Below are 55,870 nucleotides of genomic sequence, written 5' to 3' on the forward strand. Positions count from 1 at the left end.
GAGCCTGTCCCTCCCCTTTTGAACAACGACAACTGTTCTGAAGCCCCAGGCTTTTGCAGCCATTCCAACTTCTTTTGCAGAATGAGAGCCAAAAATGCCGATGGTGACGTCGTCGTAGCTTTCAGCAATTTTTTTGACGTTCATGTAGTAGGTTTTACCCCACTTTTAAAATTTGTTTTCCCATAACCCGGTCATCTCTACAGTAAACTTTAAATCCCTCTTTGTTTAATACGATTCAGGGCTCGTAGCTCAGCGGGAGAGCGCCGCCTTCGCGAGGCGGAGGCCGCGGGTTCAAATCCCGCCGAGTCCACTTAATCCTTTCGTATCATCTTCAGAAATCGCAAAGGATATCTCAGAGGGAACAGTTTGGATCCCAGATACTTTCCGTTTACACCATCAATCAGTTTCATGAATTTTACAAAGCGGTCAAAGCTACTTCTTCTCAACAGTGAGGCCTCCATATTTCTGGCCAGAAACTTGTTATTCCTGAGAAGTTTCGATGGATAAGTCTCACAGCGTGAATCGGTCAAACTGTATGAGAGCAATTTTGCTGAAAGAATTGCGCCGCTCATTCCCTCGCCCGTAAACGGATCAACAAGACCCGCAGCATCTCCAATGCGAATAATCGTGGTATCATCTGTATGCTCGACAACCTTCTTTTCCTTTTTGAAGTACAGGCATGCTGCGTAACTGTAGTCAAGAAGTCCCGCTCCGGTTTTCTCATCATGAAAAATTTTCAGCTTTTCATGGATATTGTCAATGTAACTTTTCAAATTCTTCATTTTTACCTTCTCTCCTCCACATCCGATGTTGGCCCTGTTTTTACCGAGAGGAAATATCCAGTAAAGAGTACCCGGCTCCTCTGCACTCATCTCGCAGATGTTCGTTTTCTGAATTGCCGAGAAATCTCCACATACTATTTTGTAAATCCCCACGCCGCAGTATTCATTTTTCATTGATCCTCTTGCGTCTATCACAATGTCGTAATCGGAAAGATCGTGTGGATCCCTTTTCTCGCCAAAATGGATTTCAACACCCATTGATGATATCCTGTCAATTAGGCTTTTCTGCCATGCAATCCTGTCGATCATCCAGCAAAACTCTTCCGAGTAGTGAATGGTGGATGTCACCGTTTCATCGCCGATGTTGAATTTCCACACTATGTTCGTCAGCCTGTTTTTTACGAAAGGTTTTACCATATGGCCAACCAGCTTGAAAGAATTGCGCTGGTTAATCAGGGCCTCCGCACAGTCAATTCTGTACTTGTCAATGCTCATTTTTTCAAAAACATCTATCTCTGCGTCGGCGATCTTCTTCTTTATCCAGAAAGCGGCTAAAAGTCCGGCCAGACCTCCACCCACGATTCCTGTTTTGAGTTTCATTTTTCTCAATTCAACAATCTGCACATATATAATTTTTCGTATTTTATTTACTGCCAAATTCAAGCGGAAAAAATAAAAATAACCGCAAATGAGTAGATGTGATGAAAGGAGCGGTTGGCAAAATTTACGGTGAGGCCTCATCATTTGAATTCAACTTTGTGGTATTCAACCAAAAGCAGGTTAAAAGAGGGGATTATGTTAAGGTGTGGAACGATGTTGATGGCTGGGTTGTGGCCTATGTTGAGGATATCGTTGCCAGATCAAATGTCAGGAACAGGGAAATAAAGGAAATTGTAAATGGTTCGAACGAGGTTTTTATCGCCAAGGCCGTAGTTTTAGGCAAAAGGGAAGACGGCAGACTTAGAGTTCCACGAAGCCCTTTTGTTCCAGGCGAAAGCGTGTTTCTTGCAGAAGAGAAACTAATTGCTGAAGTACTCGGCCTGAGTAATGAGGGGGTGTACATAGGTCTTCTGGGAGATACTGGAGTAAAGGTTAAGCTCAACCCCAACAGTCTCGTTCAGAAGCATGTTTGCATTCTTGCAAAAACTGGGAGTGGTAAGAGCTACACGGCCGGAGTTATTATAGAAGAGTTGCTTGATCATAACGTTCCTCTACTGATCGTAGATCCGCATGGCGAATATCGCTCAATGAAGTATCCTAACGAGCAAATTAGCGGTGAGTTCGGGATAAAACCGAAAGCTTATGCTGATAAAATCAGAATTATCGTCCCACCGATTTCACCCTTTACAGACAGAGCTGATGGCGTTCTCGTTCTCGATGGGGTAAATCTGTCTGCCGAGGAGCTGATCGAACTTACTGGTTTGAAGAACCCAACTGCTCAGGCGCTGCTCTATCAGGCTCTCAAAGAGCTTAAGGGTGATGACTACACCATAGCGGACATAATTGAAGAGGTGGAAAAGATCAGACATAACGGCAAGTGGACTTTGCTGGGGGCGCTGACAAAGGTCGAGGAATCAGGACTTTTTGGAGATAGGCCGACGGACTTAAGCAAGCTGCTTCAGAGAGGTAAGGCAACGATACTTGACCTCAGGGGTGTGGAGCCCTCGTTTCAGGATCTGATAGTTTCAAGAATCTGCACAAAGCTGTTTGAACTCAGGAAACTCGGTAAGGTGGAGCCGGGAATGATCGTCATTGAGGAGGCGCACAACTTCATCCCCGAAAGGGGTTTCGATAGGGCTGTCTCCACAGGGATTTTGAGGACGATTGCGAGTGAGGGGAGAAAGTTCGGTCTGGGGTTGATGGTCATAAGCCAGAGGCCAGCGAGGGTTGACAAAAACGTGATCAGCCAGTGCAACACCCAGATCATACTGAGAGTTACGAATCCGAACGATATCAACGCAATAAAGAACGGAGTTGAGGGGATTACTGCCGAGATGGTTGAGGAAATCAAGAGATTACCGCCAGGAAACGCCATGATAGTAAGTCCAGAGCTTGAGAGACCCGTCATCGTAAGGGTCAGGTGCAGGAAAAGCATGCATGGTGAGGCAGTAAATGTTACAGAGTCAAAAAGAGAGGTCAAAAAGAAGAAACGGGAAAAGAAGCAGGAGAAAAAAGGATTCCTCAGGAGACTTTTTGGCTAAAAATCTGATATCTGGAGGCAGTAATTCCCAGACCTGACGAAAAAACCATTCAGATTTACGCCTTTTCTTATTATCTGCCTCTTTTTGAATTTCGGGCGTGCTCCATAAAGGTAATCTGCTACTGTAATACCGTATGCCCTTTCAAAGGCCGCAACCGGTGTCGTGAGTCTGGCGTTTATCTCTATAATGTAGGGCATGTCGGAATAAACGACATCCACACCAACGTATCCGTTAAGACCTCTGATGCACTCAACAGCCTTCAGAGCCTCGTTTATAACCTCTTTTCTGGTTTTATCATCCAATCTTGCTGGAACCACAGAACCTATGTACTTAAAGCCATCAAGAATCTGCTCATTCACGCTTGCAGCCCTGATATCCTCACCGGCGATCACACTGACGCTTAGATTTTTACCTTCAATGTACTCCTGGGCTATATATCCCTGCGGAACAGCTTCGCTGAACCGTATACCTTCACCAGCGCATGAAGTTCTTGGTTTAATCACGAATGTCCCATCAAGTGGCCTTTTGGAGGTTTTGGGCAGGTTGACCTTCATTTTAAGTTTTTTGTATAGCACCCATTTGTCCGAGGTAATTGATATGGCCTTGCTTGATGATCCAAGGTTTTCCGCATATCGTTCACCAATTTTCGTCAGCTCAAGCAACAGCCCCTCGTCCTCAGGAGCCACGATTAGAAAGGCATCGCTTTTTTCAAGATACCCTTCAAGGTTTTTCAGAGACCCCTCGGGAAGGCCAAACTGACTGGTATAGGGCCTCCTGACGAAGCTGTTTATTTCATAAAATTTTCCGAATCCATTAAGAGCCGCTTTGAACATTGCAAGACCTTCAACGGCGATACTGTCGTCTATTTCTTCTCCACATGTTGCAAACTCAAATAGAAATAGCTTCTTCATACCTCTATAATTTCCTCGGCCTCATCTTGCGATTTGTTGTCCTCGCCTTCCTCATTAAGGACAATGGCAATGTCGGCCGAATTTTTGAGAGCCGTTGAGAATCCGGGTTCGGCACCGATAATTATAGTTTCCTTACCCATCTCCATCGCCTTCATAAGGACAGCTTTGAAATCAGCATCCCTGGTAACGATGGCAATTGCATCTATCGAGTCGTTGTAGATCAGTTCCATGGCCTCCACTGCCAGTCTCACATCAACGTCACCGGACGTCACTATCGGTTCAAATCCCTGATTTTCTATCGCCTCGACCAGTTTTTCAGTTGCATACTGGTTCACGAACACCTTTGCGATTTTTATGTCGCCGTATTCCGTTAGTATTTCCCTGATTTCCTTTAGGTTTATATTGAACTCCTTTCTCAGCATGTTAGGACCGTCCACGAGCACCCCTACCTTTTTTCGTTGCGACAATCTTCTTTTAGAAAGGTACTCCTTAATTCTCTGGATACGGGATATTGTTGGCATGCTCTTTTTACTTTCCAAACCAAAGTTTAAAAAGCTTTTGTCAATGTAAGGCATAAAACTAGTGCATTTGCAAATCTCAACTTCTGCATAACCAAAATTTTGATAAATCCTGAATGTGAGATGAATATGAAGCCCCGTGGGGTAGCGGTCAATCCTGCCGGACTCTGGATCCGGCGACGCCGGTTCGAATCCGGCCGGGGCTACTTATTACTGCGTGAATATCGCTTCTCTAAACATGGCAATGAGTTCAGATACTCTGGATCGTTCGATCCTTACCTCAGGGCTTGTTGCAGAATTGCAGTTGCCATATCCCGTTTTCAGAGGATCGAGAGTCAGGTTGAAGTAGTCGGGGAACTTCTCAAAAAACCTGCACCAGGCATCACCGTGATCGGTCCCTCTTATTATTATGTAGATATCGTCGAATTTATTTCCCGTGTCGGCCAGTTTTATGTACGAAAACCTGTAGTTACCCTCATTCACAACGAACCTGTATCTGCCAGTTCCAGAAACGGACAGGTTGCCCTCCAAATCCGGGATTGTTATCACGAGATAAGACAGACTTCCGGCTGTGGTATTCAGGAGTATTCTTGGCTCGTAGAGTATTTTCGAATAACTCTGTTCAGTGTATTTGGAAAAAACACTTCCGGCTTCCAGAGAAAGCTGCCAGTCTTTGTATTTGTAAATCAGTTCTCCGACAGTCTGGTTGAATGTGCAGGATGTATAGTTGTACGACCCCAGACATCCGGCACTCGAGTTGAAAATCTGCCCGGTGGAGAGATTCACGCAGAAGAGTCTGAAATTATCCAATCCGCCACAGTCTGAAAGTGTATTGGTGTAATTAACAAAGGCAATGATAAATTCAGGATGGTCTTTTTCGAGAATTAAACTTCCTCCCTGCAGTTCAATCTCCACAGCTTGAGAGGGAACATCACCAAAGGCAACAGAATGGATAATGTACTGTATTTTCTTGAAACTCTGTTCAAGACTTTGGGACATCACACTTCTCTTCATATCTTCCACCATTGTGTTGACCTGGACGAAAACGATGGCCAGCACAGTCATTACTATCCCAAAAATGTATATGTATCCCAGGATTTCTGAAACTGCTCTCTCTCCGTTCATGCTAGGTAACCTCTATGTCTGTTACAATTATGGTTATATTCCCCCCAGCTTTTGATATTTCCATATTATTGTCTGAACAGTCACTGTCCGTAAAAACTGCTGGTTTGTTCACGACATTGTTGAGTTCGGATTCTATTTTGTTTTTCCACAACTTACAAAACTCGGAATCAATTTTAAAGCTGTTCACGTCATCAAAAATTACCGTATTGATATATTTCAAGTTTATTGTTGCTCTATTACCCCCCGCAGAGTAGTTTCCGAAAAAACTGTAAAGTGAGATGTAAATTGTGTCATTGGTAGCCGTCACATCTGGATCGGAAATGGGGATGGGTATTACCTTTCCTCCCACCTTGGCGAATATTCCCGACTCGAAGACGATATTTCTTGATGGCAGATCGATGCTTAGGTCAGACATCCTCCACTGTACCTCTATGTCATGGGCTGCATGGATTATTGCATTGATATTTGGAGGGGCGTGAGCAATTGCTACAGATAGTCCTGGTGGCAACTCTGAAACCCTGAATGTAGCATTGAAACTCTTTAAATTGGATATACTCCCACCATTGAGCTGTACAGATTTTGTAGTGGCGATCTCTCCTTCATACTTCATTCTTTGTACGATCTCTTTGATCTCGGCCATTGTTTTAACGGCATTTCTATAGTCCAGATTGTCAATACTGTTCGATATCACCGGGTGAGATATAACATAGATAAGCCCTGAGGCTGACAGAATAACTACAACAGTTAGCAGCGCTCCAACGACTTCTGATGCAGCTTTTTTACCCATTATGTCAGTCAAGTTTTATCTCCCCTCCAGAACTTGTTACTATCCTTACTGTATCTCTGTCAGACTGAATGGGGACTTTTTTAATTCCGGTCTCCTTTCCCAGGTAGTCCAGGGCGGTGTATTCTATATAGGAGTCGTTGATGCCGTCAACATTGACTCCATAAGTTCCCTCCGGGGCGTCCTCCCTGACCCTCAGCTTAACAACTATTTCAACCGTTTCATCTTTCTGGATTGAGGTTATGTTGACTTTTAGAATCGTTTTATTGTTCAGTTTGTCCACCTGAAGGCTAATGGGGGTTCCCTTGTTCGAAGTTGCGGTGGCACTTATGAATTCAAAGGGACCGCCGATTGATACATTTAAGGTATCCTTAATGAATATATTTTTGGCTGCGATCTGGAATATATTGAATATGGTCCTGTATGCATTTAGAAGCTCATCGGATGTGGTGGCAAAGAAATAGCATGGCTCGCCGTTGTCAGGTCTTGTAGATGCGATATCGCGGAGCAGATTCTGACCGTTGCTGCTCAGATCTGTTCCAAAACCGATCGTGCATATGGAGACGTTAAATCCGTTTATCTGTACGTTGTTTTTGAGATAATTGGCTATACAGCGAGTCTGGTCTGCTCCAGACTGGCACCAGCTACTCCCATCACAGGATCCCGAACACAGGTTGCATCCAAAGTAATTGTTGGTATCACAAATTGTTGTTTCACCGTCAGTTAGCAGTATGATGAGCGGTCTGGTGCCGTTAATACAGTTTGTGCAGTTGTTTCCTGCTTCATTCCAGATTGGAAAAACATAAGCACCGTAGTATAATGCATCGGGATGATCTGTTGCACCGTAGGGCGATAGGCTTAAAATATCGTTATTGACTACATCTTTGTCTTTCGTCATGAACTTTAGCGGAGAGTTGTTAACCACGAAGCGTTCGGCATCAGTCGAGAACTTTGTCAGCCCTACAAAGTCATCGTCACCCAGCATGTTGTTGAATTCAATAGCTGCCAGCTTGGCGGCGTCAATTCTTTTGACGTAGACAGTGGCTTTAAAGTTTACAGCCTCTTTGGTTGTGGGAACCACCACTATCCTGTATACGCCGCTTGCCGGGTTGTTCTGCAGGTATCTGTATTCTGTATCCCAGGTCCAGGACCTGACAATGTTGTAGGCAAAGTCCTTGTTTCCGGATGGGCTCACTATCCATACGTTCATTTTGACGTTGTTATCGTTGTGATTGTCCATGTAATCGCAGTAATAGGTGGCCCACCACCACCAGCCGCTCACGTCAATGTACCAGTATGGTATCGAATCGGGGAGATCAGTCACCTTGACGTAATCGAAGTTTACTGTGGGCGGTAACTCAAAGGTCATTTCCTGTTTGTTTTCGTAAGGGACAGTTTCGTTTATAATCTCCGTTCCGTTGAACTTTACAACAATGGTCAGATTGATTTTTTCAGGCGCTCTTGCTACAAATTCAATATCATAAGTTCCCTGCGCGTTATTTTCGATGTATGATTTCCCAATTTTGCTCCCGTCGACATAGTCCGAACCAACGTCATTGTTGTTTACATATATCTTTATGAATGACGTATCGAAACCCTCACCGTTCCATGGTGGGGGTGTGCAGTGGTCGCAGTAGCTGAAACAGTTAATGTCCTGGTACCAGTCTGATAGTCTGTCTGTTGTATATGCGTATATCTCGAGTTTACCGGCATTGGGGGAGTAGTCTGTGGTGTTTACGGTTTTTCTGATCACATTCGGTACAACACTTAAGTTGAATTGTTTGTAAATTGAATCCCAGTCCATACTTCCAGAAACATCTATTATCTGCGACACAGATAGGTTTATCGCCTGATTGACGAACCCCCTTCCTTCCAGCTTAAGGTGGACTTCAAAGGTCTCTCCTGGTGAAACATCTTTAGGTTCAACCCACTTGTCGTACACCAGGTATGGGTTGGATAGCTGCGGCTTCTCTGATACGAACAGGGATTGAGTGTAAGATCCATTACATATCGGAACTCCGTTATCCATCCATTCGGAGTCGTTAATCCAGGCTGTGATTTCAGCTATGCATTCGTAGTCGTATGTACCCACACTCTTGCAGTTGGTTAAGTCGGAAACCGTAAGATGTCTGGAATCCGTTATGCTGTCACCTTTAATTTCCGTACCGTTCCACAGAGTTACATTCCACGAGACGCGATCTGTAATTTCTGAAGGATTGGCGAAATAGATTGACAGTGTTGTTTCTCCTCCCTTCTCAATGCTGTTCGGGTCGAACTCAATTCTCGGCTTTACCTCGAAGGGGCACTTCTCCTTTCTTGTGTATTCTATCTGCGGTTTCTTCTGTTCAGATTCAGCTTCAATACTGAGAATGTCTCCGGATGTTGCAATCTTTATAACCTCTCCAGTTCCTGGGAGTACGAATTTATCGAGTCCCAGTCCACTGTAAGATACGAAATTGCCACTGTTGCTTCGGATTTTTATGAAAACTCTGTCCGATATCTCCTGAAATTGAATTTTGTAGTCGTAGTCTCCTATTTTCGGTACAACAGATATTTTCGTCTTTATGTATCCGGAAGACGGTCGCAGGAGTATGTAGTCTGTGTAGTAAGCCGAAATTTGGGATGCTGCATCAGCAAATTGATTCTCAACAACTCTTGAAACCTGTGTTTCGGTGAGGACATCGTGAATGGACAGACCCAAAATAACAACGAATACACTTAAAATTGCAGTGAGGATGAGATATTCCATCAGCAGTGAGACACCTTTTTCTTCAACAACCAGGTCCGCCACAATAATCCACCTCCACATTTTTGAATTCAACCTTATCAATCCCAATATAACACACCCATCCGTTTATGGCGCATAGTTTCTGGATATCCGGGTTTATGGAGGTACCGTATTTTTGCTGAATTTCAACCAGATTTCTGATTTCTTCTTTTGGAAACACCATCAATGCTCTCGAACTTTCAATTCCTGCGATTACGTTTTGAGCATAGATATAAGACAGAGTAAGTATTACAACGACAGTCACGAATGCAAATAGCAGAATCATCTGCCCTTTGCTGTCACCACTCAGGTCCGCCATAATGTTAACCTCACCTCGAGAACTTTTGGTTTTGTCGTGTTGATACCCAGACAGGTGTTATTAAGTTCGGGAACCACGACAAATCTGCTCACTCTAACCGCATCCGGTGTGGATGTTTTGTTGAAGTCTGAAAGAACGGCCTTCTCTATTTTGGAACCGTTAACCCATAAAATTTCCAGCTTTCCAAAAGCTTTGATATCATCCAGAATTTTGGTCAGATTGGAGCTAAATTCCGGTGGTGTGTACAGATATCCACCGCTGCAGGTGGTATTTTCGATCATCCCAATCAACGAGCTGTTACCTCCGTTTGAATTGTCCAGAACTCTCAGGATATCATACCCGAGCTGTTTGAGCTGGATGTTGGCGTAGTCACTCCATGAAGGTGCTATCACGACGGTACTCTGGAACATCGTGTAAACTGCTACGAGCAGGAGTAGTGAGGCTGCAACTCCTTCGAGGGTGAAAGTCTGGGCTCTCAGATCCATACTTTCACCTCAAGTTTGCATACACATCTGTCTGCGATCAAATCGCAGCTCAAACCTGTGCAGTTATCCAGATAGACGAGTCTCTCGAACATCACTATCTGTCCCGATTCGGGAATCTTATCTCCACCCTGAAAAACAATGGCATCTGACAGGTTCTGCAGGCTTACATTAAATTTGTATTTCTCCCATGAAACATTAGAAAGATCCAGTCCCAGATATTTTCTGGTTTCTTCTCTGCATGTATTGTTGGCAATTAACTCAAAAAATTTTTCCACCTTCGTCCTGTTAAGGTTGTTGTATCTGGTGGTTGTGTCAAACCTGGCCAGACCCGGACGAAATTCCTTACTGTTGCAATTGGAGGTATTTATTCTATATTCCCAGTCCAGCGGGTATCCGGGATCTTCAACCAGAAGGGAAGCTACTCTGTATGAGTTACTTCCCAGCGATATTTCGTGTCTCACGTCTGCAAATACACCCGGGAGAAAATTGGCTACAAATATAAACGTGAAGAGGAAAATGGATAAACCTATCAGCAAGTCCAGGCTAAGTTTGCCCTCTCTGTCCATTCATTAAAATATGATTGTTAAACCATTTAAATCTTGTGATTACAATTATCAGATGGAGGTGTATAATAAAAATTTAGGTTAAATCTCTTTCAACTTCTCTCTCAGCTTTTTCGCACATTCTATGCTTACGTCCAGGAGCTCATCAAAAAGCTGCTCGCTGAGCAAGTATCCACCGCTTTTCTGCATAGCAACAACGTTGTCATCCTGATCCGTTGATATCGTCAGCGTATTTTTGCCAACGCTCATCTCCTCTCTGCACGGATCCACGAGGTATCGGTTGTTGACAATTAGTGAGGTGACAGAAACGGGTAGATCCCTTACAGGAAGCAGAAAGTCCTCTCCAAGCTCGAATCTCTCAGCAGGCACCCTGGTGTTCAGCAGTGCGGCTATAGCACCCAGAGCAGATGCGTCAAGCAGATTTCCGTCATCATCAAGGGCGTGAATGTCAACGAAAATTATCCACACCTTCTCTCCTTCCTCGATTACCAGTTTTGAGAGATCCACTGCTCCACTTTCTCTGATACCTCTGTCCACAACCCTGGCAAGCTCGATAGATCCCTCGTCAGGAGGACCGGGCTCGAAGGTGGGGGATGCGAGTGGCACAAGTTCAGCGTTTACGATGATAACTCCTTTATCGGGCGTATCGGGATACGGTTCCCCAGGCTGCATTTTGACTCCCACAACAACCTGGGTGTTTCCGAGTTTTACCAGAGCCGAACCCTCCGCCTTCTCCACGATGTTTGGAATGATCTCCACTTTCCTGAATTCATTGAAGGCTCTACCATCAATTCTTCCCCCATCTCTCAGCTTTGAGAGCACGTAGTCTCTCTTAATGTCGATAAGTATGTCTTCAGGCATCTTCTCTTCCCTCCGCTATTTCTTCCATCTCCTCTTCTGCTTCAAGGTATCTCTTGAGTATTGCATCTCTCTGCATTTTGTATATTCTCAACGCTCCCTTCTTTGCCAGCTCTACCGCCTGTCTGACCTCTTCCCTGGTCATACATCCATCCATTTGAAGCAGAGCAATCGACTCGATTTTACCGCTTCTGATCAGAAATGCGAACGGCAAATCTGCCTCGCCGTAATTGTCCTCCTCCTTCATGGGATCCAGAACAAGCTGACCATCTGCCTTCCCGACAGCAACCGATGTTACTATCCCCTTCATCGGTACTCCAGCGTCAACAAGGGCGACGCTTGCTGCATTAAGGCATGCCGTCCTGCTTCCTGCATCAGCCTGCAGGACTTCAACGAATATGTCGATCGCACTTCTGGGAAACAGTTCCTTCATTATAACCGCTTCAAAAACTTCTTTACTCACTTTTGAAATCTCTATGCTTCTTCTATCCGGCCCAGGCCTTTTTCTCTCCTCAACACTAAAAGGGGCCATATTGTAACGGTATCTGATCACTGCCCTGCTCGGGTCCTGAAGGTGTCTTGGATGCACCTCCCTTGGCCCATACACAGCAGCTATCACCTTGTTTTTACCCATTTCAAGGTAGCATGACCCGTCAGCTCTCTTTAAAACATTGGCCTCTATCTTAATGGGCCTGAGCTCATCAAACTTCCTGCCATCAAGACGCAGACCATCTACAATTAACTTTTCAGGTTCCGACATCAGCCTTCCTCCTTTTTATAAATTCTGCAACCCTATCCGTTAGACCCTCGGTGTGGGCCTCCTCCTCAATCAGATATATTGCTTCTTCAGCAATCGATACCTTTCTCCTGTCGCCGTTCACCCAGATCAGACCGTTCTGTCCCACAACAATTTGAACATCCAGCTCGCCCTTCAGCAGTTTGATCATGCTCCCCTTTTTTCCAATAACTCGTGGAACCCTTGCGGGATTTATTGCAACGATCCTGCCGAACCTCACGGCCCTGCATATCCTGTCTTTCATCGTAAGCGTGACCTTCATCTTTGGATCGATGTTCAGAACCTTGGCGATAATTGCATCTCCAATATCCAGAACATCGTTTGCCTTCTTGTTGGGCTTCATCTCCGGATTTTCTGATGCAGGTAGAAATGCCTGATAGGGAGAGTAGATATCGACTGCCCAGCCATTTGCAGCAACTTCTCTAACTATTCCGATAACCACGTCTCCCACAGATGGTGTGTATCTCCCCTTGAGGGGTATAACCCTCACATGAGTATCGGTCTCGTCAACAAGACCGATAATTTTTGAGTAAACCTTGCCGCCCTCAACATAGGTACCGTAACCAGCAGCTCTGGGGTTTGTTGAGAGCAAATCACCCGGAAGAACGATTTTTCTCATTATCCTATCCTCCTTAAAACTTTTGTAAGAGCCTCACCTTTGGCGACCTTACCCAGCAGGTCCATAAGTTCACCGTACATTCCCGAGGGGATGCGCATTACGCAGATCCAGCTACCATCCTTCTGCCATTCCTCCTTGGTTACCCCTCCGAAATTGTAAAGGGCAGAAATTGCCTTTCCTGTATATTCTGGCGGAATTTTAACCGCCACTTCCATTTCCTCAAATTTCATGGGAAGTATGGGCTTCAGGGCTTTTACTATGTCCTTTACCTGTGCCTCAACAGACTTGAAAATGTCAATGTGAACCTTCGCCTCTTCCATGGCTCTCTCTATTCTTGACGGGGGATGGGGCGCATTAGTCCTTGGATCTATTGTATTTCTGCTTATAAATGTTATAATCTGCTTTCTTTTTGTTTCAAGCATCTCTTTTCTCTGTTCTGCAGTAATCTGGACTTCTCCTTCCAGAATAATTTTTCTGGCAATCTCAAAAATATTATTCGTGCCGAAAACCTTTTTCAGTTCTTCAGATGATGCTCTTTCTCCTTTTTTTGCATCTTTGAACACTTCTTCTGCCGCCAGCAGCTCTTCAAAGTTTATATCCTTTCCTTCTTTCAAATCTCTCGCAAGATAGGGGTCCACCAGAACTTCAAATTCCTCTCCACCCTTCTTGAGTCTTGCGATTACAGCTTTTTCGAGGGATACCATACTATCGTTACTTCTTCAACTCTTCCGTCAATCTTTCATTTGCCCTGTCGACATACGGTTTCAGTTCTTCCACAGTCATCTCTTTGAATTTTCTGTCTTCAGTTCTTACATATCCAACTTCGATATTTTCTGCCGATATCTCGGATTCTATCGCTTTCCCCATCGCAATCAGACCCATAACGAGAGCGTCATCAAAACTCATCTCTGGGTCATACTCTTTTTCGAAGTGTTCAATTACAGCATTTCTGCCCATTCCAATAGCTGTGGCTTTGTACTCCAGTAAAGCCCCACTCGGGTCTGTCTCGTACAGTTTGGGAACGTCATCAACGCCTGCAATAAGCAGAGAAACACCAAACGGTCTGACTCCTCCAAACTGCGTGTACTGTTGCTTGAAATCGCAGATTCTCTTTGCCAGTTCCTTAACAGTTATGAGTTCGTCGTACGTCAGACGGTTAATCTGAGCCTCAATTCTCGCTCTGTCTATCAGTACTCGAGCATCTGCCACCAGACCTGATGTGGCGGCACAGATGTGCTCATCTATTTTGTAAATTTTCTCTATCGTATCGGCCTCAAGAAGCTTGCTGCCGACTCTCTTGTCTGCAATCAGTATGACTCCGTCTTTGCATTTAATACCAATCGCCGTAGCTCCCCTTTTGACTGCCTCTCTTGCATATTCCACCTGAAACAGTCTTCCATCCGGGCTGAAGACTGTAATTGCTCTATCATATCCCATCTGGGGTAAATGCATACTTACACCTCCAAATATTTCCTTTTACATTTTTTTATCGTTCCGCTGACACCTATTGTCAGCGGAATTACTCTGACATCTCCAATTTTATCGAGCAGCGTGAATGCCATCATCACTTTTTCAAGCGCGTTGTGGTAGCATCTCAGGATTCCCTTGCTGCCATCGAAATATTCAAGCCTCAGTCCACTTCCCGCTGCAAAGCACTCGCCGAACAGTGAGACCATCGACTCCATCACTGCTCTTGAAAGTGACCTCTCGTCAACTTCCCTCTCAGCTATAATCCTGAAGGCAATATATCTTTTTCTGCTTCTAAGTGATGATGGTAATCCCTTCACTGGTTAGAGACTGCGGGCAGAGAAAAAAAGTTTTGTGATATTTAGTGTTCTGATGGCCGGGTTGTGGTAATAACAGCTTTTGTTGTGGTTTGATATATCTCGCAGTTGTAAAAGAAAGATTCATCAAACTGCCGGGTCCCTGAAGGTTTTGAATGTTCGGGTTGAAAGGACAGATGATCTGGAACTGTTGTGGATCTGGGCTGAGAAGGTTCGGAAACTTGAGGAGATGTTAATGTTCGATGTTGGTAGAAAGTGGACGGTGTTGTGGGTGATAGACATGAAATCATGGCGGGCACATAACCTTTAAATATCCTTGGAGGAGTCCGTTTTCTTAGCGGTGATGTTATGACGTTCAAGCATATCGTGAGAATTGCGGATACGGATCTTGACGGGAATAAGAGTTTGATGTTCGCTCTGACCGGGATAAAAGGTATTGGATTGAGGGCAGCGAGATGCATAGTCAACGAACTGGGAGTGGATGGCAGAGCAAAACTCGGAGAGCTCGATGATGAAACCATCGAGAAAGTGAAAAAGTTTGTGGAGGAGCAGATAGAATCTTTGCCGTCGTGGCTCCTCAACAGAAGGAAGGACCCTTATTCAGGAAATGATCTCCATCTGCTGTCAAAGGATGTCGACTTCGCCAGAATGCTGGATATTGAAAGGATGATAAAGATGAAGTGCTATCGTGGAGTGAGGCATGCAAAGGGCAAAAAGGTCAGAGGGCAGAGAACAAGATCAACCGGTAGATTTGGAAGGACCGTTGGTGTTGTTAGGAGGAAGAGGTGATTTTTATGGGCGATCCAAAAAGACACCGGAAAAAGTACAGCACTCCGACCCATCCATGGGATAAGGCAAGGTTGGAGAAGGAAGTCCAGCTTGTTGTCAAGTATGGTCTTAGAAACAAGAGAGAGCTATGGAGATTCCAGAATCTGCTGAGAAAATACAGAAGAGTTGCGAGAGATTTGCTGGCAGAAATCGGTCTTCCGGGCAAGGAGGGTGAAATAGCAAAGGCGAAGGCCCAGACGGTAATAAAAAAGCTGCACAAGATGGGTATACTTCCTGAAAATGCCACTCTTGATGACATTCTGAATCTCTCTGTTGAGGATTTCCTTGAGAGAAGATTGCAGACAATGGTTTACAGGCAGGGAATTGCAAAAACGATCAAGCAGGCCAGACAGTTCATAACCCATGGTCATATTGCTGTAGATGGAAGAAAGGTGACATCTCCGAGCTTCATCGTTACAAAGGACCTTGAAAGTAAAATTTCATTGTATAAAAACTCTCCACTTGCAAAATCGTCTGAGGTGGTCTGATGGCGGAGAAGAAGAAAGGTGGGAAATGGGGGATTGCACACATTTTTTCCTCCTACAACAACACAATCATCACCATAACCGATATAACAGGGAGTGAGACCATAACCAGGATAAGCGGTGGAATGATCGTTAAGGCAGACAGGGATGAAGGAAATCCCTACACAGCAATGCAGGCGGCTCTGAGGGCAGCAGCCATCGCCAAGGAGAAGGGGATTGAGGGTGTGCACATAAAGGTCAGGGCTCCGGGTGGTAACAAGCACACAACACCTGGACCAGGAGCTCAGGCTGCAATAAGGGCTCTGGCAAGAGCTGGACTTAAAATTGGAAGAATAGAAGATGTGACGCCTATACCACATGATGGTACGAGACCACCAGGTGGTAAGAGGGGCAGGAGAGTTTGATGAGGCCTGAAATCGAGTTTTTGGAAGAGAGCGAATTCAAGGTAAAATTTATTTTAAAGAACGCCTCACCAGCTTTGGCAAACTCATTCAGGAGGGCAATGAAGGCACATGTGCCTGCTCTCGCTGTTGATTACGTGGATTTCTATCTGAACTCCAGCTACCTCTACGATGAAGTTATAGCACATCGTCTGGGGATGTTGCCGATAAAAACGGATCTTGAAAGGTTCAGCATGCAGGACAAGTGCGTCTGTGGTGGCGAAGGATGCCCAAACTGTCAGATCTCATTCAGACTGAATGTCGAAGGTCCCAAAGTCGTGTATTCGGGAGACTTCATAAGTGATGATCCTGAGATAGTATTTGCAATGGACAACATACCCGTTCTTGAGCTCTTCAAGGGTCAGCAGTTGATGCTCGAGGCTGTTGCGAGATTGGGGACAGGGAGAGAGCATGCGAAGTTCCAGCCAGTTTCTATCTGTGCATACAAGATTATACCAGAAATCGAAATAAACGAAAATTGCAATGGATGCAGAGACTGTATCGAAACCTGCCCAAGAGGTGTATTTGATATTGAAGGAGACAAAGTAAGAGTAAGGGACGTTATGAGCTGCTCCATGTGCATGGAATGTGTCGAGATCTGCGAACAGAATGCAATAGCGGTTAGAGAGACGAACAACTTTCTGTTCACCGTGGAGGGCACAGGAGCTCTTCCCGTCAAAACAGTGATGAAAAAGGCCCTTGAAATTCTGAGATCAAAAGCAGAAGAGATGAATAAAATAATAGAGGAAATAGTACATTAGGGAATTTCCAGCTCTTTCAGTTTTTCTTCTGTTGGTCTGCCGTCGACCCATCCACGTAGCTGGTAGTATTCTTCCTTCATTTTGTCCAGCTCAACCACCTGTCCCTTGGCAGGCCCTTCTTTAAGCGGTTCTTCGAGCAATCTCCTTGGGAGAGTGTCATACCTGCCATCGAATCCGAACCTGTTTATTATCATCCTTTCGAGGTTGTAAATTCTTTCTCCAATTCTCATTATTTCGTCCGCATTTAGATCCCATCCGGTTACCTTGGACAGCATAACGGCATAGTCATCCGCTCCCAGCGCGAATGTGGTGAACAGACAGTTCACTGCAGAATTAACAACGCATGTAAAGTCCTGAAAAGCCTTGACCCATGCCGCCTTCCCCTCATAGGTAAGCGGGTCTATCTTTTCCGGTAGCCCCACTATCTCCGGTGAGACCGTGTAGCCGGTAACATGGCACCCGCCCCTGTTTGCGGTTGCGTAGTTGAGGCCTATACCCTTAATTCCTCTGGGGTCGTAGGCTGGCATTTCAAGTCCTTTCACGCTCATCGAAAGGTCAGGAGCACCGAACATCTCAGCGAGCCTTTTGCTGCCGAGTGCCAGATACTTACCAAATCCGGACTTGTAGGCGGTTCTCCACACGGCTTCGACCATCGCACCATCTTTTCCGAACGACAGGTCAAGACCCTGCAGATCCTCATCCTTCACGTGGCCTTTTTCGTAGAGCTCCATTGCACAGGCAATCGTTGAACCCATTGATATCGTATCTAGGCCAAGCTCATCACAGAGATGGTTGGCCTTGATTATGGCTTCGAGGTTGATCACTCCGGTATCGTTTCCCAGAGCCCAGATGGATTCGTATTCAGGACCTTCCGTGTTGAATATCTGGAATGGGCCGGTTTTCACCTCCGTGGCTCTTCCGCACCCAATTGCACATCCCCAGCATGCAACTCTTTTTCTCAGATACTTCGCCTCCATTGTCTCTCCACTGATTTCGTCAGCCCTTTCATGATAGGCCTCCTGCCAGTTTTTGAACGGCAGAGCCCCGGCATTGTTGATAACGTTGACAAGTACTGCCGTACCGTATTTCGGCAACCCTTCGCCCGTAATCGGATTCTTTTTTATTTTATCCATGGCCTCTCTGGAAGCTTTTTTGAACTCGTCGGGTTCTGCGATTTCAGGCTTTCTGTCGCCCTTAACAACGATGGCCTTGAGCTTTTTCGAACCCATAACTGCCCCCACTCCTGTCCTGCCGGCAGCCCTGTGTTCCTCGTTGATTATGCATGCAAAGTGAACCAGATTTTCACCTGCTGGCCCAATACATGCAACGCTGCATCCCCCTCCAACTCTCTCTGTCAGCACCTTTGTTGTGTCAAACGTGTTTTTGCCCCAGAGATCATTTGCATTCTTTATCTCCGCAGATCCATCAGTAATCTCGAGATAAACTGGTTCTGTGCTCTTTCCCTCGACAATTATCATATCGTATCCGGCAAACTTCATGTATGGTCCGAATCTCCCTCCACTGTTTGCCGAGCCAATTCCTCCTGTAAGAGGACTTCTCAGGGTCATCACGTGGTATCTTCCCGACTCTGGAAAGCCGGTAACTCCAGTTGCCGGACCTGTTGCAAATATCAGAACGTTATACTCTCCAAACGGGTTGATGTCTTCAGGAGCCAGACCAAGTTTTTCGTACTCGGTAAGGTACTCATAGAGCAACCTTACAGCATAACCCTTTCCGCCGAGGTACTTTCTTGCTATTTCTTCATTAAGGGGCAGCTCATTGATGCTACCATCGGTCAAATTCACTTTCAAAATCTTGCCCATATACCCTCCAGCCATAAAATCACCATATTCAATTCAATTCATAAAGTTAAATAGTTTATGATATGTTTTGTCGTGCATAACGCTTCCATACGAAAACTATTTATCTTAAAATTTGTTAAAAAACTTAATGACCGGTTACGCAGACTCAATGGCATCACTGAGCGGTCTGGTGTGGATACTGCTTTTCCTTTACCTCATTTTCGCCCCGCAGCTTAAACACCAGAAGTTGCTGGTGGCCAGAAGAAGGCTGATGGAGGCCATTGGTAAGAAAAGAGGCAGCAATGTAATTACGATGATACACAGACAGGAGAGCATTGGATTTCTCGGCATCCCCATTTACAGATTCATTGATATTGATGACTCGGAGAAGGTTCTCAGGGCAATAAGGAACACGCCAAAGGACAAGCCAATAGACCTGATCATTCACACGCCGGGTGGACTCGTTTTGGCTGCAACTCAGATAGCAAAAGCTCTGCACGATCATCCGGCGAAAACCACAGTGATTGTCCCGCACTATGCCATGAGTGGAGGAACGCTTATAGCTCTGGCAGCGGACGAAATTCTGATGGACCCTCATGCTGTCCTTGGCCCTGTTGATCCCCAACTGATGAACTTTCCAGCTCCATCGATTTTGAGGGCTATTGAGAAAAAGGAACCGAAGGATATTGATGATCAGACACTTATCATGGCAGATATTGCTGAAAAAGCCATAAAACAGGTCAGAGAAACCGTTTTTGAGCTGCTAAAGAGTAAAATGGACGAGGAGAAGGCGAAAGAAGTTTCAAGAATACTCACAGAGGGAAGATGGACTCATGATTATCCTTTGACACTGGATGTCCTGAGGGGTCTGGGGCTGAATGTTTCAACTGATGTACCGGTCGAGGTTTACGAGCTTATGGAACTGTACCCTCAGCCAATGATGCAGAGACATCCGGGCGTCGAGTTCGTTCCAACCCCGAGGGGTAAAAACGGGCAGAGCATGATAAAATTCTAAATAACCACAACATCGAACCCCATATTCCTCAAAATTCTCAAAACTTCTCTCTTTTTATCGGTGAAGGCCAGTACCCGTCCTCTGGCGTATGCGTCCACAATCCTCTCCGCTGCAAGAATCGAGTTACTCTCGTTGGTTTCCACAAAAACAGCATCGAGTCTTTCGGCATACTTCTCATCCTTTGAGTCGGTAATGTAAAGAAGCATGTCCAGCAGAGAATTTCTGTATCCGTTTTTGAATTCCGAGCCATCACTAACTTCAAGTCCTTCAATGCACCCCAGCCAGTAGACCACAAGCCCTTCACCGAACATTTCGTGGTATTTGGAGTACTGCTTTCTCCAGTAGAGATCATGGCTTAGCGGATCCCCAAACAGTGCCTTGCTCTCTATCCATTTCAGCTTTTTGCCAAGGAATTCTACTGGTTCGTCGAAATAAAAGTCGGGGGTTTTTCTGAACAGCCCTTTCAGGTCCCTCTCTGTTTTGAATTCCAAACCCTTCTTCTCAAGTTCATATGCCAGAGCCATCTCTCCAAGCCTGCCTCTGGCCCTTTGAAGTCTTGCGGCAATGGGAGAGTACACGTAGTCTCTCAGCACGGCATCTTTTATCTTCTCTGCAAGTTGTTCATCCTCAACCGTATTTTCGGGATCTCTTAAAGCTCTGTTAATCGTTTTTGCAGAATAGCCCATTCCCTTCATCAAAAGTCTTATTTTCATCACTGGTGGCAGGGTCAGCCACTTGGGAAAGCTCTTGTTCCTCTCCCAGAAGTCCACGATCTCAGGAATTTTATCTGCGAATGTATGATACTTGCGTTTTACACTTTCGACCTTTTTCTGCTGAAGAATGCAGTGAAGCATTCCTCTTGGATACTGCATTTTTCCAATATCTCGGATGGTTCTAAGTTCCCTTCTGATTCTCCAGAATTCGTTCACGGAAACTCTCATCAGCATCCCCTTAAAGAGTAAACAAAAAGCACCCTAACCCTGCTTCCTCTCAATCCTGCATACTTTGTGCTCATCTTGATTCTGAACTTCATGGTCTTCCTTAGCTTGGAGATTAGTTTTCTGGCCTCGTTAACATCTTCAAAATAGATGTCCAGCCCATATCTGGAACTTTCTATTTTGGCGTTGGTTTTTAAAGCCATGGTTTTCACGATTTTAATTTTTTCGGGCTTAACATCCCTTACCTGTATAATGCAGGGGTGATTCACCACGAATTATATTCATCCGGGGGTTTTAAAACCTATCCTTCCACCGGACATAATCCCTTAAAAAAGATTAAATTTCCTGCAGAGCAATATCGTTCCATGAACCGACCTATCCTTCAGGTTGCTCTCGACCTTCTTGAACTCAAAAGGGCTGTTGAGATTGCTGGAGAGGCGATAGAAGGTGGGGCGAACTGGATTGAGGCTGGAACGCCATTAATTAAAAGCGAAGGTATGAATGCAATCAGGGAACTGAAGAAAAAGTATAAAGGTCACAAAATCCTTGCTGATATGAAAACAATTGATACCGGTGCTGTTGAGGTTGAAATGGCTGCGAAAAGCGGAGCTGATGTGGTTATTATCTTAGCCCTTTCCGATGACGATACAATTGCGGAGGCCATAAGGGCTGCGAGAAAATACGGCTGTGAAGTGATGGTTGACTTAATAAATGTTCCTGAACCTGTAAAAAGAGCGCAGGAGGTTGAAGAACTCGGTGTTGACTATCTTAATGTTCATGTCGGTATCGATCAGCAGATGAAGGGTCTGGACCCCCTCGAGGTCTTGGGCGATGTTGTGAAAAACGCATCCATACCGGTGGCGGCCGCCGGAGGACTTGATGCCGAAAGGGCAGCGGCATGTGTGGCGATGGGTGCAAGTATTGTCATCGTGGGGAGCAACATCGTAAAATCGAGAAATGTGACGGAGTCTGCAAGAAAGATAAGAGAGGCTATAGACAGGGCTTCCGAGAAAGCGGAGATTCGAATGGAAAGAAAAACCCTTGACGAGGAGATAAGGCGGCTGCTGATGGAGGTTTCCACCCCAAACGTGAGCGATGCCATGCACAGGGCAAGAGCCATGAACGGGGTTTATCCGCTTGTGCGGGGCAAGAAGGTGGTGGGTAAAGCTGTAACTGTAAGTACAATGGATGGAGATTGGGCAAAAACTGTCGAGGCCATAAACGTTGCTGGCGAGGGAGACGTTCTCGTCATCAAATGTTCGGGAGACACTGCGGCAGTATGGGGGGAGCTTGCCACGAGAAGCTGTCTGAACAGGAAGATTGCAGGTGTTATCATAGATGGGGCTGTGAGGGATGTTGATGACATCAGAGATCTCGGATACCCTGTGTTCGCCAGAAAGGAGGTGCCAAACGCAGGGGAGCCGAAGGGTTTTGGTGAAATCAATGTCAAGATAATCTGCGGTGGAATAGAGGTAAATCCCGGGGACTGGATCATTGCTGACGACAATGGGGTTATGGTAATTCCAAAGAGGAGGGCTTACGAGATAGCGAGAAGGGCATTGGAGGTCAAGAAATCAGAAGACAGAATTAGGGGGGAGATCGAGGAAAAAGGCAGAACACTGGCAGATGTTGTTGAGCTGTACAAATGGGAAAAGGTTCAGTGAACATTGTGGGTGTGGTCACTCGTATGGTGTATCGGTGTGAGTGATGCAACAACTAATCTGCTTTGATGATTGAAAAAAACAAAAGGCATTGAAGCTCATGCTGACTGGTGAGAGATGGGAAGAGTGGTGAAAGACTCCTGCTTCGAATCATCTACCTGCCTAGATTGTCGGACAAAATCTTTCGCATTCCTACAGCCCTCGTCATTTCCTTTTAACTCTGATAAAAACGCCGGGGGTGGGACTTGAACCCACGAGCCCTTACGGGCACCAGCTCTCAAGGCTGGCGCAGTGCCTCTCTGCAACCCCGGCAATAAACGTTCAACTTCGCAGATGTTTATGAAACTTTTGCTGAAAGAGTTGAAATCGTTTTAAGGGTACCATCTGGTGCTGACCACCACGGCCGCAAATAACTTATTGGTCACTGACAGTAAATTCTCAATGAAGAAATATGATGCAATTGTAATAGGTACGGGTTCGGGAATGATTGTTGTGGAGAGTCTCCTCAATGAAAAACCCGATGCCAGAATTGCCGTCATCGACAAGGATCGTGCGGGCGGAATATGTCTCACAAGAGGCTGCATACCTTCCAAGCTGATAGTCTCTCTGGCAGATGTTCTCTACGACCTTGAGAAACTTTCTGATCTCATCATAGCAGGAGTTGAGAGAGTTGATTTTGAGAAAGTAATGGAACGGATGAGGAACAGTATTTATCCTGAAAGCGAAGAGATAGAGAAGGCTCTTAGAGCTTCAGATAATATAGACTACTACCGGTCAATTGCCAAATTTAAATCCTCGCATGTACTTTCCGTTGATGGACAGGATATAACTTCTAAAAAAATTTTCATCGGTTCGGGATCCAGACCTCTTGTTCCAAAAATAAAAGGGCTGAGTGATGCCGGCTATCTCACAAGCGATACGATCCTGAACCTAAGGGAAATGCCTGACAGCCTCGCCGTCATAGGTGGCGGATATGTTGCAGTAGAGTATGGCAGTTTTTTTGCGAGAATTGGATGTGACGTCACGATTGTGGAGATGATGCCAAGAATACTGCACAGTGAGGAACCGGAAATATCGAGGGCGGTTGAGGATGAGCTTGTGCATCATGCGACCGTTCTCACATCTCACAGGGTTGTTGAGGTTAAAAGAAAGGAAGGTAGAAGGATTGTGGTTGCAGAAGGAATGAAGGGAAGAAGGGAGATAGAATGTGAGGAAATACTTGTGGCTGTTGGAAGAGCCCCCAATTCAGACATATTGAAGCCTGAAAATGCAGGCATAGAGACGACGAAGGACGGCTGGATAAAGGTTGATGAATACCTGGAAACGAACGTGCCCGGAATTTATGTGATAGGGGATGCCAATGGGAAGCACATGTTCAGACACGTTGCGAACAGAGAAGCCATTGTGGCCTACCTCAACGCCTTCCATAATGCAAAAATAAAAATGGACTACTCTGTCGTTCCGCACGCAGTTTTCTGCCAGCCCGAGGTTGCGAGCGTAGGGATGGGGGAGAAGCAGGCAGTTGAGAAATTCGGAAAGGAAAACGTTTTAGTTGGTTATGAAGAGTTCAGCTCGACTGGTGTTGGCATTGGCCTTAACCTGAGCGGATTCGCCAAAGTTATAGTGCACAGGGATGGCAGGATACTTGGGGCACACATAGTGGGAAGGTCAGCTTCCGTGATGATACAGGAAATAGTGACAGCAATGTCTATGGGAGTTCATTACCGGGCAATAACAAATGCTCTGCACATTCATCCTGCGTTGAGCGAGGTTGTGAGCAGAGCCTTCGGTAACCTTATGACTGTAGATGAATATCACCAGATATCCTGAACCCCGCAGGATCACCGGTATTGCGGAACATAAAAGCATGTCTCCGGGAGCCTTGTGTGGAAATAAAATTCAAAGGGTAATGCTCCGGCCGGGATTTGAACCCGGGTCGCCGGCTTTCTTCGGCAGACCTCGAAAGGCCGGAATGATTGGCCGGGCTACACCACCGGAGCTCTAGATTGCTAGTTTTGATGTGTTTATAAACTCTTCTGTTGGGCATAGCTGAACCCGGCCTGCTAGCACGAACATCACTCCAGCCATTGTAGTGGCATTCTGACAACTTTCTGCCCCTGGATAAATTATGTCAGCAAAAAAATTGGAGGGATCACTCGATCTTTATTCTCTTACCGCCCTTCTTTGGCGTCTTCTTTCTGAGGATTACCTCCAGCACTCCGTTGTTATATCTAGCCTTTGCAGAATCCGGTTCTACCTCAACCGGCAGTTCAACGGTCTCGTAGTATTTTCTGTTCTCCCCTTCAGCCCTGATTTCGAGGGATCTTTCAGTGGCATTCAGCTCAATGTCCTCTTTATTCACACCCGGCATCTCGGCTATAACCTGAACTTCATTGTCTGTCTCGATCACATCTACCAGTGGCTTTCTCTCCTCTATGCCCGTATCCCTGATGGTTGGCTTTGTTCCGAATTCTCTGATTTCAGGCTTCCCATCTGGACCGATTCTGATTGAGAATCCTCTGACTATTGGCTTTATTTCACCCATTTCAGCTTTTCTGAACACTTCCTCAATATCTCTCATCATTTTTTCGAAGATGTCATCTATCCTGAACCTTCCAAAAAACTCGTCAAATATGTCCCATTCATCATCCCAGTCTCTTCTTCTCCTCCTCCACACCATATCTCATCACCTCCTCAAAAATTTTAAGCATACATTCTGTGAAAGTCTTCAATCATTTTTTCATACTTCTTTATGTCTTCTTTGGTAAGGCTGGGCTTCACTTTCTTCAACGCTTCTTCGAAATGTCTCCGGGTAATCTTGAGTTTTTCAGCAGCTTTTTTAGCTTCATCCTTTGTCATGCCCGGTTTTATCAGCTCTCTTATCGCCAGCATTCCTGCTTCTCTGCATACTGCCTCGATGTCCGCACCGCTGTATCCCTCAGTCATCTCTGCTAGCTCCTCAATGTTTACGTCATCAGCAAGCGGTTTTCCTCTGAGATGGATCCTGAATATCTCTTCCCTCGCCTTTTTATCGGGAGGCGGGATGTAGATGTGCCTCTCTATTCTTCCCGGTCTGAGCAATGCGGGGTCGATCATGTCCGGTCTGTTAGTTGCCGCAATTACTATCACGTCCTTCAGCTCTTCCAGACCATCCAATTCAGTGAGCAACTGGCTTACAACTCTTTCTGTCACATGCGAGTCCCCGATGCCTCCTCTTCTTGGTGCCAGGCTGTCTATCTCATCGAAGAACAGAACACAGGGGGCAACCTGTCTTGCCTTTCTGAACATCTCCCTGACGTGTTTCTCGCTCTCACCCACCCATTTGCTGAGGAGTTCTGGTCCTTTCACGCTTATGAAGTTTGCATTGCTCTCATTGGCAACAGCCTTCGCCAGCAACGTCTTTCCGGTTCCAGGAGGTCCGAATAGCAGTATTCCTCTCGGCGGTTTGATGTTTGCGGCTCTGAAGACGTCCGGATACTTCAAAGGCCATTCAACTGCCTCCATAAGCTCCTGCTTTGCATGCTCCAGACCCCCAATATCTTCCCACTTAACACTGGGAACTTCCACAAGTACCTCTCTCATTGCCGATGGCTCAATGTTCTTCAATGCCTCCATGAAGTCGTCTCTTGTCACCTTCAGGTTTTCAATTATCTCTGCAGGGATTTCCTCTGCCTCAATGTCCAGCTCCGGTATCACCCTCCTCAAAGCGTGCATTGCGGCCTCCTTGCAGAGAGCCTCGAGGTCCGCACCGACAAATCCATTTGTCAGATCCGCCAGCTCTTCGAGGTCGACATCCTCTGCAAGAGGCATCTTCCTTGTGTGAATTTCGAGTATCTCCTTTCTTCCTTCCTTGTCCGGCACTCCAATCTCTATCTCTCTGTCGAATCTTCCGGGTCTTCTCAACGCTGGATCAAGAGAGTCCGGACGGTTGGTAGCACCAATGACGATCACCTGCCCCCTAGCTTCAAGTCCATCCATGAGGGCGAGTAGCTGAGCCACAACTCTTCTCTCAACCTCACCAGTAACTTCCTCTCTTTTCGGAGCAATTGAATCAATTTCGTCGATGAATATTATTGCCGGAGCGTTCTCCTTTGCCTCCTCGAAAATTTCTCTCAACCTCTGCTCAGACTCACCGTAATACTTGCTCATTATTTCCGGACCGCTTATTGTTATGAAATGTGCATCAACTTCATTGGCAACGGCCTTGGCAATCAGAGTTTTGCCGGTTCCGGGCGGACCGTAAAGCAGCACACCCTTTGGCGGATCAATTCCGAGCTTCTGAAAGAGTTCGGGGTGCTTCAGAGGCAGCTCTATCATCTCTCTGACGAGCCTAAGTTCTCTCTTCAGACCTCCGATGTCCTCGTAGGTGACGTCGGGAACTGCCCTTTTAACTTCTTCCACCGGTTTTTCCTTCAGCTCAATTGCGGTTTTTCTTGAAACCACAACCACTCCGGAAGGTTTTGTGGCTGTGATCACAAAGGTCAGCGTGTGACCGAAAACTTCCACCCTTATTTTCTGCCCCCTGATAACCGGTCTTCCCTCCAGCAGTCTTAGCAGGTATGCTTCACCACCCATCAGCCTTACAGGCTCTGTAGGTGCTAGAGTGACTTTTTCAGCGGGTTTTGGCTTTACCTTTCTTACCTTAACCCTGTCGTCGATACCCACCCCAGCATTACTTCTGAGATTGCCGTCTATCCTGATGATACCCGTGCCCCTGTCCTCCGGATAGCTGGGCCATACTATTGCCGGTACCGAGCTTTTTCCCACTATCTCCACTATGTCGCCACTTTGCAGTCCGAGCTTCTCCATTACTGCAGGATCGATTCTTGCGATCCCCCTTCCAACATCACGATAGTAAGCTTCAGCAACTTTCAAACTAATATCCTCCATATTCGAATCACCTCCAAATTTTATTTAATTATCCATATTAATTCACCATTTCTTTCCTCCTGCTTTACCAGTCCCTTTTTGCTGAGGGAAATCAGGGCTCTTTCTACTTCTCTGTAAGGGAGTCTGAAGCACTCTGCAATTTCGGCAGCACTTCTCAGTCCTTTTGCGAGTCCCAGCATCACAAGTCTTTCAAGGTCGTCGCTGAGAACTCTTTCAACCTCATTAAGCATTCTCTCTACGATTTGATTGAATCTGGCGGCAAGAACACTCTGAACCCGTGAAAATCTGTTTTGCAGATCCTCTGCGACTCTTAGAGCCCTGTAGATCTCAGATATGGACTCAGTTCTTAACTTTTCAATCATGTTGAACTCGTTTCTGATTTCCCTCATCAGAGATGGGATATCATAATCTTCACCGTCTCTTATCGTGGCTTCGAATTTATGGGGAGATATTACAACTTCGAGGCGGATACTCTTTGGGATATAGTAGTATCTTCTTCTTCCCTCTTCAAAACTTGCAACTATGCCGGACTTCTCCAGCTTCTCCAGATGCTCAATTACAACCTTGGGCGCCATGCCGAGATAATATGAAATCTCACTGACGTAGCAAGGCTTTTTTGAAAGCAGTTCGAGTATCCTTCTTCTGCTTTCGTTTCCCAGTATTTCAAGCACACTTTCCGCCTCGCTTACCATCCACCTCACCATTTTACTTTAGTTACTAACTTTATGTTAGTAAACAAGTATATAAAGTTTTCGCTTTGAGATGACCAAAACAGACAAATAAACATGATGCCTATCTTTAACGATGGAGTTTGAATACATCTTCGAGGAAGTGAGGATAACGGAAAGAAATGCTCCAAGATTCATTATAAATGGAAAAGAGGTGGACATCTGGGATGGGGAATATAGAAACTACCATTCGAGGAGTGTTTCTGACTATGTGAGAGAAAATTTGCTTAAAATGGAACGGGATGGTATAGACCCGTTTCAGGAGATAGTTGGGAAGGAGCTTGAGAAGGACATGGTGAAAACTGCGCTGATGAGCGGGTCGAATATTCTCTTCAAGGGGAAGAAAGGTTACGGGAAGACAACGTTCTCCAAAAGCATCGCTAAATTGCTACCAGACCGAATTCTGGCGATAAAAGGTTGCAGGATTCACGACGATCCAACACGGCCAGTTTGTTTTTCATGCAAGAAGAAATTACTTGAGCAGGATGAGGTTGAGCTCACCTTTGTACCAAAAAAATGGATACGAATTGCCGGCGATCCGATGATGACCACAAGACAGCTTATAGGAGGAATAAGTTTGCAAAAAATAAGGGAGGGTTATGATCTGGACCATCCTGAGGTTTTTACACCCGGAAGGGTTTTAAAGGCGCACAGGGGAATAGCTTACTTCGATGAGCTTGGATCCATTCCATCCTCACTTCAGACCCTTCTCCATGAACTGCTCGAGGAAAGGCAGATAACAACACCTGAGGGAGATATCATTCCGATGAAAATAGACACTTTAGTCATTGCCTCAACGAATCCCGCAAACTATCGAGGTGTTTCGGACATAAAGGAGCCACTTCTGGACAGAATGGAGCAGATAGACATCGGACCCCCTGATACGCTGGAAGAGGAAATAGAGATAGGGTTGAGGAACATGGCGATTAAGGCTGACGTAATACCCGAATGGCATCTCAAAATTCTTGCTGGAGCCGTAAGGTGTATGCGAAGCAAAAATTGCAGATATGCGGGAAGAATTGAGGTTGAACCGAGCTGCAGGGCGACGATAAAGGTTTTTGATCATGTCGCCGCCTCTGCGTTGAGAAATGGTAGAGAAGCTGTTATGTTAGCGGATTATGGAAAGGACTATTCGAATGTGAAACTGGCGTTTAAGAGCAGATTTGAGGTGGACTACGAAGAGGAGTTGAGCAAGGATCTGGTTATACACGAAATAGTAAACGACTCAATAGACACAGTGTCCGGAGAAGTCTATTCGGCGATACCCAGAAGCATTTTTGGAGGTATGATGGAAGAGCTTTCGGATATGGGTGAAATTGACGTTTACTCAGAAAATGGTCTCAAGGAATGCAAGAATTTATGGGCATTTGTTTCTTCAATGTGCAGAAGAAGGCGGGAAGTTTACTCAGCGCTCGAGATTACACTTGAAGCAATTGCAAGATGCACCGGTCTGGTTGAGAGGACATCGGATGGTGTTTATGTCTACACGGCGTATGACAGATAAGCCCGAATGCAGGCTGTGTGAGGCATCTGAAAGCGGGATAGAGAAGATTGCGGATGATCTGCTTTACTCTCTTTTCAATCCTTATTACAGGGATGAAGGTGAGTTCGACATAAGCGAACTGATTAAGAAGTATGTCGATGAGGAACTGGCAAGGGATTTCGAGATGTTCTCATCTGCATTTAAAGAGTTCTCCAAGACTTTTGGCTACATGAGCAACTACTGGATGGAGAAAAATGCCAGATTGAAGGAGGCAAAGCAGAAGGCGTGGGAGGAGTTTAAGGAGCTGCTGAAACAGGAAACACTGGCTGTTGAGCAGCTCAGCATGAGCCAGATTGTTGACAGCTTTTTCGACGAGGTTGTTGAGGAACTTCAAAAGCTGGGATACATTGAAAGGATAGAAACGAGGTTTCACAGGAAGGTTATAAACTACACTGCAAAGGCTGAGAAAGTGATTGGAGAGAAGGTGCTTTCGTTAAGCCTTCAAAACCTCGACAGGAAGCATTTTGGGGAGCATGAAACAGAAAAGTTTGGAATTTCCATATTCTCGAGCGAGAAATTGATTGAGTATGACCCGTACATGCATGGGTTTGATAGCATTGATATCTTTGAGAGTCTTCTGAAATCCGCCATGAGGGGTGAGATCGAGATTGAGGAGAGGGACATGGTTGCGAGACAGCCCAAGCATTCGGAGAAATGCGTTTATGTTATGCTTATAGATGTAAGTGATTCAATGAGGGGCAGGAAAATTGTTGGTGCAATTGAAGCTGCCATGTGCCTGGAGAGGGCAATAAAAAGGGGTGCCACCAGCGACGAACTCAGGATATTGGCGTTCAACCACAGGGTAAGGGAGATAAAGCATGGCGAGATTCTCAATCTTGAACCGAGAGGTAGAACGGACATAGGTCTTGCTTTAAGAAAGGCAAGAGACCTGCTCAGGAGGAGTTCCGGAACGGGCGTGGTGTTTCTCATCTCCGACGGTGAGCCAACATCGAGCTACAACCCATACCTCACGCCATGGAGATGTGCTCTGAGAGAAGCGGAGAGACTCAGGAATGTTGATGCAAGGCTTCAGATCATAATGTTCGGAAAAGAGGGGAGATTTCTCGAGTTATGCAGAAATATCGCCAAACTAAGCGGCAACTCCAACATTTTTCACTTTTCCGACCCGCTTAACCTGAAAAAATTTGTGGTTCAGAGATTCGTTCGCTAGGCAAACACTTCTTCTTTCGAGTAAACAACTATTCCCTTATCCGTGATTTCGAAGGGATGGATTTTGCTGCTGTGATTTGTACCTCTCATCTTGAATATCTCTATGCTTCTCACTCTTGTGTTCTCAATTCGTGTGTAGTAAAGGACTATGGTTCCTTCAACCACGAAGTTCTCGACACCAAAACGGCTTATTTTGTCCCCCCCACCCTCGACAACCTCGCAGGTTAGAACAGAGGTTAATCCGAGTATTTCCATGGTTGTCGAAATCTTCAACAACTCAACTCTGAACTTTGCCGGATCACCAATGGTGAAGCCAATGGAGGTTGTGGAGTCCACAACAGCTCTCCTGGCTCCAATTTCATCCTGAATCGTGATAATCTGATCGAGAAGGGATCTTGTGTCAAAGGGTCTGACATCAATGTACCTTTCATCGGAAGGGAGACCTATCTTTGTCGAGGTAGCATCAACTATTGCGAGCATGTTCTCATCTTCGTACTTCTCCAGGTCCCAGCCGAATGTGAGAAAGTGCTCTCTAAGATGCTGTGGCCTCTCCTCTGTGGCAACAAAAATTCCCGGCTCATTATAATTCTCTACACCGTTAACCAGAAACTGCATGGCGAATATGGTTTTTCCGGAACCAGACGGACCGGATACAAGGTAGCTTCTATCTCTCAGCAACCCTCCCTCACACAGTTCGTCAAAACCCGGTATCCCAGTAGGTGCACGCTCCAGCATGGTAACCAACTCTTTCTTTCATAAACCTTAAAGTTTAAATTGTTTACGCATCATCATCTCGTTATGAGAAAAGTTACGGTATCCCTGATAAAGGCGGATGTCGGGAGTGTGGCAGGGCACACAACGGTGCCCGATGAACTGAAAAACGTTGCAATGGAGAACCTTCAGAACGCTGTTGATTCCGGCTTAATTATTGATTTCAGAGTATTTAATGCGGGTGATGATCTCGAACTTCTGATGACCCACAGCAGGGGAGTGGACAGCGAGGAAATTCACAGACTCGCATGGGAAACATTTGAGAAAGCTGCAAAGATCGCAAAGGACCTCAAGCTCTACGGAGCAGGGCAGGATCTGCTGAAAGATGCATTCTCCGGGAATGTCAGAGGTCTTGGACCGGGAGTTGCGGAGATGGAATTTACGGAAAGAGGGGCAGAACCTCTGATAGCATTCATGATGGATAAAACCGAGCCCGGAGCGTTCAACATGCCGATTTTCAGAATTTTCGCCGACCCGTTCAATACTGCAGGCCTTGTGATCGACCCATCAATGCACGCTGGCTTTGTTTTCGAAATATGGGACATAAAGGAGAGCAAGAGGGTGTTCATGAGAACTCCAGAAGAAATGTACGACATTCTGGCTTTAATCGGCGGAAAGAGCAGGTTTGTGATAAAGAGGGTTTATCCGAAAGAGGGGAGTAAGTTACCCGCAGATGAACCTGTGGCCGTTATAAGCACAGAAAAGCTGTACGAGGTTGCGGGAGAGTACGTGGGTAAGGATGATCCGGTGGCGATTGTGAGAGCTCAGAGCGGGTTGCCTGCTGTTGGAGAGGTTCTCGAGGCATTCGCCTTCCCGCATCTCGTGAGCGGTTGGATGAGAGGCAGTCATAACGGCCCAATAATGCCCGTGCCATTCAGGTACTCAAAATGCACGAGGTTTGATGGGCCACCGAGATGCATCGCAGCGGGATTTCAGCTTGCAAATGGAAAGCTTGTTGGGCCGGTAGATATGTTTGACGATCCGGCGTTTGACTACACACGGAACAAAGCACTGGAAGTAGCTGAATACATGCGCCGTCATGGTCCATTCGAGCCGCACAGATTACCGAGTGAAGATATGGAGTACACGACCCTGCCAAAAGTGCTCAACAGATTGAAGGATAGGTTCGAAGAGGTTTGATGAAGCACATATTCTGGCACGGAATGGCGGAAGAGGAAAAAATAGAGTATCTAAGAAAGTTCAGTGTAGCAGTGGTTGGCAGCAGAATGCTCATGGAAATTCTCTGGAGGAGTGGAGTTGGATGTATACGGTACATCTCGGACTACGTCTCTCCTGTTGATTCGAGACTGGACTGCACCATAGATCCTCTGGAAGCGAACAACTATGATATCGTCCATCCCATGTCCAGCGATTCATGCGTAATCTCATATCTTTTTCCGGATAGCGAGTCTGAATTGAGAAAACTTCTGAGGGGAATTGATGTCGTTGTGGCTCACAAACACGTGGATTTGATGGCTGAGATTGCTGAGAGAATAGGTGCTCCTTTCATCCCGGACATCATAACAACTTTTCTGCCTGATGGTGTGAAATTCTGTGAAATCGAGTATCCGAAGGTTAAGAGAGATCCAATAGGTTACTCTTTGACATGCAGCATTCAGGCTGGAGAGGTGATGAGGATATTTACCGGTTATCATTTACCGACAATTGCTCCTGAAGCCTATATCGTGGATGTAAGGAGCGAGAACTATTTGAGAAAGATAACGCTGAAGGTGAGATGATGGATTACGAAAAAGTAGGGCTGATGGTGGGAATTGAGATTCACCAGCAACTCGATACCAGACACAAGCTTTTCTGCTACTGCCCCACACCACACAGGGAGGTTGAAGAATCGAATTTTGAGTTTATCAGGTATTTGAGGCTCAAGAAAAGCGAGATCGGTGAGGAGGACAGGGCGGCGAGGGAGGAGGTTGAAAGGAGCAGGAGGTTCGTTTACAAGTATTACGATACAACCTGCCTCGTCGAAGCTGATGAGGAGCCGCCAAGAGAACTGAACAGGGAAGCGCTGGAAATCGCCATTCAGGTTGCGAAGATGCTGAACATGGAGTTTGCAGATGAAGTGCATGTGATGAGGAAGATCGTAATTGACGGTAGCAATACCACAGGGTTTCAGAGGACTGCTTTAGTTGCCTTCGATGGGTTTATTGAGGTTGATGGCAAAAGGATTGGAATTGCAACCCTCTGTCTTGAGGAGGAGGCATGCAGGAAGGTTGACGAGGGAGAGGGATATGCCGTTTACTCTCTTGACAGACTCGGCATTCCGCTTGTGGAGATAGGCACTGAGCCAGACATCAACACACCGGAGATGGCAAAGAAGGTAGCTGCAAAGCTCGGTATGATTCTGAGATCAACCGGGAAGGTTAAGAGGGGGCTGGGCACGATTAGGCAGGATGTGAACATCAGCATAAGGGACGGGGCGAGGGTTGAGATAAAGGGCGTGCAGGATCTGGACATTCTGGACAAGATTGTGGAGTATGAGGTTGTCAGACAGCTCAACCTGCTTGAAATCAGGGAAGAGTTGAAAAGGAGGAAAGCAGAGGTTGACGGCAGAATTTTTGATGTTACGGACGTTTTCAGAAACACGAAGTCGAAGATAATCAGGAATAAGACCGTCAAAGCCATTCTGCTGAAGGGTTTTGCAGGACTGGTTGGCAAAGAAATTCAGCCGGGAAGAAGGCTCGGGACAGAATTTGCAGACATAGCCAAAACTTTTGGTCTGGGCGGAATATTTCATACCGACGAGCTTCCGGCTTATGGCATAAGCGAGGATGAAGTGAAGAATTTGAAGGCATTTGTCGCTGCTGAAGAAGGGGATGCCGTTATCATGGCTGCGGGAGATGCTGCAAGAGTAGAGAGGGCTTTGAAGAGAATAATCGAGAGGGCCAAGTACTGCCTCGTAGGAGTTCCGGAGGAGACGAGAAAGGCGAATGAGGATGGGACAACATCTTATCTCCGCCCACTACCCGGAGCCGCGAGGATGTATCCCGAAACGGATGTACCGCCCGTTTTGATCACTCAGGAAATGCTTGAAGTTGAGATTCCAGAGCTGATTGAGGAGAGGGCAAGGAGATACGAGAAGCTGTTACCCAAGGATCTGGCGTGGGAAATGGCAGACTCACCCTACTACAGACTTTTTGAGGAGTATGCTGCAAAAATGCAGCCGACAGTTGTGGCGAGAGTTCTGCACATCCTTCCAGCATACTTGAGAAAGGAGGGAGTTAACGTTGACGTTCTTGAAGAGAGACATTTCAGACTCGTCCTCGATATGATTTTGAACAATGAAATGGCCAAGGAGGGGGCTGAGGAGGCTTTGAAGATTCTGGCTGAGAGACCGGATGCAGGCAGGAAAGAGGTGCTCAGCAGGATTGGTGTAGCTGAGGATCTTGACGGGTTCATCAGGAAGCTGGTTGAGGAGAAGGCTGATTTAATAGCGGAGAGAGGAGAGGGAGCGTTCAAACCGCTGATGGGCCTCGTTATGAAAGAATTCAGAGGGAGAGTTGACGGAAAGGTTGTGGCGGAGAAATTGAGGAGGGCGATAGAGGACTTTATTGGGTAGTTTTCGAAATCAAAATTTTCTCCTGCCTGATCTCGGCAACAATTCCATCCATAGCTTTCAGAAGCTTCCTTTGTGATTCTTCTTCGTTATTTTCATTTCCACGGGAAGGAGCAATCCTGTAGGAATTTCAGCCAAGCGTTCCAGAGAAAAAGAGATATTTTTTTAAATTTTTAAAAATTCATGGTGACATGCAGGTTGAATACAGCAGAGAGGAGTTGAAATTTGCGACAATTCTTGGGAAAATACTCGAAGAAAAATTGAGAGACAAGAAGAAGGAAGAAATTGCGAGGAGAATTAACGGCAGTGTGTCTGTAGAGTGCAGAGATCTGAAAATGAGCACTACCATAACATTCAAAGGGGATAGAGTTATAGTGGAGAGCGGTTCGAAAGGAAAATATCTGATTTCCGCTGATCTGCAAACACTGAACGGACTGACATTTGGAAAAATAGGCCTTCTCGGTACCGTAAAACTCATTATCAAAGGAAAGCTGAAGATAAAGGGAATGATATTTGCGATGAAGTTCAGGGAATTGTTCCGGTGATTTTTGGAGATATAAAACTTCAATTTTCGATGAGAGTAATCTCTTCTGTCAGATGCTGCCCTTACTATCTTTGTGTCATTCTTAATCTTTCCTGCAAATTGCCAGGTATACAAGGAAGTGCTTGAAAGGTTTTTGGTTGAAGGAGAACATGAGTTTGAGCAAGCTGTTGAGCTTGATCTCAACTCCTCTAACGTATTTTATTGCGAATAGAATGAAAGAGTAGTATTATTCAAAAAGCTCGTAAAAATTCTTATTGGCTATTTGAATAGAGAAGATAAACTTAAGCTGAGAGATCGGAAGTTAGGGAAATGTTAGCTCTTTATTGACAAAATTCACAGATTTTCGAGGAGATCTGTAGCGAAATTCGTCTATGCTAACGTACTTTTGGTTGCAATACGATTAAGACCTGGATTCAGGGAAAAGAAGGTCGGCTGAGTGGTGAGTTTGCAGACACTCTAAACTCTGAATTTTAATCATCATCTTCAAATATAAAAAGCTCCTCTATCGTCGTGTTCAGGGCCTTTGCCACCCTGTACGCCAGCTTGAGGGATGGGTTGTACTTGCCCTTCTCGAGGAAAACTATCGTCTCCCTCCTCACACCCACCTTCCTTGCAAGTTCCTCCTGAGTCATGTTGTATCTTGCCCTGAACTCCTTTATTCTGGTTTTCATGTTCTTGCATCACCTAACCCACAGCCTTCCTGCTGTAGTAGCCGTAGAAGATGAAGTAAAGCACGAGCAGAACGCAGGCTGAGTAAGCCAGAGTATATCCTGTCTGAGCTTGTTCGTTCAGAGCTATCAAGGTTGTGCCGAGCAATGCAGCACCAATAGTAAAAACCGTCCATGCTGATTTGGATGCCTTCTCGCTTATCCTGTGATCTCTCTCATCTTCTATAATATCGGTAACTCTCCTTCTCCCCAGAGCTATCAGAATACTTCCCACAGCAAATGCCGCTAATGGTAGCAGAGCGTTTCCGGCTGACACTCCATAACCCACTGCCATGCCCATCGCAGCCACTATCAGACCTGAATACACGACAAACAGTTTCCGGTTCATGTTCCCACCTGTTAGCTAATTCTAACATTATGTTAGATATACTTAACATTGTATTTAAAAATTTCCCTTGTGTATCTCAAAATCTGGGTGGGCTGCAAATAGGTGATTCTCAGACTCTGTCCTGATGTGCCACTGTAACTGAAAGACTGGATCTGAGCTTGAACGAGTCAGGAAATTTTGGTGGCTATACAGTGCAGGCATTTTGCCGGCTGGACGTGTGCAGTAGCACAGTTCTTGCACAGACTAACTGGAGCAAAGGGCTTTTCGGGGTTAAGAGCAACTGCATTCACCAGCACTGCAATGCTTACCGGTTCTGGAGCGAGCAGACAAGGCATATCTGCGAACTTCATCAATGTGGCGAACTTCGTTGTTATTGCACAGAAGGGGTATGCGTATAACTCGCCATGCTGCAGCATAGATGTCTCGTAGTCGCGGAAATCCGGTTCGATACCACCTATTTTCCATCCTCTATCAGCCAGACGCTGTCCGCGAAAGGCAAAATCAAGCAGGTCGTTTACATGCAGCTCGTTGACAACACTTCTATCAAACTGTCTCAGCATGATGTGGTTGTAAAATCTCTCTGTAAAGAACCTTGCAAGCATCTCCGCAGTGATGCCCTCATCCCATAGCATTCTGTAGATCAGGAGAGAGGACAGGCCAGTTGCGTAGTAGGATATGTCAAAGATGCTCCTCATTCCATCAGCATTCAGATTTCTCATAAGGAATGCCAGATGAACGCGGAGCAGCTCCATATTGATTTCGTCCCTGCAGATGCTGTAATACTGCCATCCGATATGGTGGCCGACATCGCCAACGTGTGTTGGCAGCATCACCACATTGGCAATATGCACGTCTTCAATCGACATTTTGACGATATCAAACATTTTTTCCCTGTACAGTCTCATATACTCCGCAGGGTCAAAGGATGAGAATCCGTGTGTCCTCATTATGTCTACCTGCAGTTTTACGGGTTCAAGCAGCATTCTTTGCATCTGAGCTTTTTCTGCGTTTATGGCCTTCAAAAAATTGCCTGTATCCCTGAACACCCTCAGAAAAGTGTCACCGAATATGTAGGAGGTGTTCAGTCCCCACGATTTTGAGGCAAGTATGGCCAGAATGTAATCATCTGTATCCATTTTCTCTGCGATTTTGGCCAGAACAGAAAAGGTTGAGCCTGGAATGGCTGCAAAATCTTTTGCAGAGGTCACGCCGTAAAAACCATTGGCAATCCTCATCGCTTCCAGAGCTATAAGATCGTCACTCTCGTTAATTGTTTTCGCAAAAGTCTCGGCAGCTTCTCTGAAGGAGCTATCAAGATCGTAGAGAATTTCAACGACCACCGGTGTTTGCATCCACTCCATAAATGCTGACTCGAAGGGTTTTATACTTTCTGTCAGTTTTCTGAGTATTCCGTAGTGGTTCAGAACGCTCATCCTGTAAAGGTCCAGCGCCTCTCCACTCTGCCATTCCTTTACCTTTAACTCTTTAACCAAATTCACGAAGTTCTCGCAGTGAGGTATTTTGAAGTCTTCAAATCTGTACCTCTCTATTGTTCTCACGATTGTTTTCTGCATCTCTAAGGCCTCGTTGAGTACCTCACGTATCATCTCGATATCACCCTGTGAAGTGGTACGCTTAAACCGGTCTTAACTTCTTCGATTATGGAAGCACTCTCAAAGGCAACATCACAGCGTTCAATCGGCCCGTAGAATAGGAAGTCGCTGAACAACTGGGCGACGGAATCAACGCTGCTGACGAGAACCTTGGTGTCAAGTTCTTTTTTCAGGTATTCCGCCATGTAGTACGACACGTTTGCAGGTCCACATCCTGCCGGATAATCATACGCTGACTTGACCACCAGGAGCGTCTCTATAACCTCTCCGAGACTCTTTATGTCTGTAGGGACGACATCAATTAAGAGTTCACGTATTCCCAGCTTTTTAGCTCTGGTTATCAGCCCTTCTCTCTTTGCATCACCAGAAAGCAGCGTGAACCGTCTTGGGGGAGTTGTGTAGGATGGATCGTAGCAGAAAATAATTGCTTTGCTAACTCCCACCTCCTTTACGAGTTTCAGCTCATCTTTAGTATTCATCGTGCTGATGGAGTTGTAAATTATCCTGTCCACGACTCCATGTTCTGAAGCATATCTCAACCCGGCAATCCGCGCATCCACGTATCCGTCCAGGATGAAGGGTTTATCGTAGTGATCCAGAATGAAATCCAGATATTTCACCATTGCCTCTCCGCTTTCCGCCACAACATCGAGGGTTGAAGGTATCTGATAGGCATCGGAAAGTTCCTCCTGTCTGTTTATAAGATATTCTGCCCGGGCAGCGTCAAAAACTCCTTTTTCAGGGTCCTCAACCACCGAGTGCCTCGAATAGAATATGCTGCCTATGAGAAATGTTTTGTCTTTCATATGTCTGGTTTGAAGACAAGTAAAATAAACTTTATTTTGCATCTTCGGAACTGGATTACCGTAGTAGCCTTTAATAATTGGAGGGTTCAAGGGGTAAATTGTGACCATCTATGCGTTTGCAGAATTTGAGGAACGGGGAAATAGAACGAACATGTTGACCACGAATATAGCGGCAAAAATGGCAAAGAGTCTACCCAGATCAAGATTGAGGTCTGTGTTCCAGAGTATGACGAGAGTGTTGTTGATGACAACCAGAATGTAGAAGGATAGCAGGGTGGAGTAGCTCGCAAACTTCAGTCGTACGTCCGCAACTTTCTCAATCGCAAGAACTGTGAGGATGGCGAACACAAGCTTTACAGCGTAGATGGGATAACCAATTACTGGAGCCAGGATCTCGTTACTCTCGTATCCGATTCCGCTACCTATTACGTACTCTGTGGTGAGCACATCTGCCATACAGAGAGCAACAACTACAAATCCAAGCCACATAGAGTATGGTTGATCAAATAAAAAATAAATTTTTTTCATAAATATGTATTTCTACAAATGTGATTTCCCTTATGTGATTGCAAAATTCAGAGTATTTGTTTTAGTGGTAGCGGTCAGCAAACTTTATAAATCCAAAAAGATTTACTAGCTGTAAAATGAATTTGATGGAATTCGTAATTTGCAATACGAAAGTTCTGCCTGCGAAAGCAGTCTTGGAGACCTCTTTTTTCCGTAAGTCCGCATTAAATTTCCTGCCCGCTCCGGTGGAGGTGGTAGTATTCCCCTGAAAACCAGAGGTCTCTCGGTAGGATACTCATCCCCAATACTGAGAGATCTCAATTTGAAGATAGAGAAGGGAGAAGTACTCGGAATTCTCGGTCCGAATGGATGTGGAAAGTCCACACTGCTAAAGACGCTTGCAGACATCCTGAAACCAATAGTGGGAGCGGTATTGATTGACGAAAAAGAAGTTTCCGGTATGAGTTCATCCGAGCTTGCGAAAAAGATGTCGGTTATGTTTACCGAGAGGGGAGATCTGGGATTTCTAACGGCGTTTGACGTCGTTGCATTGGGGAGGTATCCGTACTTAGATCACTTCGGAAGGCTGAGCGATAGAGATGCTGAAATCATTATGGATTGTCTGAAAATCGTGAATGCCGAGCATCTTGCAAAAAGGTTCTTTTTTGAGATGAGTGATGGGGAAAAACAGAAGATACTGATTGCGAGGGCTCTTGCTCAGGAGCCGGAAATTATGCTGCTGGACGAACCAACGAGCTTTCTCGATGCTCGACACAAGATTGAGATTATGCTTCTTTTGAGAAGAATAGCAATTGAGAAGGAAGTGTCCATCATTCTAACAACCCACGACATAGAGATGGCTTTGAGAATATGCGATAGAGTTGTACTTGTGGGCAACGGTAGAGTGGTATACGAAGGAATCCCGGAAGAGGTTCTCACAGCGGAAAATCTCAGCAGTGTTTATGGTTTTAACACTGCTCACTTCGATGCAGCCATAGGATCTTTCGAGATAAAGAACGCCAACAACACCAGGTTACATATAGTGTGCGGAGCGGGGACGGGTGCAAAGCTGATGAGGTTTCTGGTTAAAAAGGGTATCGGATTTACCGCCGGGGTTTTGCATGAAAACGATATCGATTGCGTCATCGCAAGATCTGTTGCTAAGGAGGTTGTGGTTGAGAAGCCATTTGAACCCATAAGCTACAATACTTTTAAAAAAGCCGTTGAACTCGCTGAAGGGAGAATAATTGTGGACACGGCATTTCCGGTTGGGGAATTTAATGAGAGGAATTTTGAATTGTTTGAGGTCGGAAGCAAGGTTTTGACCTTCAGAAGAAATTTGAAGAAGTTCCGTAGGGTGAGATGCTTTGACGACGTTCTACGGGAGGTGATGAAGTGATATATCCTTTCACGGCAATAGTTGGGCAGGAGAAAATGAGGAAAGCTTTGATTTTGAATGCAGTGAATCCAAAGATAGGCGGAGTTCTGCTCAGGGGCGACAAAGGAACCGGAAAGTCAACTGCTGTGAGAGCTTTAGCAGACGTTTTGCCGGAAATTGAAGTATCCGACTGTACCTTCAATTGTTCGGTAGATGCACTCTGTGGTGAATGTAGAAAGAAGTTCGTGAACGGGGGTCTGAAATTTGTCAGGAAAAAAATGAAGATAGTCGAACTGCCGATTTCGTCCACTGAGGATAGAGTTGTTGGGACTCTTGACTTTGAAAAGGCTCTTAAGGAGGGGATAAAAGCTCTCCAACCGGGGATCTTGGCAGAGGCGAACAATAACGTCCTTTACATAGATGAGGTAAATCTGCTGGACGACCACATCGTTGATACTCTGCTGGATGTTGCGGCAAGCGGATGGAACGTTATCGAGAGGGAAGGTATCTCTTTCAAACATCCGTCAAGGTTCATCTTAGTCGGTACGATGAATCCCGAAGAGGGGGAACTCAGACCCCAGCTCCTTGACAGATTTGGTATGGTTGTAGACGTGGATGCGATAACTGATGCCAAACTCAGGGCGGAAGTTTTAAGGCGTGTAGAAGAATTCTCCGAAAATCCAGAAGCCTTTTATAAAAAATTTGAGGCCGATCAGAGAAAGCTGCAAAGGAGGATAAGTATTGCGAGGGGCATTATCAATGAAGTCGCAGTACCGGAGGATATAATCGATGTCGTCGCGAAACTTTGCAGCGAACTTGGAATAAAAACGCATAGAGCGGACATAACGACTGTAAGGGCGGCAAGGGCACTGGCAGCTTTTAACGGGCGGAGGATTGTGACTGTAATGGATGTTATGGAGGTTATTGAACTGACCCTGCCCCACAGAATTAAAACAAAACCCTTCGAGGAACCGGAGTTGGATTTTGACAGGGTTGAAAAGATGCTGAAAAGTTTCACGGAAATGGATGTGGTGGAGGAAGATGGAGAGAAGGTTGAGGGGCAAAAAAAGTTTGCAGATAGCCAAGAGATTGATAAAGCTCGGTTACCGAAAATGGATTTTAAGGTGAACGTAAATGGTATCAAAGGGAGGAGGGTTAAGTCACGGACCGACTATGGAAAGTTCGTCGATTTCCGGGTGAAGGGGAAAGATATAGCTATTTCTGCAACCGTAAGGGCTGCGTTGGGTAGAGGTGCAAGGGTTCCGGATGAAAGAGACTACAGGTACAAGATGTGTTCGGGGAGAGTGGCCTCGACGATAGCGGTTGTTGTTGATGCGAGCGGTTCCATGGCGTCGATGAAAAGGATGAGTGTGGCTAAAGGACTGGTTTTGAAACTGTTACAAGATGCCTACGTTAATAAAGACAGGGTCTCGATGGTGGTTTTCAGAGATTCCACAGCGGAAGTCGTCGTGCCTCCCACCTCGTCGCCCCACTTTGCCATAAGCAAAATTGCAGAAATGAAAACAGGAGGGAAAACCCCACTTACGGCCGGGTTGATCAAAGCGAGGGACGTGCTCAGGGCGGAGATGAAAAAGGGGTATGTACCTATAATGGTGCTGATAACGGATGGCAGAGCAAATGTTGCCTTTAGCAGAGATATCGAGAGGGAGATAGAGAAGGTATGCGAGTCAATACTGCGGGATAGGATCCTAACCGTAGTTTTTGATGCTGATGACTACGTCTCGTTGGGTTATTCAAAGGAGATAAGCGAGATGACGGGTGGGCTTTATTACAGACTTAGTGATTTCAGCGAAGGGAGAGTATTTGAGATAGTTGATGGTGTTAGACGATCCTTCTCCTCCTGATCACCAGCGAGATTACAATTGGGGCTCCAAAAAGAGATGTCGCAACACTTACAGGTATCTCGACGGGAGCGACAATCGTTCTGGAAACTATGTCGCACACAACCGTTATTGTGGCGCCGCAGAGTGCTACCGCCGGGATCAGGACTCTGTGATCTGAGGTCTTCAGAATCAAACGGGTTATGTGTGGGGTTGCCAGACCTACGAATGCTACTATCCCGGCAAAAGCCGTTACCAGAGCTGTAATAAAGCTTGACACCAGAATTATCATAAACCTTACGAATCTGACGTTCACGCCCATCGATTTGGCGTACTCTTCACCCATAATCAAGGCGTTCAGCGGTTTTGCAAGGAGAACTGAAAGTACGAATGTGGATAGCGTTGTGCTGATTATAACGGGCAGGTCATCAAGGGTTATACCGGAAAAACTTCCGAAAGTCCAAAGCACAAACTGGTGAACGGCTTCGCTTTCAGCAAAGGTTATCAATATCTTCTCCACTGCCCCAAATACAAAACTTAGCATAAGTCCGATTATGAGAAGGGATACGGAACTCCTTACCTTGGTTGCAATAGACAGGATTATAATGATTGCTGCAATGGAACCAATTAATGCCGATCCAACAAGCCCGTAATAGCCGATTCCAATTTGAGAGAGGACGTAAAGGGCGACACCGAGAGATGCAGCCGATGATATTCCGAGCACGTACGGTCCGGCCAGTGGATTTCTAAAATATGTTTGCAGAAGAAGCCCGCTTAACGCTAAAGCAGCACCCCCAAAGTAGGCTCCGATCGTTCTTGGCAGCCTTACGTTGAGTATTATGTAATCCTTTATATCGCCTTTACCCTTACCGGTTAGTGTGTTCAGAACGTCTTTAATCCCAATATTTGCTGAACCAACAGCTATACCAGCAAAAACGGAAACGAGAGATAGGAAAATCAGGAGCAAAAGTGCGACTGCCGCCCTTCTCATGTAAGTCTTATGAAAAATCTCGGTTTGTAACCCTGGAACTTGTCCGGATGGCACATTGCTGCGAGGTCTTTTACAATTACGTCCGGATGAAGTATCCCCAGTTGCCAGTAGTCATCAGATATTCTGTAAATTCTCCCATCCCTAATCGCTTTTATTTCGGAGAGTCTGCTGTCGATCCTGAGCAGGTCTTCAATGCTTTTCACAGTGTATGAGGAATAGACAGCAACATCCGTATCGTTACCCTTAAGCAGCAGGTCTTCAAGTGTTATCTTGGCACTACCGCTACCGTTCAAATCTCTGAAAACGTAATCAGCCTTGGCATACTCAACAGCTTTTGCCACATAGCTGCCTCCTCTGGGAACGTAAACATTTCCTTTCCATATCGAAAACCAGAGGAGTTTCGGCCTCTCTGTATCGTTTATACTGCTGTAAATTTCCATTATGTTTTTCTCGATTTTGCTGAAGTATTCATTAGCCATCTCATCCCTATCTGTCAATGCTCCGAAGAACTTTACCCATTCAGCCCTGCCCAGCGGATCGGTCTCTTTCCATTCGCTATCGATGATGTACGGTATCTTAAGTTCCTCAAGCTTTCTCCTCACGTTTTCGTTGTACTCAGTAACGTAAATAACAACAAGATCCGGTTTTAGTTCGAGAATTTTTTCGTAATCAGGAGCGCTTGGCGTACCGACGTCGGCAATTTTTCCCTTTTTCAACCTTTCTTCAATGTCTTTAAAGTACCATTTATACCTGCCACCCCACATAATACCTGAGATGCAATCGGTTGCATTTATCGCCTCAAGCTGTGCCACATGCGTGGACGACATCAAGATAATTCTTTTTACGGGGATCTTTATCGGAATACCTGCAACGTCCGGTTTTTTGTTTTTGTATAGAATATAATCTGTCCACTTCCCGTCGTATCTCACCCGCAGAATCTTGTAATCTTTGTGATACTCTATGTCGAAGTATTTGGCGTATTTTACAGTTTTTGCCGAGTGTTCGCTTACATGCTGAACACATCCGAGCACAGCCAAGGCTATTATTATGCCTGCCAATATTTTCGGATTCATTGACACAATATCAAATGTATTTGATTTATAAATCCTTCGAACATTAGTACCTCCTGAAGGGACAGCTTTCTGTTTCGATGTTGGCAAAGGCTAACGTGGGACAGGTAAACGATTCTGTACCGTCCGGAGCAACAAAAATAGCCTTTCCCTGCATTGCCGCACATTTGAGATTTAAAACCTCTTTAATGGTATTTTTGAATCTAAGCCCGTATCCGCAAGCTTCGCTGTACCGTATTGCACCCCGTATGAACGTCGTGTCCGGCAGAGAGATATTTCTACCTCTCCCCACTGGTTTAAAACGTCAAAACTTACACTCTTCGCTCCGAAGGCATAGACCATGTCGATGAGGTCTCTGAGATACCTCTGGTTGTAAGGTGTAACGACGCATGTAATACCGTAATTGACGTTTTGACTTTTCAAGAGCATCATCGATCTCAGGACGTCTCTTGTCGATCCTTCTCCATTTGCGTATGGTCTGAGCCTGTCATTGATATTTGGAGGGGCATCGATACTCACGGCTATCGAAACACCAAGCTCTGCAAGCTCCTCTATCTTTTCGCAGTCGAGAAGAGTTGCATTCGTCTGGAGCGAAAAATCGGCGTCGTACCTTTCAGCAAACCTTTTAATCAGTCTGTAGTTAAGCATGGGTTCACCGCCAGTGAACTGAACCTTGGTAATTCTGTCATTGTACCTTTCCATCACATTCTTGGCTGTGGAAAAATCCATATAGTCTCTCCGCTCACCGCCACCTGCGTAGCAGTAGATGCACCTCAGATTACAGTCCTGAGTAACGGCAAGGTACAAGATCATTCCAACTCGCCCTCCATTTTCAGATAAATTTTCCTCAGCCTCTCTTTTGTCTCCTCATCAGCCCTCCACATTCCTCTCTGTATCGCCTCAAACAGTCTTTCGGCAATGTTCATCAGGGCGTGAGGATTGTTCTCCCTGAAAAAGTCCTGCATCTCCTTATCAAAGATGTACCTCTCAGCTATGCCCTCGTACATCCAGTCGTCGATTATGTCCGAGGTCGCATCCCACTGGAAAATGTGGTCAATGTATTTCGAGAAATCTCCTGCCCCCTTGTATCCGTGCTTCTTCATCTCATTTATCCACTTCGGGTTCATTACCTTGGATCTGTAGATCCTCTCAGCCTCCTCGTCGATGCCTCTTATCTTTATGTTCTCCGGATTCGATGAGTCTCCAACGTAGGACTTTGGTTTTCCGCCCAGAGCCCTTACCGTCGCTATCAACCCCCCGTGATAGGCGTTGAAATCATCACCCTCGAATATGTCCCATTCCTGTGAATCCTCGTTTTTGACGGTAACTTCGACTATCCTGAGGATCCTTTTGAATTCTTCTTCAGCTTTAATCCCGTACTTTCCCCTGCCGTACGCATAGCATCCCCATTTTACGTAAGCTTTTGCAAGATCCTCAACACTTTCCCAGTTTTTGTTGTCGAGGACTTTGTTCACACCCGCTCCGTAAACTCCGGGCATGTCGCTGAAGATCCTCAAGGGGTCTTTTCCTTCAGCGTGTTTCTTGACAAAATTCATCTCCTCAGGCTCATCAAGGGTTGACACGAGCTTCACAGCGTCATCCATGAGTTCGATAAGGTTGAAGAAAGAGTCCCTAAACATCCCGCTAACCCTTGCAACAACGTCTATTCTCGGACGCTTCAGTTCTTCGAGAGGTATCACTTCAAGTCCGACCACCCTTCCCACGGAGTCATACCTCGGTTTTACCCCGAGCAGGTAGAGGAACTCCGCAACATCCTCACCGTGGGTCCGCATTGTTGGCGACGACCATATAACCATGGCGACCGTTTCCGGATAGCTTCCACCATCCTCCAGATACCTCTCAAGCAGTTTCTCAGCTAACGTCTTTCCCCTCTCGTAGGCCTGCTTAGTTGGAAGTTCCCAAGGGTTGCAGGAGTAGAAGTTTCTGCCAGTGGGCAGGGCGTTTGGATTCCTCGTTATCGCCCCACTCATTCCGGGCTTTATATATCCTCCTTCCAGAGCTCTTAGAAGCTCGTCAAGCTCCTCATTTTTCTCGAGTTTCCTTTTCAGATCCAAAATTAGGTCTGACAGCTCATTTTCGCTACCGTTAAAAGCTTCTGCTATCATCCTCCTCGCCTCTTCAAGAACTTCATCCATGATCCTCGATTTCGTTTTTCCATATCTCTTGGCGCACTCTTCGTTTGGAAGGTTTAGATCATATCCAAGCTTTTTAGCAGCAAGTTCGATGATAGAAGGCTTGTCGTCGTGCTTTATCCTCAAAATCGACAGAATAGTTTCCACGAGCTTCTCATCCCTGAGCCCTTCACCGAAAACATGCAGACCGGCGTTTATCATCGACATCTTTAATTCGAGCAGCACCTCGTGGACTCTCTCAACATCTTCTTCGTCCTTGACTATCTTAAGCTCCCTAGCCTTTTCGATTATGCTCTTTCTGTACTCCTCGCCTCCACCGTACCTTAAAGCGTCGTAGTAATCGTTTATCATCTTCTCCAGGAGCAGATAATCATCGTAGAGGTCTGCGGTCGTTAAAGCCGGAGTCAGATGGTCGATTATGCAGGCGTATCCTCTTCTCTTAGCCTGCGTCCCTTCTCCAGGGTTGTTGACAATGTAGATATAAAAGTGCGGCACATCCATGCATACATCCGGAAAGCAGTTCTCGGAAAGGCCAAAACCTTTACCCGGCAACCACTCAAGGGTTCCGTGCTTCCCTACGTGTATCATCGCATCGGCATTGAAAACTTCCGAAATGTACCTGTACAATGCCACATACTGGTAGCTCGGGGGGAGATCAGGATCGTGGTAAACCTTTTCCGGCTCCTCTTCAAATCCTCTCCTGGGTTGCAAAGCGATCAGGACGTTTCCATTCCTGACTATTGGCAGGAGGTAGCATCCATCGTAAACAAAAACCTTTCCCGGTTTCTCGCCCCACTGTTCCCTCATTTTTCTCTCAGCTTCTTCTGGAAGATTAAGTTCGACTTTCACCTTCATTCTCTCTGCGATCTCCGTCGTTAAGAACCTCTGGTCGTTTGTAACATCCTTCATGACCCTCTGTATCAGCTCGTTACCGTTTTCAGGGACCCACTCAACCTTGTATCCTCTCTCTTTCAGCATCTTAAGCAGTCTTACAACGCTCTCCGGTGAGTCCAGACCGAAAGCCGAGGCGATTCTATCGTTCCTCGGTGGGTAGTTATGTAACACTATGGCTATCCTTTTTTCCGAATTTCTCTTTCGTCTCAGTATTGCGTATTTTACAGCAAGTTTCGCAAACTTTTTGATTCTTGCAGTAATCGGCTCGAATTTGAGTATCTCCACCCCGGTCTCTCCCGTTCCCACCCTTTTTCTGCATGCTATCGGGAAGTGGATTATGGCTGAATCGAACTCAGGCATTGCGGCTGAAATTACGACGTCCATCGGATTTAACCCCTGCTTGGATTCTCTCCACTCAACTTCCGGTGTTGTTGATGCTATCGCCTGCAAGAGGGGGACGTCCAACTTCGTCAGAAAGTCAGTCTTTTTCAAGCCAAAAAAACTTGCCGTGAGGGAGAACATGGTCAGGTTGACGAGTACATCGATCACAGGCTCTCCATTTTGCATAAAAAATTCCTCAACACACCTCTCAAACCCCCAAGCTCCAAATTCGTTCGAATTTCTTTCGGAAAAGACTGCTACAACGTTGGCGTATTTGTCGAGTTCACCTATTAAGGCGTCGATATGCTCCAAATCGCCGCCGGCCCACCAGCTTCTGTAAAATAAAATTCCTATCGTCGGCCTATCGTCATCGAGCCTTTCAAGGAACTCCCGTCCGTAAACTCTGCCTCTGTAGTATATCCCCTGCCATGGCAAACTCTTCGGCTCCTCGTACTCAGCGTCCAAACCGCAGAACCTGTTCGCTAAAAAGAGCAGAAGATTCTTGTAGTTCTCCACGCCTTCGTAGGTGAGGTACCGCATTATCTTTTCCCAATCCCCGGCGCTTACGGTTGAGTACTTTTTCAGTTCATCCACGTTTTCGTAAAGCGTTGGAAGAGGGCAGAAGTGAACACCATGTTCGACCAAAAACGTGTGAAATTCCTCAACCGGAAAAACGTTCTTTCCACCCATTAGCTTGGCAACTACGATGCGACAGTTCTTACAGTACTCCTTGAACTCCTTTATGTCCCCCTTTAGATCGTAAACCTTTAACTTGACTCCCGATAACCTTCCAGCCCTTTCAAACGTGGCAACGTCTGTGGGAATGTTACAGATAACAGCTATCATGGTTTGTAAAATAATCTTAACTAAATTTAAAGTTAACTTTATCAAACCTGTGATGGTTCGCAGGTTATGAGACTCGCCTTGTACCAGATGGCAGATCGTGCCGATGTTGCGGCAAACATAAGGGCAGCATGCAAAGCCGTTGAAACCATAAATGCAGACTTCATATGCTTTCCAGAGTACTTTACGATTCCCGCAGACTACAAGCACAGAGGAAAAACGGTAGAGGATGCGTGGAGCGAGGTGTCGATCCCGACGCTTGAAGCTTTAACCAGAGCATCTGTAGAGTTTGAGGGATACGTAATTGCCGGAACCGTCGTTGAAAGGGACGGGGGCGATTACTTCAATACGTGTTTCGTACTCAGGAGGGGGAGGATCGTGGCAAAATACAGGAAGATGAACCCAATAAAGGAGGAGCTTGAAATGGGGATAAAGCCCGGTAATAATGTGATAAGCATCAAAACAGAGTTTGGTAGATTTGGTATCCTGATATGTGCTGATTGCCTTAACCAGGACACTGTGATGAGGGTAGCGGGTTCTAACGACATAGTATTTCTACCAATCTCCTTAACGGATCCTTCACATCCGAAAGTGGAGGGGCATCCGATAAGTGAGAGAATAGCGAAGGAATATGACGTTATTGTTGCAAAAGTCTCGAGGGTTGCCATGAACGTCGGTGTTAAGAGCGTCGTGATGTCGCCAAGAGGTGTGGTCAGGGAGGCTGAAAGCTGCTGTAAAGAGGAGGTTTTGGTGGTGGATGTAAGGTAAATCAATTAATGTGTTTTTAAAGTGTTTTTTTATTTCTCATTGCTCGAAGCCACCTTGAATAGTATTACAACTTACGGATCTGTGATTACTGATTCACAATTTTTGAATTGGAAATTACATATTTGATATCAAATAAACTTTACTTGAAATAAGAAAAAATGGAAAAAATTAAATATCAAATAAATTTGAGTTCAGATCAGTAAATTTGAAGGAGGTGGAAAATGGGAAGATGGATAAAAGACGGAAAGGCTGTCTCACCAGTTGTCGGCGTTATGCTGATGCTGGTGGTGACGGTAGTACTTGCTGCAGTGGTTAGTAGCTACGGAAGTGGAATTTCAGGAGATATGAAAAGCAAAGCACCAACAGCGACATTTAAGGTTAGGGTTGCAAGGGATGTACCCTCAGGGATGCCAGGTTATGTTGTTAGTTACGTAGAAATCAAACAGACAGGGGGCGATCCGATACCGACAGATCAGCTGAAAATAGTCACCATAAATCCAGATGCCTATGGAAGCAAGAAAATTATGGAAGTTTTGCCAAAGAGTGGTAACACACACTATTACACCAACTGGGGTGGTTGGAAGAATGGAACTTCACCTTATCTGAATGATGTATCCAAGGGCTATTTTGGCAACAATCCAGCGGTTGATTTTGGGAATTACACCATAGCGAGTGGCCTGACAATGACTGCAGACTGGTATAACAATTACCCGCAAGCAAAGTGGAATGCGACTCTGGGAAGTTATGAGTTAAATAAAGCCATCGATGCCAATGCCGGAAATGTTACAGGATTTTGTGCAATGTTCGCAGACTGCTGGAATGTAACTCCAGGACACTTTGTGACGGTAAAGATAGTTCACACACCCACGGGAAGTGTGATCTGGCAGAAAGATATTATGGTTGAAGGGTGATGACAATGAACAACAAAGGTGTTAGTCCTGTGATTGGAGTAATGTTAATGCTTGTGGCAACAGTGATACTTGCAGCAATAGTCTCCAGCTACAGCGGAACATTTGCACCAGAAGAAAAAACTCCTACAGCATCATTTAGTGCGGAGGCATCCTACAACAAGGGATACATAAAATTGGACCACATTAGTGGGGATCCAATATATAAATCAGCTATAAAGATAAGAGTTGAAACAAGCAGACCTGCAACTTCCGGATACGTGAATATGAGTAACGTGTCATTCACGCCCGATCCAACTTATCTGAAACCGGGAGATACTGCCTACATTTACTTCACTAAAAGCAGTGTCTACGGAGAGAGAGCAGTATTTACAGGTCCAGATATCAGACTCTCTGTGGCCGTCGGAGACAAGTTCAGAATTACTGTGATAGATAGTGATACCGGAAACGCCATTTGGTCATCTGAATTGATATTGAATCCATGAGCCACATTATTTTTTATTTTATTCTTTTTGCAGAACCGCATCAATGGAAGGTGAAAACTATCACAAAATTTTAAAACCATGTCCAAAAAATTTGAGTTAAGGTAATATAAATTTGATGGGTGTCGATGATGGACAAAAATGGAGTTTCACCGGTCATTGGCGTGATGTTGATGCTCGTGATGACAGTGATACTCGCCGCAGTTGTATCCTCGTACAGCGGGTCTCTGATTTCACCACAAGACAGAACGTGGCAGCTGGTGATATCAGCCAAGGCCAACACCGAGTATTTCATCATCCGCCACGAGGGCGGAGACCCGATCCCTCTTTCAGCATTCAAAATCTCAATCTACAGTACTGAAACGCTGAACACAACAACAGTTGATTTGAGCGATCTCAATAAGGACGGTATCCCTGACGCCTACAATGAAATCGGAAACGGAAACGGCATTTTTGAGAGCGGTGAGGCCATAAAGGTGTACTGGACGAACACCACGTGGACACCACAGCAGGGCGATAAGATCGTTATCGAGCTGTACGAGAGGAGTGGGAACAAGCCGATCACAAAGGCTGTAACAGTTGTTGGGTGAATGGGAATGAAATGTGAAACCTGCCGGTATTTTGTGAAGTGTTTGGAGTGGAACTGCCTCAGGAAATGGGATTGTGAGTTTTATGAGGATCTTGAAAGTTTAAAGCAGGAAGAACTCGATGAGATTGACAGGAACTTCAGTAGGATCTATGAAATGGATTTTGACAGTTTCAAGAAGCTTGTTGAAGATATAGGTTATTTTGAGCAGGATGCTGCTCTGATGACGGGATTTAAGGTGTGGAAGAAAGTACTCCAGTTAAAAAATGGGGGGAAGAGCATTAAATGATGGAAAGAATCCTCAGGACATTTAAGAAGGAAACGGAACACGGAAAACTCTACAGGGAGTTGCTGAAGCAGGACTATACAGCATTTTTCGACATCGATTACTCGAACTCTCTGGAGAGTTACTGGCTAGACAAGCCCTTTGCGATGGCAGCAATACTCGAAAAAGAGGACGATATCGTGTACCACCTTCTCCAGCCCAAGCTGACCGGAGAGGAGTTCGTCTTGATTGAGAGAATCCACAGAGTTTTGAGGGATAGATTGTTCCTCGAAGATATGGCTCAGCTCGAAAGCAGAGAAACCCTTTTGTTTGAAAAATTTGTGGGAACACTTGAGGAACTCGGAATGGGGCTGGAGCTGCCGTCTACGGGAAAGATATGGTATCACCTCAGAAACAATTTCTTAGGGTATGAAAGGCTTGATCCAATTCTGAGAGATCCCTATATAGAGGACATTTCGTGTAACGGATATAATCTTCCGGTTTTTGTCTATCACAAGGCTTACGGAAGCATACCAACCAACATAATGTACTCTCAGGAAGAGCTCGATAGATTCGTCTTGAAGCTATCCCAGAAAGCGAACTCACAGGTATCACTTGAAAGGCCGCTCGTGGATGCAACACTACCGACCGGTGCGAGGGTTCAGATAACCTACAGGAATGTCGTTAGCACGAAGGGCTCGTCTTTCACTGTCAGGATGTTCAGCGCCGAACCTATCACACCTCTCGACCTCGTATCGTGGAACACAATCAGCGCTGAAGCGATGGCCTTTCTATGGATTGCCGTTGAGAATGGGAGGAACATGATTATTGTTGGTGGAACTGCGAGCGGGAAAACCACTATGATGAATGCTGTATCATTTTTTATTCCGACATACTCAAAGATAGTTTCGCTTGAGGACACGAGGGAGATACAGCTTCCTCATCAGAACTGGTTACCAATGGTCACAAGAGATGTTCACGGGAGAGGGAAGGTTGAGATGTTCGATCTGCTGAAGGCTGCATTGAGGCAGAGGCCTGAATACATAATAGTGGGGGAGATAAGGGGTAGAGAAGCTGCGACACTCTTTCAGGCGATGAACACCGGGCATGCTGTGTACTCAACACTCCACGCAGGTGACATCGAGTCTGCTGTAAACAGACTCATTCACGATCCGATAAACATCCCCATTGCAATGTTCGCTCCGCTGGACCTTGTTGCAACGCTGAGCGTTGAATACATTAGGGGAAAGGCTGTGAGAAGGCTGACGACCCTCCATGAGGTCTGGATGACGAAAAGGGGTGAGCTCGATTACAGGACAGTTTTCGAACGCGTGCACGGAGAAGACAGGTTGGAATTTAAAGGCGAGTCGAAGGTACTTGATGATATCGGCCTGAGGTACGGAATGGATCGCAAGGAAATACGGGAGGAACTTCGGAGCCGGGCCGAATTTCTGAGAAACATGCTTGAAAAGAGGCCAGTCAATATGCACCATCTACTGAAGATCGTTGATGGGTACAGGAAGGAGTTTTACAGGAAATTGCAGACCGGGTAGGTGAATTCGTGCCTTACCTTCTACCGGTAGCCAGAAAAGAGATGGGAAAAGTTTTGAGGGGGGCTATGTTGAAGTATACACCCGATGAGTTCTCGAACTACGTTATACTGAGCTCTATAGTTTTTTCTGCTGGTGGTGTTTTCGTTCAACGTTTCCTGTCTTTTCCTTTCCACAACCTTTTCTGGCCTTTATCATTTTTCACCCTCGGTTATGTTCTTGCACTCGCATATCCATTTACGAAGATGAGGGGGAGGAGAGCGCAGATAGATCTGAAATTGCCCCACGCCCTAACATATATGCAATCCATGAGTGAGTCGATTCCGCTGTACGAAATTGTAAAAAAAGTTGTTGTGGAAAAAGAACTTTATGGGGAAGTATCGGAGGAGTTCAGCTTTGTGGTCAGAGATGTGGAACTGCTCGGTATGAGCATTGTGGAGGCTATGAATAAACTCGCTCAGGAAACGCCATCCGAAAATCTCAGGGAGCTCCTTGAAGGACTCGTGATCACTTTTGAGACCGGTGGAAGCCTGAGAGAGTTCTTTTCATCCAAATCCTTGCAGTTCAGGGAGAGAGCAAACAAGAGATTGGAGGTGCACCTGAAAACTCTCGAGATTCTTGCAGAAGTTTTCGTAGTCGTTTTTGTCGCTCTCCCGATATTCTTGATTATAATGATTTCCTCTATGAACTTGCTCGGGAAGTCCGCCGGTCCCGAACTTTACTACACGATGTACCTCTTTCTCCCGATCGGTGCCCTGTCTCTGATATATGTGATAGATCTCATGAACGTAAAGGAGGATCTCGGCCTTACAAGGGTCGAAAGAAAAAGATTCAATTACTCCCCAGACCTGCTGATGGAAGGTGCAGAGATAGAAGATGTGAGCGAGAAAATGGCGTTATCCAATATTCTGACGGCCCCGTTCGTGGCCGTAAAGAGGAATTACTACAACTCTCTTTATTTCAGTACACTCCTTGCGGTTCTGGCACTTTTCGCCGTAAGGGGGGTTCGGTTTGTCTTTCCCGAGACTATCTTCGCTGTAACGATAGCAGTCTTCTGCATTCCACTGCTTGTCGCCTTTGAATATCGTGCGTGGTACGTAAGAAGGGTGGAAAAGGAGATTCCAGATCTTCTGAGGCAGATGCTCAGCCTGAAGGACGTTGGAATGACACTTCAGAACGTCATTGACGTCATAAAGGACTCGAAAATCGGAGTTTTGAAAAGGGAATTGCGGATTCTCGATGCGGAGATAGAATGGGGGGCTACCGTAGTTGAGGCGTTTATCGAGTTCGTAAACAGGGTCGGAGTTTCCAGCATAAGAAGGGTCATCTCCCTAATAATAGAGGCAAGTCAGATCACAGAAGAGCTTAGGGACGTGCTGCTGATCTCCATAGAGGATTTTGAGCACGAACTGAAACTAAAAAGCGATAGATTCGTTACAGGCTTTGCGTATCTCGTCGTTGTGTACGTTTCCTTCTTCACGTTCCTTTACGTAGGGTATTCTCTCAACACATCATTTCTTGCCAGCTTTTCCAATTTCAACGTCTCCGTGGATGTACGCAGCTCATCGGAGATTATGTACAGAGTATCCATCATGCTCGCCATATTTTCCGGAATACTTGCCGGGCAACTTGAAAAGGGGCACATTCTGAGCGGGCTGAAGCATCTGTTCGTTTTCCTGCTTTCCACGATCATTCTATTTGAGTTCATTCTTGGAGGTGGATGGTGTGGATTCTAGGGCTGTCTCGGAGGTCGTTGGTGAAATGCTGCTGCTCGTCGTGGTGGTGGTGCTTGTGGGTGTGCTGTCGTCCAACATTGCGGGTTTAATTCCGAGCGTTCAGGATGTTCCCTATGTAGATATGCTTGCTACTAGTGGAAGCGGTGGTGTGAACGTAACTCATATCGGTGGAGAACCACTTGACATTTCTGACGTGAGGTTAAACATTGATGGGACGATTTGCGGATTTAACGGTACGAGTCTTGACTGTAAAATTCCGGGCAGACTTTTTGGAGATGGAGACACCTTCTGGGAATTCGGGGAGAGGTTGCAGATAAACGCGTCCGTAAGGGAGGTACTGGTGATATATCATGACCAGATTGTGTGCAAGATGTACCTGTGAC

At 45.7% G+C, this 55,870-nt stretch carries 58 protein-coding genes and 4 tRNA genes (2 of these 62 only partly in view); 28 read left to right on the forward strand and 34 right to left on the reverse strand.

Annotation, left to right across the window (positions count from 1 at the left end; all coding sequences use genetic code 11):
- Nucleotides 1–144, reverse strand: partial view of a formate--phosphoribosylaminoimidazolecarboxamide ligase family protein gene (locus tag JFQ59_RS03700; protein ID WP_202319063.1) — the beginning only. It extends 978 nt beyond the left edge of the window; 144 of the gene's 1,122 nt are visible here — the first part of the coding sequence; the start codon lies at nucleotides 142–144; the stop codon falls past the left edge of the window.
- Between the two features lie 94 nt (nucleotides 145–238).
- On the opposite strand from JFQ59_RS03700, the gene JFQ59_RS03705 reads away from it, so the two are divergent.
- Nucleotides 239–310 (forward strand) — tRNA-Ala (locus JFQ59_RS03705).
- A 1-nt stretch (nucleotide 311) separates the two neighbouring features.
- Here the strand turns inward: JFQ59_RS03705 and JFQ59_RS03710 are convergent.
- The gene (locus tag JFQ59_RS03710) at nucleotides 312–1,382 is read right to left on the reverse strand and encodes an NAD(P)/FAD-dependent oxidoreductase (protein ID WP_202319064.1); all 1,071 of its coding nucleotides are present in this window, start codon (nucleotides 1,380–1,382) and stop codon (nucleotides 312–314) included.
- Nucleotides 1,383–1,483: 101 nt separating this feature from the next.
- Here JFQ59_RS03710 and JFQ59_RS03715 point away from each other — a divergent pair, with 101 nt between their 5' ends.
- Nucleotides 1,484–2,983 carry a helicase HerA domain-containing protein gene (locus JFQ59_RS03715; protein ID WP_202319065.1) on the forward strand — a complete coding sequence of 500 codons (1,500 nt, stop codon included), beginning with the start codon at nucleotides 1,484–1,486 and terminating at the stop codon, nucleotides 2,981–2,983.
- Here JFQ59_RS03715 and JFQ59_RS03720 read toward each other — a convergent pair.
- The gene (locus JFQ59_RS03720; protein WP_202319066.1) at nucleotides 2,980–3,894 is read right to left on the reverse strand and encodes an ATP-grasp domain-containing protein; all 915 of its coding nucleotides are present in this window, start codon (nucleotides 3,892–3,894) and stop codon (nucleotides 2,980–2,982) included. The two genes, JFQ59_RS03715 and JFQ59_RS03720, sit on opposite strands and share 4 nt — an antisense overlap.
- Nucleotides 3,891–4,415, reverse strand: a complete 525-nt coding sequence (locus tag JFQ59_RS03725; protein ID WP_230972279.1) for a TIGR00288 family NYN domain-containing protein — start codon at nucleotides 4,413–4,415, stop codon at nucleotides 3,891–3,893. Before JFQ59_RS03725 ends, JFQ59_RS03720 begins: the two co-directional genes overlap by 4 nt.
- A gap of 130 nt (nucleotides 4,416–4,545) precedes the next feature.
- On the opposite strand from JFQ59_RS03725, the gene JFQ59_RS03730 reads away from it, so the two are divergent.
- Nucleotides 4,546–4,618: transfer RNA gene (locus JFQ59_RS03730), tRNA-Gln, on the forward strand.
- 4 nt (nucleotides 4,619–4,622) lie between these two features.
- Here JFQ59_RS03730 and JFQ59_RS03735 read toward each other — a convergent pair.
- From JFQ59_RS03735 to JFQ59_RS03790, 12 genes are all read right to left on the reverse strand, one after another.
- Nucleotides 4,623–5,537, reverse strand: coding sequence for a DUF7289 family protein (locus tag JFQ59_RS03735; RefSeq protein WP_202319068.1), 915 nt, complete (start codon nucleotides 5,535–5,537; stop codon nucleotides 4,623–4,625).
- Between the two features lies 1 nt (nucleotide 5,538).
- Nucleotides 5,539–6,336, reverse strand: coding sequence for a DUF7289 family protein (locus JFQ59_RS03740; protein ID WP_202319069.1), 798 nt, complete (start codon nucleotides 6,334–6,336; stop codon nucleotides 5,539–5,541).
- The gene (locus tag JFQ59_RS03745) at nucleotides 6,329–9,112 is read right to left on the reverse strand and encodes a vWA domain-containing protein (RefSeq protein ID WP_202319070.1); all 2,784 of its coding nucleotides are present in this window, start codon (nucleotides 9,110–9,112) and stop codon (nucleotides 6,329–6,331) included. The genes JFQ59_RS03740 and JFQ59_RS03745 overlap by 8 nt, the downstream gene beginning before the upstream one ends.
- Complete coding sequence (locus JFQ59_RS03750; protein WP_202319071.1) at nucleotides 9,093–9,407, reverse strand: hypothetical protein; 315 nt, start codon at nucleotides 9,405–9,407, stop codon at nucleotides 9,093–9,095. The genes JFQ59_RS03745 and JFQ59_RS03750 overlap by 20 nt, the downstream gene beginning before the upstream one ends.
- Nucleotides 9,395–9,892, reverse strand: coding sequence for a DUF7288 family protein (locus JFQ59_RS03755; RefSeq protein WP_202319072.1), 498 nt, complete (start codon nucleotides 9,890–9,892; stop codon nucleotides 9,395–9,397). The genes JFQ59_RS03750 and JFQ59_RS03755 overlap by 13 nt, the downstream gene beginning before the upstream one ends.
- Nucleotides 9,883–10,458 (reverse strand): DUF7287 family protein, encoded by a 576-nt coding sequence (locus JFQ59_RS03760; RefSeq protein WP_202319073.1) that lies wholly within the window; start codon nucleotides 10,456–10,458, stop codon nucleotides 9,883–9,885. The genes JFQ59_RS03755 and JFQ59_RS03760 overlap by 10 nt, the downstream gene beginning before the upstream one ends.
- A gap of 78 nt (nucleotides 10,459–10,536) precedes the next feature.
- Nucleotides 10,537–11,316, reverse strand: coding sequence for an exosome complex protein Rrp42 (gene rrp42, locus JFQ59_RS03765; RefSeq protein WP_202319074.1), 780 nt, complete (start codon nucleotides 11,314–11,316; stop codon nucleotides 10,537–10,539).
- A complete protein-coding gene (rrp41, locus tag JFQ59_RS03770) occupies nucleotides 11,309–12,073 on the reverse strand; it encodes an exosome complex exonuclease Rrp41 (protein WP_202319075.1) in 765 nt (254 codons plus the stop codon). The genes rrp42 and rrp41 overlap by 8 nt, the downstream gene beginning before the upstream one ends.
- On the reverse strand, nucleotides 12,060–12,728 hold the full coding sequence (gene rrp4, locus JFQ59_RS03775; RefSeq protein ID WP_202319076.1) for an exosome complex protein Rrp4: 669 nt from the start codon (nucleotides 12,726–12,728) through the stop codon (nucleotides 12,060–12,062). The genes rrp41 and rrp4 overlap by 14 nt, the downstream gene beginning before the upstream one ends.
- Complete coding sequence (locus JFQ59_RS03780; protein ID WP_202319077.1) at nucleotides 12,728–13,432, reverse strand: ribosome assembly factor SBDS; 705 nt, start codon at nucleotides 13,430–13,432, stop codon at nucleotides 12,728–12,730. The genes rrp4 and JFQ59_RS03780 overlap by 1 nt, the downstream gene beginning before the upstream one ends.
- 7 nt (nucleotides 13,433–13,439) lie before the next feature.
- Nucleotides 13,440–14,180 (reverse strand): archaeal proteasome endopeptidase complex subunit alpha, encoded by a 741-nt coding sequence (psmA, locus tag JFQ59_RS03785; RefSeq protein ID WP_202319078.1) that lies wholly within the window; start codon nucleotides 14,178–14,180, stop codon nucleotides 13,440–13,442.
- A 2-nt stretch (nucleotides 14,181–14,182) separates the two neighbouring features.
- On the reverse strand, nucleotides 14,183–14,515 hold the full coding sequence (locus JFQ59_RS03790; protein WP_202319079.1) for an Rpp14/Pop5 family protein: 333 nt from the start codon (nucleotides 14,513–14,515) through the stop codon (nucleotides 14,183–14,185).
- A gap of 148 nt (nucleotides 14,516–14,663) precedes the next feature.
- Between JFQ59_RS03790 and JFQ59_RS03795 the strand changes: the two genes are divergently transcribed.
- The 5 genes from JFQ59_RS03795 to JFQ59_RS03815 are packed head-to-tail and all read left to right on the forward strand — an operon-like array spanning nucleotide 14,664 to nucleotide 17,026.
- Nucleotides 14,664–14,822 carry a hypothetical protein gene (locus JFQ59_RS03795; protein ID WP_202319080.1) on the forward strand — a complete coding sequence of 53 codons (159 nt, stop codon included), beginning with the start codon at nucleotides 14,664–14,666 and terminating at the stop codon, nucleotides 14,820–14,822.
- Nucleotides 14,823–14,860: 38 nt separating this feature from the next.
- Nucleotides 14,861–15,301, forward strand: coding sequence for a 30S ribosomal protein S13 (locus tag JFQ59_RS03800; RefSeq protein WP_202319081.1), 441 nt, complete (start codon nucleotides 14,861–14,863; stop codon nucleotides 15,299–15,301).
- A 5-nt stretch (nucleotides 15,302–15,306) separates the two neighbouring features.
- Nucleotides 15,307–15,828: a 30S ribosomal protein S4 gene (gene rpsD, locus JFQ59_RS03805; RefSeq protein WP_202319082.1), complete on the forward strand. Its 522-nt coding sequence runs from the start codon at nucleotides 15,307–15,309 to the stop codon at nucleotides 15,826–15,828.
- Nucleotides 15,828–16,229 carry a 30S ribosomal protein S11 gene (locus JFQ59_RS03810; RefSeq protein ID WP_202319083.1) on the forward strand — a complete coding sequence of 134 codons (402 nt, stop codon included), beginning with the start codon at nucleotides 15,828–15,830 and terminating at the stop codon, nucleotides 16,227–16,229. Before rpsD ends, JFQ59_RS03810 begins: the two co-directional genes overlap by 1 nt.
- Nucleotides 16,229–17,026 carry a DNA-directed RNA polymerase subunit D gene (locus JFQ59_RS03815; protein ID WP_202319084.1) on the forward strand — a complete coding sequence of 266 codons (798 nt, stop codon included), beginning with the start codon at nucleotides 16,229–16,231 and terminating at the stop codon, nucleotides 17,024–17,026. The genes JFQ59_RS03810 and JFQ59_RS03815 overlap by 1 nt, the downstream gene beginning before the upstream one ends.
- Here JFQ59_RS03815 and JFQ59_RS03820 read toward each other — a convergent pair.
- Complete coding sequence (locus JFQ59_RS03820) at nucleotides 17,023–18,864, reverse strand: aldehyde ferredoxin oxidoreductase family protein (RefSeq protein WP_202319085.1); 1,842 nt, start codon at nucleotides 18,862–18,864, stop codon at nucleotides 17,023–17,025. The two genes, JFQ59_RS03815 and JFQ59_RS03820, sit on opposite strands and share 4 nt — an antisense overlap.
- Nucleotides 18,865–18,976: 112 nt before the next feature.
- On the opposite strand from JFQ59_RS03820, the gene JFQ59_RS03825 reads away from it, so the two are divergent.
- Entirely contained in the window at nucleotides 18,977–19,843 is an 867-nt protein-coding gene (locus JFQ59_RS03825) for an SDH family Clp fold serine proteinase (RefSeq protein WP_202319086.1), read from the forward strand.
- On the opposite strand, the gene JFQ59_RS03830 is transcribed toward JFQ59_RS03825, so the two are convergent.
- Nucleotides 19,840–20,784, reverse strand: coding sequence for a TPD domain-containing protein (locus JFQ59_RS03830; RefSeq protein WP_202319087.1), 945 nt, complete (start codon nucleotides 20,782–20,784; stop codon nucleotides 19,840–19,842). The two genes, JFQ59_RS03825 and JFQ59_RS03830, sit on opposite strands and share 4 nt — an antisense overlap.
- The gene (locus JFQ59_RS03835) at nucleotides 20,784–21,050 is read right to left on the reverse strand and encodes an NMD3-related protein (RefSeq protein ID WP_330999837.1); all 267 of its coding nucleotides are present in this window, start codon (nucleotides 21,048–21,050) and stop codon (nucleotides 20,784–20,786) included. The genes JFQ59_RS03830 and JFQ59_RS03835 overlap by 1 nt, the downstream gene beginning before the upstream one ends.
- Nucleotides 21,051–21,146: 96 nt before the next feature.
- Here JFQ59_RS03835 and hxlA point away from each other — a divergent pair, with 96 nt between their 5' ends.
- Nucleotides 21,147–22,445 carry a 3-hexulose-6-phosphate synthase gene (gene hxlA, locus JFQ59_RS03840; RefSeq protein ID WP_202319089.1) on the forward strand — a complete coding sequence of 433 codons (1,299 nt, stop codon included), beginning with the start codon at nucleotides 21,147–21,149 and terminating at the stop codon, nucleotides 22,443–22,445.
- A 227-nt stretch (nucleotides 22,446–22,672) separates the two neighbouring features.
- Here hxlA and JFQ59_RS03845 read toward each other — a convergent pair.
- Nucleotides 22,673–22,754: transfer RNA gene (locus JFQ59_RS03845), tRNA-Ser, on the reverse strand.
- Between the two features lie 129 nt (nucleotides 22,755–22,883).
- On the opposite strand from JFQ59_RS03845, the gene JFQ59_RS03850 reads away from it, so the two are divergent.
- Complete coding sequence (locus JFQ59_RS03850) at nucleotides 22,884–24,272, forward strand: dihydrolipoyl dehydrogenase (protein WP_202319090.1); 1,389 nt, start codon at nucleotides 22,884–22,886, stop codon at nucleotides 24,270–24,272.
- Between the two features lie 80 nt (nucleotides 24,273–24,352).
- Here JFQ59_RS03850 and JFQ59_RS03855 read toward each other — a convergent pair.
- The 4 genes from JFQ59_RS03855 to JFQ59_RS03870 form a co-directional block, all read right to left on the reverse strand.
- Nucleotides 24,353–24,442, reverse strand: a tRNA-Glu gene (locus JFQ59_RS03855).
- Nucleotides 24,443–24,594: 152 nt separating this feature from the next.
- On the reverse strand, nucleotides 24,595–25,122 hold the full coding sequence (gene hsp20 / locus JFQ59_RS03860) for an archaeal heat shock protein Hsp20 (protein WP_202319091.1): 528 nt from the start codon (nucleotides 25,120–25,122) through the stop codon (nucleotides 24,595–24,597).
- 23 nt (nucleotides 25,123–25,145) lie between these two features.
- Complete coding sequence (locus JFQ59_RS03865; RefSeq protein WP_202319092.1) at nucleotides 25,146–27,332, reverse strand: CDC48 family AAA ATPase; 2,187 nt, start codon at nucleotides 27,330–27,332, stop codon at nucleotides 25,146–25,148.
- Nucleotides 27,333–27,352: 20 nt separating this feature from the next.
- Nucleotides 27,353–28,024, reverse strand: coding sequence for an ArsR/SmtB family transcription factor (locus JFQ59_RS03870; protein ID WP_202319093.1), 672 nt, complete (start codon nucleotides 28,022–28,024; stop codon nucleotides 27,353–27,355).
- Nucleotides 28,025–28,136: 112 nt separating this feature from the next.
- On the opposite strand from JFQ59_RS03870, the gene JFQ59_RS03875 reads away from it, so the two are divergent.
- A complete protein-coding gene (locus JFQ59_RS03875) occupies nucleotides 28,137–29,564 on the forward strand; it encodes an ATP-binding protein (protein WP_202319094.1) in 1,428 nt (475 codons plus the stop codon).
- Nucleotides 29,539–30,774, forward strand: coding sequence for a VWA domain-containing protein (locus tag JFQ59_RS03880; protein ID WP_202319095.1), 1,236 nt, complete (start codon nucleotides 29,539–29,541; stop codon nucleotides 30,772–30,774). Before JFQ59_RS03875 ends, JFQ59_RS03880 begins: the two co-directional genes overlap by 26 nt.
- Here JFQ59_RS03880 and JFQ59_RS03885 read toward each other — a convergent pair.
- Entirely contained in the window at nucleotides 30,771–31,508 is a 738-nt protein-coding gene (locus JFQ59_RS03885; RefSeq protein WP_202319096.1) for an ATPase domain-containing protein, read from the reverse strand. The two genes, JFQ59_RS03880 and JFQ59_RS03885, sit on opposite strands and share 4 nt — an antisense overlap.
- Before the next feature lie 63 nt (nucleotides 31,509–31,571).
- Between JFQ59_RS03885 and fbp the strand changes: the two genes are divergently transcribed.
- From fbp to JFQ59_RS03905, 4 genes are all read left to right on the forward strand, one after another.
- Entirely contained in the window at nucleotides 31,572–32,684 is a 1,113-nt protein-coding gene (gene fbp / locus JFQ59_RS03890; protein ID WP_202319097.1) for a fructose-1,6-bisphosphate aldolase/phosphatase, read from the forward strand.
- A complete protein-coding gene (locus JFQ59_RS03895) occupies nucleotides 32,684–33,283 on the forward strand; it encodes a hypothetical protein (protein ID WP_202319098.1) in 600 nt (199 codons plus the stop codon). The genes fbp and JFQ59_RS03895 overlap by 1 nt, the downstream gene beginning before the upstream one ends.
- Nucleotides 33,280–35,118, forward strand: coding sequence for a Glu-tRNA(Gln) amidotransferase subunit GatE (gatE, locus tag JFQ59_RS03900; protein ID WP_202319099.1), 1,839 nt, complete (start codon nucleotides 33,280–33,282; stop codon nucleotides 35,116–35,118). The genes JFQ59_RS03895 and gatE overlap by 4 nt, the downstream gene beginning before the upstream one ends.
- A gap of 188 nt (nucleotides 35,119–35,306) precedes the next feature.
- A complete protein-coding gene (locus JFQ59_RS03905) occupies nucleotides 35,307–35,660 on the forward strand; it encodes an SCP2 sterol-binding domain-containing protein (protein WP_202319100.1) in 354 nt (117 codons plus the stop codon).
- A 469-nt stretch (nucleotides 35,661–36,129) separates the two neighbouring features.
- On the opposite strand, the gene JFQ59_RS03910 is transcribed toward JFQ59_RS03905, so the two are convergent.
- The 5 genes from JFQ59_RS03910 to JFQ59_RS03930 all read right to left on the reverse strand — a co-directional run bounded on the left by JFQ59_RS03910 (nucleotide 36,130) and on the right by JFQ59_RS03930 (nucleotide 39,623).
- Nucleotides 36,130–36,330, reverse strand: coding sequence for a helix-turn-helix transcriptional regulator (locus JFQ59_RS03910; protein WP_202319101.1), 201 nt, complete (start codon nucleotides 36,328–36,330; stop codon nucleotides 36,130–36,132).
- A gap of 13 nt (nucleotides 36,331–36,343) precedes the next feature.
- Nucleotides 36,344–36,715: a DUF2178 domain-containing protein gene (locus tag JFQ59_RS03915; RefSeq protein ID WP_202319102.1), complete on the reverse strand. Its 372-nt coding sequence runs from the start codon at nucleotides 36,713–36,715 to the stop codon at nucleotides 36,344–36,346.
- Between the two features lie 167 nt (nucleotides 36,716–36,882).
- Complete coding sequence (locus JFQ59_RS03920) at nucleotides 36,883–38,322, reverse strand: DUF2193 family protein (RefSeq protein WP_202319103.1); 1,440 nt, start codon at nucleotides 38,320–38,322, stop codon at nucleotides 36,883–36,885.
- Nucleotides 38,319–39,134, reverse strand: a complete 816-nt coding sequence (locus tag JFQ59_RS03925) for a tetrahydromethanopterin S-methyltransferase subunit H family protein (RefSeq protein ID WP_202319104.1) — start codon at nucleotides 39,132–39,134, stop codon at nucleotides 38,319–38,321. The genes JFQ59_RS03920 and JFQ59_RS03925 overlap by 4 nt, the downstream gene beginning before the upstream one ends.
- Nucleotides 39,135–39,242: 108 nt before the next feature.
- Nucleotides 39,243–39,623: a DUF5658 family protein gene (locus JFQ59_RS03930; RefSeq protein WP_202319105.1), complete on the reverse strand. Its 381-nt coding sequence runs from the start codon at nucleotides 39,621–39,623 to the stop codon at nucleotides 39,243–39,245.
- 325 nt (nucleotides 39,624–39,948) lie between these two features.
- Here JFQ59_RS03930 and JFQ59_RS03935 point away from each other — a divergent pair, with 325 nt between their 5' ends.
- Both JFQ59_RS03935 and JFQ59_RS12665 read left to right on the forward strand, forming a co-directional pair.
- A complete protein-coding gene (locus tag JFQ59_RS03935) occupies nucleotides 39,949–41,040 on the forward strand; it encodes an ABC transporter ATP-binding protein (protein WP_269140553.1) in 1,092 nt (363 codons plus the stop codon).
- Nucleotides 41,037–42,884, forward strand: a complete 1,848-nt coding sequence (locus JFQ59_RS12665) for a magnesium chelatase subunit D family protein (protein ID WP_202319107.1) — start codon at nucleotides 41,037–41,039, stop codon at nucleotides 42,882–42,884. The genes JFQ59_RS03935 and JFQ59_RS12665 overlap by 4 nt, the downstream gene beginning before the upstream one ends.
- On the opposite strand, the gene JFQ59_RS03945 is transcribed toward JFQ59_RS12665, so the two are convergent.
- The 4 genes from JFQ59_RS03945 to cobN all read right to left on the reverse strand — a co-directional run bounded on the left by JFQ59_RS03945 (nucleotide 42,862) and on the right by cobN (nucleotide 49,195).
- Nucleotides 42,862–43,851 carry a FecCD family ABC transporter permease gene (locus JFQ59_RS03945; protein ID WP_202319108.1) on the reverse strand — a complete coding sequence of 330 codons (990 nt, stop codon included), beginning with the start codon at nucleotides 43,849–43,851 and terminating at the stop codon, nucleotides 42,862–42,864. The genes JFQ59_RS12665 and JFQ59_RS03945 overlap by 23 nt on opposite strands.
- Nucleotides 43,848–44,924 (reverse strand): ABC transporter substrate-binding protein, encoded by a 1,077-nt coding sequence (locus JFQ59_RS03950; protein WP_202319109.1) that lies wholly within the window; start codon nucleotides 44,922–44,924, stop codon nucleotides 43,848–43,850. The genes JFQ59_RS03945 and JFQ59_RS03950 overlap by 4 nt, the downstream gene beginning before the upstream one ends.
- 171 nt (nucleotides 44,925–45,095) lie before the next feature.
- Entirely contained in the window at nucleotides 45,096–45,734 is a 639-nt protein-coding gene (locus JFQ59_RS03955) for a radical SAM protein (protein ID WP_202319110.1), read from the reverse strand.
- Nucleotides 45,731–49,195, reverse strand: a complete 3,465-nt coding sequence (gene cobN / locus JFQ59_RS03960; protein ID WP_202319111.1) for a cobaltochelatase subunit CobN — start codon at nucleotides 49,193–49,195, stop codon at nucleotides 45,731–45,733. Before cobN ends, JFQ59_RS03955 begins: the two co-directional genes overlap by 4 nt.
- A gap of 66 nt (nucleotides 49,196–49,261) precedes the next feature.
- Here cobN and JFQ59_RS03965 point away from each other — a divergent pair, with 66 nt between their 5' ends.
- The 9 genes from JFQ59_RS03965 to JFQ59_RS04005 all read left to right on the forward strand — a co-directional run.
- Nucleotides 49,262–49,960, forward strand: a complete 699-nt coding sequence (locus tag JFQ59_RS03965) for a carbon-nitrogen hydrolase family protein (RefSeq protein WP_202319112.1) — start codon at nucleotides 49,262–49,264, stop codon at nucleotides 49,958–49,960.
- A gap of 221 nt (nucleotides 49,961–50,181) precedes the next feature.
- Nucleotides 50,182–50,871 (forward strand): type IV pilin, encoded by a 690-nt coding sequence (locus JFQ59_RS03970; RefSeq protein ID WP_202319113.1) that lies wholly within the window; start codon nucleotides 50,182–50,184, stop codon nucleotides 50,869–50,871.
- Nucleotides 50,872–50,876: 5 nt separating this feature from the next.
- Nucleotides 50,877–51,353 carry a type IV pilin gene (locus JFQ59_RS03975; protein WP_202319114.1) on the forward strand — a complete coding sequence of 159 codons (477 nt, stop codon included), beginning with the start codon at nucleotides 50,877–50,879 and terminating at the stop codon, nucleotides 51,351–51,353.
- A gap of 125 nt (nucleotides 51,354–51,478) precedes the next feature.
- Nucleotides 51,479–51,940, forward strand: coding sequence for a type IV pilin N-terminal domain-containing protein (locus JFQ59_RS03980; RefSeq protein WP_202319115.1), 462 nt, complete (start codon nucleotides 51,479–51,481; stop codon nucleotides 51,938–51,940).
- A 6-nt stretch (nucleotides 51,941–51,946) separates the two neighbouring features.
- Nucleotides 51,947–52,225 carry a hypothetical protein gene (locus JFQ59_RS03985; RefSeq protein ID WP_202319116.1) on the forward strand — a complete coding sequence of 93 codons (279 nt, stop codon included), beginning with the start codon at nucleotides 51,947–51,949 and terminating at the stop codon, nucleotides 52,223–52,225.
- Nucleotides 52,222–53,754 (forward strand): type II/IV secretion system ATPase subunit, encoded by a 1,533-nt coding sequence (locus tag JFQ59_RS03990; protein ID WP_202319117.1) that lies wholly within the window; start codon nucleotides 52,222–52,224, stop codon nucleotides 53,752–53,754. The genes JFQ59_RS03985 and JFQ59_RS03990 overlap by 4 nt, the downstream gene beginning before the upstream one ends.
- A gap of 8 nt (nucleotides 53,755–53,762) precedes the next feature.
- On the forward strand, nucleotides 53,763–55,487 hold the full coding sequence (locus JFQ59_RS03995) for a type II secretion system F family protein (protein ID WP_202319118.1): 1,725 nt from the start codon (nucleotides 53,763–53,765) through the stop codon (nucleotides 55,485–55,487).
- Nucleotides 55,477–55,869, forward strand: a complete 393-nt coding sequence (locus tag JFQ59_RS04000) for a type IV pilin (RefSeq protein ID WP_202319119.1) — start codon at nucleotides 55,477–55,479, stop codon at nucleotides 55,867–55,869. Before JFQ59_RS03995 ends, JFQ59_RS04000 begins: the two co-directional genes overlap by 11 nt.
- On the forward strand, nucleotides 55,838–55,870 hold the start of the coding sequence (locus JFQ59_RS04005) for a hypothetical protein (RefSeq protein WP_202319120.1). 708 nt of this gene lie beyond the right edge of the window; only the first 33 of its 741 coding nucleotides appear in the window; it begins with the start codon at nucleotides 55,838–55,840; the stop codon falls past the right edge of the window. Before JFQ59_RS04000 ends, JFQ59_RS04005 begins: the two co-directional genes overlap by 32 nt.

Source organism: Archaeoglobus neptunius (assembly GCF_016757965.1).
Classification (GTDB): domain Archaea; phylum Halobacteriota; class Archaeoglobi; order Archaeoglobales; family Archaeoglobaceae; genus Archaeoglobus; species Archaeoglobus neptunius.

Excerpts from the sequence above, each read along its gene's own strand:
- JFQ59_RS03905 (WP_202319100.1), top strand. The coding sequence starts at position 35,307 with ATGCAGGTTGAATACAGCAGAGAGGAGTTGAAATTTGCGACAATTCTT.
- JFQ59_RS03970 (WP_202319113.1), top strand. The coding sequence starts at position 50,182 with ATGGGAAGATGGATAAAAGACGGAAAGGCTGTCTCACCAGTTGTCGGC.
- cobN (WP_202319111.1), bottom strand. The coding sequence starts at position 49,195 with ATGATAGCTGTTATCTGTAACATTCCCACAGACGTTGCCACGTTTGAA.
- JFQ59_RS03870 (WP_202319093.1), bottom strand. The coding sequence starts at position 28,024 with ATGGTAAGCGAGGCGGAAAGTGTGCTTGAAATACTGGGAAACGAAAGC.
- JFQ59_RS03980 (WP_202319115.1), top strand. The coding sequence starts at position 51,479 with ATGATGGACAAAAATGGAGTTTCACCGGTCATTGGCGTGATGTTGATG.
- JFQ59_RS03810 (WP_202319083.1), top strand. The coding sequence starts at position 15,828 with ATGGCGGAGAAGAAGAAAGGTGGGAAATGGGGGATTGCACACATTTTT.
- JFQ59_RS03720 (WP_202319066.1), bottom strand. The coding sequence starts at position 3,894 with ATGAAGAAGCTATTTCTATTTGAGTTTGCAACATGTGGAGAAGAAATA.
- JFQ59_RS03910 (WP_202319101.1), bottom strand. The coding sequence starts at position 36,330 with ATGAAAACCAGAATAAAGGAGTTCAGGGCAAGATACAACATGACTCAG.
- JFQ59_RS03895 (WP_202319098.1), top strand. The coding sequence starts at position 32,684 with ATGAAGCACATATTCTGGCACGGAATGGCGGAAGAGGAAAAAATAGAG.
- rrp41 (WP_202319075.1), bottom strand. The coding sequence starts at position 12,073 with ATGTCGGAACCTGAAAAGTTAATTGTAGATGGTCTGCGTCTTGATGGC.
- JFQ59_RS03815 (WP_202319084.1), top strand. The coding sequence starts at position 16,229 with ATGAGGCCTGAAATCGAGTTTTTGGAAGAGAGCGAATTCAAGGTAAAA.
- gatE (WP_202319099.1), top strand. The coding sequence starts at position 33,280 with ATGATGGATTACGAAAAAGTAGGGCTGATGGTGGGAATTGAGATTCAC.
- JFQ59_RS03880 (WP_202319095.1), top strand. The coding sequence starts at position 29,539 with ATGTCTACACGGCGTATGACAGATAAGCCCGAATGCAGGCTGTGTGAG.
- rpsD (WP_202319082.1), top strand. The coding sequence starts at position 15,307 with ATGGGCGATCCAAAAAGACACCGGAAAAAGTACAGCACTCCGACCCAT.
- fbp (WP_202319097.1), top strand. The coding sequence starts at position 31,572 with ATGAGAAAAGTTACGGTATCCCTGATAAAGGCGGATGTCGGGAGTGTG.
- JFQ59_RS03725 (WP_230972279.1), bottom strand. The coding sequence starts at position 4,415 with ATGCCAACAATATCCCGTATCCAGAGAATTAAGGAGTACCTTTCTAAA.
- JFQ59_RS03850 (WP_202319090.1), top strand. The coding sequence starts at position 22,884 with ATGAAGAAATATGATGCAATTGTAATAGGTACGGGTTCGGGAATGATT.
- JFQ59_RS03930 (WP_202319105.1), bottom strand. The coding sequence starts at position 39,623 with ATGTGGCTTGGATTTGTAGTTGTTGCTCTCTGTATGGCAGATGTGCTC.
- JFQ59_RS03985 (WP_202319116.1), top strand. The coding sequence starts at position 51,947 with ATGAAATGTGAAACCTGCCGGTATTTTGTGAAGTGTTTGGAGTGGAAC.
- JFQ59_RS03955 (WP_202319110.1), bottom strand. The coding sequence starts at position 45,734 with ATGATCTTGTACCTTGCCGTTACTCAGGACTGTAATCTGAGGTGCATC.
- JFQ59_RS03830 (WP_202319087.1), bottom strand. The coding sequence starts at position 20,784 with ATGAGAGTTTCCGTGAACGAATTCTGGAGAATCAGAAGGGAACTTAGA.
- JFQ59_RS03975 (WP_202319114.1), top strand. The coding sequence starts at position 50,877 with ATGAACAACAAAGGTGTTAGTCCTGTGATTGGAGTAATGTTAATGCTT.
- psmA (WP_202319078.1), bottom strand. The coding sequence starts at position 14,180 with ATGCATTTACCCCAGATGGGATATGATAGAGCAATTACAGTCTTCAGC.
- JFQ59_RS03990 (WP_202319117.1), top strand. The coding sequence starts at position 52,222 with ATGATGGAAAGAATCCTCAGGACATTTAAGAAGGAAACGGAACACGGA.
- rrp4 (WP_202319076.1), bottom strand. The coding sequence starts at position 12,728 with ATGAGAAAAATCGTTCTTCCGGGTGATTTGCTCTCAACAAACCCCAGA.
- JFQ59_RS03950 (WP_202319109.1), bottom strand. The coding sequence starts at position 44,924 with ATGAATCCGAAAATATTGGCAGGCATAATAATAGCCTTGGCTGTGCTC.
- JFQ59_RS03945 (WP_202319108.1), bottom strand. The coding sequence starts at position 43,851 with ATGAGAAGGGCGGCAGTCGCACTTTTGCTCCTGATTTTCCTATCTCTC.
- JFQ59_RS03875 (WP_202319094.1), top strand. The coding sequence starts at position 28,137 with ATGGAGTTTGAATACATCTTCGAGGAAGTGAGGATAACGGAAAGAAAT.
- JFQ59_RS03820 (WP_202319085.1), bottom strand. The coding sequence starts at position 18,864 with ATGGCTGGAGGGTATATGGGCAAGATTTTGAAAGTGAATTTGACCGAT.
- JFQ59_RS03780 (WP_202319077.1), bottom strand. The coding sequence starts at position 13,432 with ATGGTATCCCTCGAAAAAGCTGTAATCGCAAGACTCAAGAAGGGTGGA.
- JFQ59_RS03760 (WP_202319073.1), bottom strand. The coding sequence starts at position 10,458 with ATGGACAGAGAGGGCAAACTTAGCCTGGACTTGCTGATAGGTTTATCC.
- JFQ59_RS03965 (WP_202319112.1), top strand. The coding sequence starts at position 49,262 with ATGAGACTCGCCTTGTACCAGATGGCAGATCGTGCCGATGTTGCGGCA.
- JFQ59_RS03715 (WP_202319065.1), top strand. The coding sequence starts at position 1,484 with ATGAAAGGAGCGGTTGGCAAAATTTACGGTGAGGCCTCATCATTTGAA.
- JFQ59_RS03825 (WP_202319086.1), top strand. The coding sequence starts at position 18,977 with ATGACCGGTTACGCAGACTCAATGGCATCACTGAGCGGTCTGGTGTGG.
- JFQ59_RS03925 (WP_202319104.1), bottom strand. The coding sequence starts at position 39,134 with ATGAAAGACAAAACATTTCTCATAGGCAGCATATTCTATTCGAGGCAC.
- JFQ59_RS03750 (WP_202319071.1), bottom strand. The coding sequence starts at position 9,407 with ATGGCGGACCTGAGTGGTGACAGCAAAGGGCAGATGATTCTGCTATTT.
- JFQ59_RS03920 (WP_202319103.1), bottom strand. The coding sequence starts at position 38,322 with ATGATACGTGAGGTACTCAACGAGGCCTTAGAGATGCAGAAAACAATC.
- hxlA (WP_202319089.1), top strand. The coding sequence starts at position 21,147 with ATGAACCGACCTATCCTTCAGGTTGCTCTCGACCTTCTTGAACTCAAA.
- JFQ59_RS03710 (WP_202319064.1), bottom strand. The coding sequence starts at position 1,382 with ATGAAACTCAAAACAGGAATCGTGGGTGGAGGTCTGGCCGGACTTTTA.
- JFQ59_RS03915 (WP_202319102.1), bottom strand. The coding sequence starts at position 36,715 with ATGAACCGGAAACTGTTTGTCGTGTATTCAGGTCTGATAGTGGCTGCG.
- JFQ59_RS03865 (WP_202319092.1), bottom strand. The coding sequence starts at position 27,332 with ATGGAGGATATTAGTTTGAAAGTTGCTGAAGCTTACTATCGTGATGTT.
- hsp20 (WP_202319091.1), bottom strand. The coding sequence starts at position 25,122 with ATGGTGTGGAGGAGGAGAAGAAGAGACTGGGATGATGAATGGGACATA.
- JFQ59_RS03800 (WP_202319081.1), top strand. The coding sequence starts at position 14,861 with ATGACGTTCAAGCATATCGTGAGAATTGCGGATACGGATCTTGACGGG.
- rrp42 (WP_202319074.1), bottom strand. The coding sequence starts at position 11,316 with ATGCCTGAAGACATACTTATCGACATTAAGAGAGACTACGTGCTCTCA.
- JFQ59_RS03885 (WP_202319096.1), bottom strand. The coding sequence starts at position 31,508 with ATGCTGGAGCGTGCACCTACTGGGATACCGGGTTTTGACGAACTGTGT.
- JFQ59_RS03735 (WP_202319068.1), bottom strand. The coding sequence starts at position 5,537 with ATGAACGGAGAGAGAGCAGTTTCAGAAATCCTGGGATACATATACATT.
- JFQ59_RS03755 (WP_202319072.1), bottom strand. The coding sequence starts at position 9,892 with ATGGATCTGAGAGCCCAGACTTTCACCCTCGAAGGAGTTGCAGCCTCA.